The 54,984-nt window shown below is 61.0% G+C and carries 62 protein-coding genes, 2 tRNA genes and 1 other RNA gene (1 of these 65 only partly in view); 42 read left to right on the top strand and 23 right to left on the bottom strand.

Going from position 1 to position 54,984, the window contains the following annotated elements; genetic code table 11:
* From K3174_RS10700 to K3174_RS10680, 5 genes are all read left to right on the top strand, one after another.
* On the top strand, positions 1-306 hold the final stretch of the coding sequence (locus K3174_RS10700; RefSeq protein WP_221558266.1) for an aldehyde dehydrogenase family protein. 1,170 nt of this gene lie to the left of the window's left edge; 306 of the gene's 1,476 nt are visible here — the last part of the coding sequence; its start codon lies off the left edge, out of view; it ends in the stop codon at positions 304-306.
* 57 nt (positions 307-363) lie between these two features.
* Positions 364-1,500, top strand: coding sequence for an L-dopachrome tautomerase-related protein (locus K3174_RS10695; RefSeq protein ID WP_221558265.1), 1,137 nt, complete (start codon positions 364-366; stop codon positions 1,498-1,500).
* Between the two features lie 68 nt (positions 1,501-1,568).
* Complete coding sequence (locus K3174_RS10690) at positions 1,569-2,681, top strand: NAD(P)-dependent alcohol dehydrogenase (RefSeq protein ID WP_221558263.1); 1,113 nt, start codon at positions 1,569-1,571, stop codon at positions 2,679-2,681.
* Positions 2,682-2,708: 27 nt separating this feature from the next.
* Entirely contained in the window at positions 2,709-3,326 is a 618-nt protein-coding gene (locus tag K3174_RS10685) for an NAD(P)-dependent oxidoreductase (RefSeq protein WP_221558262.1), read from the top strand.
* 25 nt (positions 3,327-3,351) lie between these two features.
* Positions 3,352-3,726: a putative quinol monooxygenase gene (locus tag K3174_RS10680; protein ID WP_221558260.1), complete on the top strand. Its 375-nt coding sequence runs from the start codon at positions 3,352-3,354 to the stop codon at positions 3,724-3,726.
* A gap of 321 nt (positions 3,727-4,047) precedes the next feature.
* Here K3174_RS10680 and K3174_RS10675 read toward each other — a convergent pair.
* Positions 4,048-4,124, bottom strand: a tRNA-Pro gene (locus tag K3174_RS10675).
* A 201-nt stretch (positions 4,125-4,325) separates the two neighbouring features.
* On the opposite strand from K3174_RS10675, the gene yajC reads away from it, so the two are divergent.
* Genes yajC through secF form a run of 3 tightly spaced genes read left to right on the top strand, consistent with a single transcriptional unit; the run spans position 4,326 to position 7,261 of the window.
* Positions 4,326-4,652, top strand: coding sequence for a preprotein translocase subunit YajC (yajC, locus tag K3174_RS10670; RefSeq protein WP_221558259.1), 327 nt, complete (start codon positions 4,326-4,328; stop codon positions 4,650-4,652).
* Positions 4,653-4,671: 19 nt separating this feature from the next.
* Positions 4,672-6,270 (top strand): protein translocase subunit SecD, encoded by a 1,599-nt coding sequence (secD, locus tag K3174_RS10665; RefSeq protein WP_221558258.1) that lies wholly within the window; start codon positions 4,672-4,674, stop codon positions 6,268-6,270.
* Positions 6,271-6,283: 13 nt separating this feature from the next.
* The gene (gene secF / locus K3174_RS10660; RefSeq protein ID WP_221558257.1) at positions 6,284-7,261 is read left to right on the top strand and encodes a protein translocase subunit SecF; all 978 of its coding nucleotides are present in this window, start codon (positions 6,284-6,286) and stop codon (positions 7,259-7,261) included.
* On the opposite strand, the gene K3174_RS10655 is transcribed toward secF, so the two are convergent.
* Both K3174_RS10655 and K3174_RS10650 read right to left on the bottom strand, forming a co-directional pair.
* Positions 7,258-8,448 (bottom strand): glycosyltransferase, encoded by a 1,191-nt coding sequence (locus K3174_RS10655; RefSeq protein ID WP_221558255.1) that lies wholly within the window; start codon positions 8,446-8,448, stop codon positions 7,258-7,260. The two genes, secF and K3174_RS10655, sit on opposite strands and share 4 nt — an antisense overlap.
* On the bottom strand, positions 8,445-9,017 hold the full coding sequence (locus K3174_RS10650) for a helix-turn-helix domain-containing protein (protein ID WP_221558254.1): 573 nt from the start codon (positions 9,015-9,017) through the stop codon (positions 8,445-8,447). The genes K3174_RS10655 and K3174_RS10650 overlap by 4 nt, the downstream gene beginning before the upstream one ends.
* A gap of 94 nt (positions 9,018-9,111) precedes the next feature.
* On the opposite strand from K3174_RS10650, the gene K3174_RS10645 reads away from it, so the two are divergent.
* Positions 9,112-9,588: a DUF6456 domain-containing protein gene (locus K3174_RS10645; protein ID WP_221558253.1), complete on the top strand. Its 477-nt coding sequence runs from the start codon at positions 9,112-9,114 to the stop codon at positions 9,586-9,588.
* A 23-nt stretch (positions 9,589-9,611) separates the two neighbouring features.
* Here K3174_RS10645 and K3174_RS10640 read toward each other — a convergent pair whose 3' ends face one another.
* The 3 genes from K3174_RS10640 to K3174_RS10630 form a co-directional block, all read right to left on the bottom strand.
* Positions 9,612-10,199 carry a uracil-DNA glycosylase family protein gene (locus tag K3174_RS10640; protein WP_221558251.1) on the bottom strand — a complete coding sequence of 196 codons (588 nt, stop codon included), beginning with the start codon at positions 10,197-10,199 and terminating at the stop codon, positions 9,612-9,614.
* Positions 10,196-11,998, bottom strand: coding sequence for an ABC-F family ATP-binding cassette domain-containing protein (locus K3174_RS10635; RefSeq protein ID WP_221558250.1), 1,803 nt, complete (start codon positions 11,996-11,998; stop codon positions 10,196-10,198). The genes K3174_RS10640 and K3174_RS10635 overlap by 4 nt, the downstream gene beginning before the upstream one ends.
* Before the next feature lie 174 nt (positions 11,999-12,172).
* Positions 12,173-13,738, bottom strand: coding sequence for an amidohydrolase family protein (locus tag K3174_RS10630; RefSeq protein WP_221558249.1), 1,566 nt, complete (start codon positions 13,736-13,738; stop codon positions 12,173-12,175).
* A 126-nt stretch (positions 13,739-13,864) separates the two neighbouring features.
* Here K3174_RS10630 and K3174_RS10625 point away from each other — a divergent pair, with 126 nt between their 5' ends.
* The 4 genes from K3174_RS10625 (at position 13,865) to K3174_RS10610 (ending at position 17,161) form a co-directional block, all read left to right on the top strand.
* On the top strand, positions 13,865-14,584 hold the full coding sequence (locus tag K3174_RS10625) for an SIMPL domain-containing protein (RefSeq protein WP_221558248.1): 720 nt from the start codon (positions 13,865-13,867) through the stop codon (positions 14,582-14,584).
* A 68-nt stretch (positions 14,585-14,652) separates the two neighbouring features.
* Positions 14,653-14,958, top strand: a complete 306-nt coding sequence (locus tag K3174_RS10620) for a PepSY domain-containing protein (RefSeq protein ID WP_221558247.1) — start codon at positions 14,653-14,655, stop codon at positions 14,956-14,958.
* Between the two features lie 96 nt (positions 14,959-15,054).
* Positions 15,055-15,732: a response regulator transcription factor gene (locus K3174_RS10615; protein WP_221558246.1), complete on the top strand. Its 678-nt coding sequence runs from the start codon at positions 15,055-15,057 to the stop codon at positions 15,730-15,732.
* On the top strand, positions 15,683-17,161 hold the full coding sequence (locus tag K3174_RS10610) for a sensor histidine kinase (RefSeq protein ID WP_425594432.1): 1,479 nt from the start codon (positions 15,683-15,685) through the stop codon (positions 17,159-17,161). Before K3174_RS10615 ends, K3174_RS10610 begins: the two co-directional genes overlap by 50 nt.
* 6 nt (positions 17,162-17,167) lie before the next feature.
* Here K3174_RS10610 and K3174_RS10605 read toward each other — a convergent pair whose 3' ends face one another.
* Positions 17,168-17,464: a chorismate mutase gene (locus tag K3174_RS10605; protein WP_221558245.1), complete on the bottom strand. Its 297-nt coding sequence runs from the start codon at positions 17,462-17,464 to the stop codon at positions 17,168-17,170.
* Positions 17,465-17,529: 65 nt separating this feature from the next.
* Between K3174_RS10605 and K3174_RS10600 the strand changes: the two genes are divergently transcribed.
* From K3174_RS10600 to K3174_RS10560, 9 genes are all read left to right on the top strand, one after another.
* Positions 17,530-18,546: a polyprenyl synthetase family protein gene (locus K3174_RS10600; protein ID WP_221558244.1), complete on the top strand. Its 1,017-nt coding sequence runs from the start codon at positions 17,530-17,532 to the stop codon at positions 18,544-18,546.
* A 105-nt stretch (positions 18,547-18,651) separates the two neighbouring features.
* Positions 18,652-21,087, top strand: a complete 2,436-nt coding sequence (gene hrpB / locus K3174_RS10595) for an ATP-dependent helicase HrpB (protein ID WP_221558243.1) — start codon at positions 18,652-18,654, stop codon at positions 21,085-21,087.
* A 15-nt stretch (positions 21,088-21,102) separates the two neighbouring features.
* On the top strand, positions 21,103-21,381 hold the full coding sequence (locus tag K3174_RS10590; protein WP_221558242.1) for an ETC complex I subunit: 279 nt from the start codon (positions 21,103-21,105) through the stop codon (positions 21,379-21,381).
* Between the two features lie 34 nt (positions 21,382-21,415).
* Positions 21,416-21,510, top strand: an RNA gene (gene ffs / locus K3174_RS10585) — signal recognition particle sRNA small type.
* A 61-nt stretch (positions 21,511-21,571) separates the two neighbouring features.
* Positions 21,572-23,374: a DNA polymerase III subunit gamma/tau gene (locus K3174_RS10580; protein WP_221558241.1), complete on the top strand. Its 1,803-nt coding sequence runs from the start codon at positions 21,572-21,574 to the stop codon at positions 23,372-23,374.
* Positions 23,371-23,706 (top strand): YbaB/EbfC family nucleoid-associated protein, encoded by a 336-nt coding sequence (locus K3174_RS10575; RefSeq protein ID WP_221558240.1) that lies wholly within the window; start codon positions 23,371-23,373, stop codon positions 23,704-23,706. Before K3174_RS10580 ends, K3174_RS10575 begins: the two co-directional genes overlap by 4 nt.
* A gap of 147 nt (positions 23,707-23,853) precedes the next feature.
* Positions 23,854-24,336, top strand: coding sequence for a Csu type fimbrial protein (locus K3174_RS10570; RefSeq protein WP_221558239.1), 483 nt, complete (start codon positions 23,854-23,856; stop codon positions 24,334-24,336).
* Between the two features lie 238 nt (positions 24,337-24,574).
* Positions 24,575-26,962 (top strand): endopeptidase La, encoded by a 2,388-nt coding sequence (lon, locus tag K3174_RS10565; RefSeq protein ID WP_221558238.1) that lies wholly within the window; start codon positions 24,575-24,577, stop codon positions 26,960-26,962.
* 254 nt (positions 26,963-27,216) lie between these two features.
* Positions 27,217-27,489, top strand: coding sequence for an HU family DNA-binding protein (locus K3174_RS10560; RefSeq protein ID WP_221558237.1), 273 nt, complete (start codon positions 27,217-27,219; stop codon positions 27,487-27,489).
* A gap of 101 nt (positions 27,490-27,590) precedes the next feature.
* Here the strand turns inward: K3174_RS10560 and K3174_RS10555 are convergent, their stop codons facing one another.
* Both K3174_RS10555 and rlmB read right to left on the bottom strand, forming a co-directional pair.
* Positions 27,591-28,421, bottom strand: a complete 831-nt coding sequence (locus K3174_RS10555; protein ID WP_221558236.1) for a hypothetical protein — start codon at positions 28,419-28,421, stop codon at positions 27,591-27,593.
* A 24-nt stretch (positions 28,422-28,445) separates the two neighbouring features.
* Entirely contained in the window at positions 28,446-29,234 is a 789-nt protein-coding gene (gene rlmB / locus K3174_RS10550; protein ID WP_221558403.1) for a 23S rRNA (guanosine(2251)-2'-O)-methyltransferase RlmB, read from the bottom strand.
* Positions 29,235-29,375: 141 nt separating this feature from the next.
* Between rlmB and K3174_RS10545 the strand changes: the two genes are divergently transcribed.
* From K3174_RS10545 to K3174_RS10530, 4 genes are all read left to right on the top strand, one after another.
* Positions 29,376-29,461, top strand: a tRNA-Tyr gene (locus K3174_RS10545).
* 79 nt (positions 29,462-29,540) lie between these two features.
* The gene (locus tag K3174_RS10540) at positions 29,541-31,145 is read left to right on the top strand and encodes a site-specific integrase (protein ID WP_221558235.1); all 1,605 of its coding nucleotides are present in this window, start codon (positions 29,541-29,543) and stop codon (positions 31,143-31,145) included.
* A gap of 265 nt (positions 31,146-31,410) precedes the next feature.
* Complete coding sequence (locus K3174_RS10535) at positions 31,411-31,611, top strand: hypothetical protein (protein ID WP_221558234.1); 201 nt, start codon at positions 31,411-31,413, stop codon at positions 31,609-31,611.
* Between the two features lie 33 nt (positions 31,612-31,644).
* Complete coding sequence (locus tag K3174_RS10530; RefSeq protein ID WP_221558233.1) at positions 31,645-32,238, top strand: SOS response-associated peptidase family protein; 594 nt, start codon at positions 31,645-31,647, stop codon at positions 32,236-32,238.
* A gap of 50 nt (positions 32,239-32,288) precedes the next feature.
* Here the strand turns inward: K3174_RS10530 and K3174_RS10525 are convergent, their stop codons facing one another.
* The 11 genes from K3174_RS10525 to K3174_RS10480 all read right to left on the bottom strand — a co-directional run bounded on the left by K3174_RS10525 (position 32,289) and on the right by K3174_RS10480 (position 41,944).
* A complete protein-coding gene (locus tag K3174_RS10525; RefSeq protein WP_221558232.1) occupies positions 32,289-36,134 on the bottom strand; it encodes a transglycosylase SLT domain-containing protein in 3,846 nt (1,281 codons plus the stop codon).
* A gap of 89 nt (positions 36,135-36,223) precedes the next feature.
* Positions 36,224-36,739: a hypothetical protein gene (locus K3174_RS10520; protein ID WP_221558231.1), complete on the bottom strand. Its 516-nt coding sequence runs from the start codon at positions 36,737-36,739 to the stop codon at positions 36,224-36,226.
* A complete protein-coding gene (locus K3174_RS10515; protein WP_221558230.1) occupies positions 36,736-37,245 on the bottom strand; it encodes a hypothetical protein in 510 nt (169 codons plus the stop codon). The genes K3174_RS10520 and K3174_RS10515 overlap by 4 nt, the downstream gene beginning before the upstream one ends.
* 66 nt (positions 37,246-37,311) lie before the next feature.
* Positions 37,312-37,725 (bottom strand): hypothetical protein, encoded by a 414-nt coding sequence (locus tag K3174_RS10510; protein ID WP_221558229.1) that lies wholly within the window; start codon positions 37,723-37,725, stop codon positions 37,312-37,314.
* A gap of 10 nt (positions 37,726-37,735) precedes the next feature.
* On the bottom strand, positions 37,736-38,026 hold the full coding sequence (locus K3174_RS10505; RefSeq protein WP_221558228.1) for a hypothetical protein: 291 nt from the start codon (positions 38,024-38,026) through the stop codon (positions 37,736-37,738).
* Positions 38,027-38,038: 12 nt separating this feature from the next.
* Entirely contained in the window at positions 38,039-38,956 is a 918-nt protein-coding gene (locus K3174_RS10500) for a hypothetical protein (RefSeq protein WP_221558227.1), read from the bottom strand.
* 27 nt (positions 38,957-38,983) lie between these two features.
* Positions 38,984-39,259, bottom strand: a complete 276-nt coding sequence (locus K3174_RS10495) for a hypothetical protein (RefSeq protein WP_221558226.1) — start codon at positions 39,257-39,259, stop codon at positions 38,984-38,986.
* A gap of 509 nt (positions 39,260-39,768) precedes the next feature.
* Complete coding sequence (locus K3174_RS10490; RefSeq protein WP_345719624.1) at positions 39,769-40,563, bottom strand: tyrosine-type recombinase/integrase; 795 nt, start codon at positions 40,561-40,563, stop codon at positions 39,769-39,771.
* Positions 40,564-40,637: 74 nt separating this feature from the next.
* A complete protein-coding gene (locus K3174_RS16875) occupies positions 40,638-40,922 on the bottom strand; it encodes a helix-turn-helix domain-containing protein (protein WP_247712085.1) in 285 nt (94 codons plus the stop codon).
* A 2-nt stretch (positions 40,923-40,924) separates the two neighbouring features.
* Positions 40,925-41,206 carry a hypothetical protein gene (locus K3174_RS10485; RefSeq protein WP_221558224.1) on the bottom strand — a complete coding sequence of 94 codons (282 nt, stop codon included), beginning with the start codon at positions 41,204-41,206 and terminating at the stop codon, positions 40,925-40,927.
* 165 nt (positions 41,207-41,371) lie between these two features.
* A complete protein-coding gene (locus tag K3174_RS10480) occupies positions 41,372-41,944 on the bottom strand; it encodes a recombinase family protein (RefSeq protein WP_221558223.1) in 573 nt (190 codons plus the stop codon).
* Between the two features lie 323 nt (positions 41,945-42,267).
* On the opposite strand from K3174_RS10480, the gene K3174_RS10475 reads away from it, so the two are divergent.
* From K3174_RS10475 to K3174_RS10410, 13 genes are all read left to right on the top strand, one after another.
* Positions 42,268-42,609 carry a hypothetical protein gene (locus K3174_RS10475; RefSeq protein WP_221558222.1) on the top strand — a complete coding sequence of 114 codons (342 nt, stop codon included), beginning with the start codon at positions 42,268-42,270 and terminating at the stop codon, positions 42,607-42,609.
* Positions 42,610-43,035: 426 nt separating this feature from the next.
* The gene (locus K3174_RS10470) at positions 43,036-44,223 is read left to right on the top strand and encodes a tyrosine-type recombinase/integrase (protein ID WP_221558221.1); all 1,188 of its coding nucleotides are present in this window, start codon (positions 43,036-43,038) and stop codon (positions 44,221-44,223) included.
* Positions 44,224-44,415: 192 nt separating this feature from the next.
* Positions 44,416-44,622: a cold shock domain-containing protein gene (locus K3174_RS10465; RefSeq protein ID WP_221558220.1), complete on the top strand. Its 207-nt coding sequence runs from the start codon at positions 44,416-44,418 to the stop codon at positions 44,620-44,622.
* 198 nt (positions 44,623-44,820) lie between these two features.
* A complete protein-coding gene (locus K3174_RS16870; RefSeq protein ID WP_345719623.1) occupies positions 44,821-45,420 on the top strand; it encodes a DUF2061 domain-containing protein in 600 nt (199 codons plus the stop codon).
* Positions 45,417-45,647, top strand: coding sequence for a hypothetical protein (locus K3174_RS10450; RefSeq protein WP_221558219.1), 231 nt, complete (start codon positions 45,417-45,419; stop codon positions 45,645-45,647). Before K3174_RS16870 ends, K3174_RS10450 begins: the two co-directional genes overlap by 4 nt.
* Positions 45,644-45,892, top strand: coding sequence for a cold-shock protein (locus K3174_RS10445; RefSeq protein WP_221558218.1), 249 nt, complete (start codon positions 45,644-45,646; stop codon positions 45,890-45,892). Before K3174_RS10450 ends, K3174_RS10445 begins: the two co-directional genes overlap by 4 nt.
* A gap of 69 nt (positions 45,893-45,961) precedes the next feature.
* Positions 45,962-46,159, top strand: coding sequence for a hypothetical protein (locus tag K3174_RS10440; RefSeq protein ID WP_221558217.1), 198 nt, complete (start codon positions 45,962-45,964; stop codon positions 46,157-46,159).
* Between the two features lie 449 nt (positions 46,160-46,608).
* Positions 46,609-46,875: a translation initiation factor IF-1 gene (infA, locus tag K3174_RS10435; RefSeq protein WP_221558216.1), complete on the top strand. Its 267-nt coding sequence runs from the start codon at positions 46,609-46,611 to the stop codon at positions 46,873-46,875.
* 45 nt (positions 46,876-46,920) lie between these two features.
* Entirely contained in the window at positions 46,921-47,073 is a 153-nt protein-coding gene (locus K3174_RS10430) for a hypothetical protein (RefSeq protein ID WP_221558215.1), read from the top strand.
* Between the two features lie 57 nt (positions 47,074-47,130).
* Positions 47,131-47,355, top strand: a complete 225-nt coding sequence (locus tag K3174_RS10425; RefSeq protein ID WP_221558214.1) for a hypothetical protein — start codon at positions 47,131-47,133, stop codon at positions 47,353-47,355.
* Between the two features lie 192 nt (positions 47,356-47,547).
* Positions 47,548-47,757, top strand: a complete 210-nt coding sequence (locus tag K3174_RS10420; protein ID WP_221558213.1) for a cold-shock protein — start codon at positions 47,548-47,550, stop codon at positions 47,755-47,757.
* Positions 47,758-47,834: 77 nt separating this feature from the next.
* Positions 47,835-48,041 (top strand): hypothetical protein, encoded by a 207-nt coding sequence (locus K3174_RS10415; RefSeq protein ID WP_221558212.1) that lies wholly within the window; start codon positions 47,835-47,837, stop codon positions 48,039-48,041.
* 148 nt (positions 48,042-48,189) lie between these two features.
* Positions 48,190-49,257, top strand: a complete 1,068-nt coding sequence (locus tag K3174_RS10410) for a PAS domain-containing sensor histidine kinase (RefSeq protein ID WP_221558211.1) — start codon at positions 48,190-48,192, stop codon at positions 49,255-49,257.
* On the opposite strand, the gene K3174_RS10405 is transcribed toward K3174_RS10410, so the two are convergent.
* Positions 49,246-49,611 (bottom strand): response regulator, encoded by a 366-nt coding sequence (locus tag K3174_RS10405; RefSeq protein WP_221558210.1) that lies wholly within the window; start codon positions 49,609-49,611, stop codon positions 49,246-49,248. The genes K3174_RS10410 and K3174_RS10405 overlap by 12 nt on opposite strands.
* Before the next feature lie 293 nt (positions 49,612-49,904).
* On the opposite strand from K3174_RS10405, the gene K3174_RS16865 reads away from it, so the two are divergent.
* On the top strand, positions 49,905-50,141 hold the full coding sequence (locus tag K3174_RS16865) for an antitoxin Xre/MbcA/ParS toxin-binding domain-containing protein (RefSeq protein WP_221558209.1): 237 nt from the start codon (positions 49,905-49,907) through the stop codon (positions 50,139-50,141).
* 262 nt (positions 50,142-50,403) lie between these two features.
* Here K3174_RS16865 and K3174_RS10395 read toward each other — a convergent pair whose 3' ends face one another.
* Together K3174_RS10395 and traA are read right to left on the bottom strand one after the other, a co-directional pair.
* Positions 50,404-51,162 (bottom strand): DUF6118 family protein, encoded by a 759-nt coding sequence (locus tag K3174_RS10395; RefSeq protein WP_221558208.1) that lies wholly within the window; start codon positions 51,160-51,162, stop codon positions 50,404-50,406.
* Between the two features lie 10 nt (positions 51,163-51,172).
* Entirely contained in the window at positions 51,173-54,058 is a 2,886-nt protein-coding gene (gene traA / locus K3174_RS10390) for a Ti-type conjugative transfer relaxase TraA (protein ID WP_221558207.1), read from the bottom strand.
* Positions 54,059-54,231: 173 nt separating this feature from the next.
* Here traA and K3174_RS10385 point away from each other — a divergent pair, with 173 nt between their 5' ends.
* Together K3174_RS10385 and K3174_RS10380 are read left to right on the top strand one after the other, a co-directional pair.
* Positions 54,232-54,537 carry a conjugal transfer protein TraD gene (locus tag K3174_RS10385; protein WP_221558206.1) on the top strand — a complete coding sequence of 102 codons (306 nt, stop codon included), beginning with the start codon at positions 54,232-54,234 and terminating at the stop codon, positions 54,535-54,537.
* Between the two features lie 22 nt (positions 54,538-54,559).
* Complete coding sequence (locus tag K3174_RS10380; protein WP_034959144.1) at positions 54,560-54,787, top strand: conjugal transfer protein TraD; 228 nt, start codon at positions 54,560-54,562, stop codon at positions 54,785-54,787.
* The last annotated feature ends 197 nt before the right edge of the window (positions 54,788-54,984 follow it).

Below are 54,984 nucleotides of genomic sequence, written 5' to 3'. Positions count from 1 at the left end.
CCTGCCGTCTCCATCCTGAAAGCCCGCGATGAGGCACATGCGTTGGAACTCGCCAATGCCAGCCTTTTCGGGCTGTCGGGCGCGGTTCATTCTGGCGACAGTGCGCGCGGCGTGGCTTTCGCGCGCCGGATGATCACCGGCATGACCCATGTCAACGACCAGTCGGTCAATGACGAGGCCAATGCGCCGTTCGGCGGCGAACGCAATTCGGGGCTCGGCCGCTTTAACGGCGACTGGGCGATCGAGGAATTCACCACCGATCACTGGATCACCGTGCAGCACAGCCCGCGCGACTATCCCTTCTGATTAGACTTCAACCGGCAGCTAACCAAATATGGAGCTTGCACAGAAAAGAGAATCACTATGACCAAATTCTCTTCCTTTACTTCCGCTATCCCAGTCCTCCTTGCCATGGCCACCCCTCCGCTTCTGGCTCAGGAACGGGTGGAGGCAGAAGTATATGCCGAAACTTCGGAAGCGATTTCAGCCATCGCATATACTTCGGACAAACGATTCTTCTTTACCTATCACCCGTTCTTCAATCCGGCGGTAAAGGTCGCAGAACGCTTACCCGACGGTGAGATCAGGCCTTATCCCAATAAGGCTTGGCAAGTTGCGCGCGAAGCGGATGGCTCTCTCAAAAATCCGGGGACTTACTTCAACTGGGTGCTGGCTGCGCGCGAGGATGGAGCGGGGACGCTCTGGATACTCGATTCAGGCCAGGCAGAGCCGCGGATCACGCCCAAACTGGTGGCTTGGGACACAAAGAACAGTAAACTGAAGCAGGTCATTTACCTGCCCGATGGTGTGACCCTGCCCGAATCGCAGCACAACGATTTCGCGATCTCGATCAAACACGATCTCATAGTGATTTCGGACGAAGGGATTGCGACCGGCCCGAAAGGCGACAAGGCAGCGCTGGTGGTCGTGAATATCCGTACCGGCGAAAGTCGCCGCGTGTTGCAGGGTACCGATTTCGTCATGCCGGATCTCGACATGCCGATGGTGATGGACCAAGGCACACCGTACGAAAAGACCGTTCCGCTGTTCGTCGGGGTCGACGGCATCGCGCTCGACCGCGAGGAAGAATGGCTCTATTTCACACCGCTCAACAAGACCAGCGTCTTTCGCATCAATATTGCGCGACTGGCTGATTTCAGCCTCACCGACAAGGAAATCGCGGCAAATGTAGAGGTCTATGCGGATAAGCCTGCCAATGGCGGCTTGACCATCGATTCTGCCGGGAACCTTTATCTCGCAGAAGCGGGCACCAATACAATCAGCGTTATCCCCGCATCGACCCGCCAGGTTCGGTCATACACCTCTGACAAGAGCATGGTCTGGCCGGACGGAATCAATATCGGGCCGGACGGCTATCTCTACACCGCCGCCGCACAGGTTTCCCTGTCATCGACGTTCAACGGTGGTGAAACGCTCAATAAGCCACCCTACCGCATCTATCGCTTCAAGCCGTTGGCGGAGCCTCTCCAAGGACGATGACACCATTCGCTCTGTGACAAATGAAGCGCGAAGATCGGCCCGAATACAAGTTTGAAGGAAGACCCAGCATGACCGAACTTTTCACCGCAGCCGTCATCCGCGACAAGGGCGGCCCGTTCCGCATCGAGCAGGTGCGGCGCCGAGCCATCGCCGATGACGAAGTGCTGGTCCGCGTGGTCGCCACCGGCATGTGCCACACCGACATGGTCGCGCGCGACCAGATTTTCCCGGTTCCCCATCCCATCGTGCTGGGCCACGAAGGATCGGGCATTGTCGATGAGGTCGGCAAGAATGTGCACGAACTGGAAAAGGGCGACCATGTCGTCCTGTCCTTCCTCAACTGCAATGTCTGCGACCCGTGCCACGAGGGCCATCCCGCCTATTGCGCCAATTTCAATGCGTGGAATTTCTCGGGCCAGCGGATCGATGGTTCGCACGTCCTGGAAGCCGATGACGGAACTCTTCTCAACGACCGTTTCTTTGGTCAGTCCTCGTTTGCGCAATATGCTATTGCCAACGCGCGCAACGCGATCAAGGTGCGGAAGGACGCGCCGCTTGAATTGCTCGGGCCGCTTGGTTGCGGCATCCAGACCGGCGCGGGCACGGTGATGAATGCGCTGAAAGTCGCCCCCGGCTCCAGCTTTGCCGCATGGGGCGGCGGGGCGGTCGGCCTGTCGGGCGTGATGGCCGCCGCAGCTATCGGCGCGACCACGATCGTCGCCATCGATATCGTGCCATCGCGGCTCGAACTCGCCATGGAGCTCGGGGCAACCCACACGATCAACTCGAAGGAAGAAAACGCCGCTGAACGCGTCAAGGAAATCACCGGCGGCGGCGCGCATTCCGCGATGGATTCGACCGGCATCGCCGCGCTTGTCTCGGCCATGGTCTCCAGCTTGCGCCCCAGCGGCACGGCGGCTGTGGTCGGCGCGTCGAAGCCCGGCACGATGGCCGAAATCGACCTCGTCGACGTGATGCAAAGCTGCAAGCGGCTGATCGGCGTAGTGGAGGGCGACAGCGTGCCAACCACGCTGATCCCGGTGCTGGTCGATTTGCATATGTCGGGCAGGTTCCCGTTCGACAGGCTCGTCAAGTTCTACGACCTCGACCGCATCAATGAAGCGGCCGAGGACAGCGAAAAGGGCATCACGCTGAAACCCATCGTGCGCATGCCGCAGTAATCATTTTGAATTCAAGGAACTGAAAACATGAAGATACTCGTTATAGGTGCGACCGGCATGGTCGGTTCACGCATCACCTCCGAAGGTGCCGCACGCGGCCACGACATCATTGCCGCATCGCGCAAGGGCGATGCCAATGCGGGACCTCATGTCACGCCCATCGCGCTTGACATCAACGATGTGGATGCGCTGCGCGAGCAGGCCGCCAAGGTCGATCTGGTCGTCTCGGCTGTCAGCCCCCGCATCACCGGCGATGCGGTCGGCGATGCGCGCAAATTCACCAAGGCGCTGATCGAAGCGGTGGGCACTACGCGGCTGATTCAGGTCGGCGGCGCATCGTCATTGAACGCGCCCGACGGCAGCGCGCTGATCGACCACGCCCCGCCCGAATATCGCGCCGAGGCGCAGGCCATGCTGGCGGCGCATGACATGCTGGCCGCAAGCGACATCGACTGGACCGTGCAGGCCCCCGCGCTCACCATTGCGCCGGGCGAGCGCACCGGCAAGGCGCGGCTTGGCGACCGCACGGTGGTGATGGACGAAAACGGCGAAAGCACGATCAGCGCCGAGGATTTCGCGGTCGTCCTGCTAGACGAGGCAGAGAAGCCCGCGCACCGCCGCACGATCTATAACGCGGCCTATTGACCGCGCTACGCAAGGAGCGAGCCCGATGAGCAAGATCACCTTTGAAGAAACCATCGAATGGTTCAAATCGACCGACTATGCGGGACCCATCGGTCTGACGGTCAAATTTCCGGTCCCTGCCGAAAATGCCGATAAATTCCGCGATTTCCTCAACGACTACGCCCCTTATGTGGTGAAGGAAGAGGGCTGCATCGAATTCACATGGCACTGTGACTGGAAAGATCCCAATGCGTTCTGGCTGACCGAACGCTGGCAGTCGGCCAAAATCCTTCTGAAACATCTCGGTCCCGATTCACGGCCCGGAACGCCGTATGAGGGTGAGACGCCACTCAAGATCATGGCCGATCTTGGCGCGGCGCCCGATCCGGCAGCCATCTACCGCATGGGCCTGACAGACTGAAGCGGTGCGTCTGTGCGTAAAGCCATACCGGGAGCCACGCTAGATTCTGCTGACTGATAACTGAGCGCGTGGTCCGGGGCCGCGACGCATTCTCGGAAATCACCAGGTCGGCTGGTTTCGGGAAGGGCATAAACACGCAGGTACATTGAGCAAGTTTGGCCACGCTGCTCTGCTACCCAACCTCGGACCGCACGGGTCTAGAGTTTTCCGTCTTTCCCAAGACCGGTGGTCCGGTTTCACCGGCTGAGTTTGCCAGCAAGATCGGGGAATATTCCCGATCGCGCTGTGGGGTCGGTTTTCGGTTGGGAGTCTTGAAACCACTGGTCGGGATGACTGGATTCGAACCAGCGACCCCCACACCCCCAGTATGGTGCGCTACCAGGCTGCGCTACATCCCGAAACCAGTGGAGGCGGCCCTATAGGGCGCGTACCTGTGCAAGGCAAGCACAGTTAGAAGGCAATTCGTTGCCCCGGCACGGCAATGCTGCTAACCGCGCCGCACTTTCGCATGCGAGACGCGTCGGTCCGGTTGAACAGTCGGCAGGTGCCACCCAATTGCGGACCCGATAGAACTGAAATTTCCGACAGGTATTCCTTCGATGATCGATTTTCTTGCCGCCGCCGGAAGCGCTGCCGCAGAGCCGCCCGCATGGACTGGTTGGGTGCTGCCGCTGGGCATGCTGCTGATCTTGTGGTTTCTCATCCTGCGTCCGCAAATGCGCCAGCAGAAGCAACATCGTGAGCGTGTCGCCGGTCTCGCCAAGGGAGACGAAGTGGTGACCGCAGGCGGTCTCGTCGGCAAGATCACCAAGGTCGAAGACAATTTCGTCCATGTGGAGCTGGCCAAGGGCATCACGGTTAAGGCGGTCCGCAACACGATCGGCGAAGTGCTGTCCTCGCGCAGCAAGCCGGCTGCGAACGACTGAGGCGGGGACCCTTTTCTTCATGCTCGATTTTCCAACCTGGCGTAGGGTCTGGCTGTGGCTGGTCACGCTTATCTGCGTTGCCGCTGCACTGCCCTCGCTACTGTCGGCCACCAGCATCCGCTGGCCGGATGCCTTGCCCGATCCGATGGTCAATCTCGGCCTCGACCTTGCCGGCGGCAGCCATATCCTGCTCGAAGCCGATGCGTCGCAGGTCGCCGCGCAGCGGCTCGACAATATGGAAGAGAACGTGCGCAACACCATGCGCAGCGCGGAACCGCGGATCCGTATCGGGGACGTCTCGACCCGCGATGGCCGGCTGAGCTTCGTTCTCGACAACCCGTCCCAGATCGACCGTGCGCGCGAATTGCTGCTGCCGTCGATCAACGGCACCGGTCTCGTGCGTGAATGGGACATGGTCGTCGAAGACGGTAACCGCATGATCCTCACGCCCACGCAGGAAGGGATTGACCAGGCGGTCAGCGATGCGATGGAAAGCGCAATCGAGGTCGTGCGCAAGCGTATCGACGAACTCGGCACGCGCGAGCCGACCATTATCCGCCAGGGCGACACGCGCATTGTGGTGCAGGTTCCCGGCCTGCAGGATCCCGAGCAGCTCAAGGCTCTACTGGGCCAGACTGCCAAGCTGGAATTCAAGCTGGTCGATCAGAATGCGCTGCCGAGCGACGTCCAGCAGGGCCTCGCCCCGCCGGGATCGGAAATCTTCGCTTATGCCGAAACATCGGACTTCGCCGGTTCCTCGCTTGCCGTGCGCCGCCTGGGTGGTATCCGCGGCGACAACCTTACCGGCGCACAGCAAAGCTTCGATCCGCAGACCAACGAGCCCGTGGTCAATATCCAGTTCGACAGCGATGGCGGCCGCCGTTTCGCCAAGCTGACGACGGACAATGTCGGCAAGCCCTTTGCGATCATCCTCGACGAACAGGTGCTGTCGGCCCCGAATATCAACGAACCGATCCGTGGGGGCACGGCAATGATTTCGGGCGGCTTCTCGGTCGAGACGGCGAACCAACTGGCGATTTCGCTGCGGTCGGGCGCGCTGCCGGTCGATCTTGCGGTGATCGAAGAGCGCACGGTCGGCCCCGATCTCGGCGCGGACTCGATCAAGCGCGGCATGCTTGCCATGGCCCTGGGCTCGCTGCTGGTCATTGTGCTGATGATTGCCAGCTACGGCCGTTTCGGCGTCTATGCGACCGTCGCCCTGGTAATCAATGTGGCCATGCTGCTGGGCATCATGGCCGTGCTCAACACTACGCTGACACTGCCCGGTATCGCAGGTTTCGTGCTGACCATCGGTGCCGCAGTGGACGCAAATGTGCTGATCAACGAGCGCATTCGCGAAGAACGAAAACGCGGGCGAAGGGTAGTGGCCGCGGTCGAGAACGGCTACAAGGAGGCGAGCCGCGCCATCTACGATGCCAACGTCACCAACTTCATCGCCGGCGTGCTGCTGTTCCTGTTCGGCAGCGGCCCGGTGCGCGGATTTGCGGTGGTGCTGGTAATCGGCCTGTTCACCTCGGTCTTCACCGCCGTGACGCTGTCCCGGATGTGGGTGGCCGACTGGCTGCGCAAGGCCAAGCCCAAAGACATCGTGCTGTAAGGAGGGCGACGATATGAAACTGCTCAAGCTCGTCCCCGACGACACCAACATCAAGTTCCTGAAATGGCGCATTCCGTTCTTCGCAGTCAGCCTCCTGCTGATCGCAGCGAGCTGGGCGCTGGTCTTCACCAAGGGCCTCAATTACGGCGTCGATTTCGCCGGCGGCCTCGAGGTGCGGGCGACTTTCACCCAGAGCGCTGAAGCTCCCGTGGGCGAACTGCGCGAGCAGGTGGCCACGCTGGGATATGGCGATCCGGTGGTCCAGCGCTTCGGCGAGGACAACCAGGTTTCGATCCGCGTGCGGTTGCCCGACGAGGTGTCGGCCGACAAGGAAGCCGCGCAGGAAGCGGCAAACGAGATTGTCAGTACCCTGCAGGGCGAGTATTCCGATTTTCGCCTAGACGGTAACGACAACGTATCGGGCAAGGTATCCGGCGAATTCCGCGAAAAGGCGTTGCTGGCCCTGTTGGCGGCAATGCTGGCTATCGCGCTCTACATCTGGATCCGCTTCGAATGGCAGTTCGGCGTGGGTGCGTTGTTTGCGCTGTTCCACGACGTCAGCCTGACGATGGGCATGTTCGCGTTGTTCCAGATGGAATTCAGCCTGCAGATCATCGCCGCAATCCTGGCGATCATCGGCTATTCGCTGAACGACACGATCGTGGTTTACGACCGCATCCGCGAAAACTTGAAGAAGTTCCGCAAGATGCCGTTGCCGGAATTGCTCGACCTGTCGGTCAACGAGACGCTGGCGCGTACGGTCATGACCTCGCTCACGCTGCTTGTCGCGCTGATCCCGCTGCTGTTCTTTGGCCCGGCCAGCCTGTTCGGCATGGTCGCAGGCATCACGCTGGGTCTGTTCGTCGGTACCTACAGTTCGGTGTACATGGCGGCCCCGATCCTCGTCTGGCTGGGCGTGACCAGTGACAGCTTCGTGCCGACCGAAACCGTTCTCGACCAGCAGGAAAAGAAAGCTCGCGGCGTCGTCTAGACCAGCCGGTCGTAGTGATCGGCGAGCGCCCTGCCGTTCGCTTCCCAACTGAAACCGGCCACCGTCTCCGCTACCTTTTCGGGTGAGCGGGGACGGGCGGTGACGAGTTCGATCCCGTCCAGAACGGCGCGGCAATTTCGCCCCACGATCACCCCGGCGTCGGGTGAGGTAACCACTTCGCGGGCGCCGCCCGCATCGGTGATGACGAGGGGGGTGCCGCAAGCAAGCGCCTCGATCCAGGCATTGGCGAGGCCTTCGCTGAGCGAGGGTAGCACCATGGCGTCCGCCGCGGACAGGATCGGCGGCAGCATCGCGGGATCGAGGCTGCCAAGGAAGTGAACGCGATCCGCTACACCGACCTCTCTGGTCAGCGCTCGCAGGCTCGCCTCGTCTTCACCCTTGCCGATCAACAGCAAGCGCCCCTTGGGCAGGTGCGCGAGCGCCTTGATGACAAGGGCTTGCCCCTTGCGTTCGATCAGCGCGCCGACCGTAGCCAGCAGCCGCTCGTCCTTGGCGATGGGGATCGATAAAGTCTCGGCCAGTCGAGGGCGCAGTCCCACATGATCGAGCGGCCGGAACAGGTCACGATCAAGCCCGGTATAGTGGACTTGGATCTTCGCTCGCTCCATGCCGAGCGTTGCCATGTCGTCGGCCAACGCTTCGCTCACGGCCAGCACGCCGGAAGCGGCGCTTGCGGTACGCAACAAGGCCTTGCGCCCGTATCCGCGTGCGCCCCAATGATGGATATCGGCTCCACGTGCCTTGACGGCGAATGGCAGCCCAAGCTCGCGTGCGACAATCATCGCTGCCGGGCCGTCCGGATAGAAGAATTGCGCGTCGACGAGATCGAACGGCGCTTCCGCATGGAGACGCCGCGCTAGCGGCAATATCGCTTTGGCGATCAGCTTCGGGTTGAGCCGCCCGCCGAATTTCGGGATCAGGCGAAAGACCGGACGATGGATGACGATGCCGAAATCATGACCGTCTTCCGCTGCTTTGGCCAATTGCCGGTAGCGCCCGAAGCCGACCGGCGGCAGGCCGATCGGATTGACGACTGTAACGTCCCAATGCGTGTAACGCTGAAGTGCGCCGAGCGATCGGGCCACGAAGATTCCGAAGCGGGGGTGGGCGGAATTGGGAAACAGCGTCGAAAGCGACAGGACGCGACGGGTCTTGCCCGCGCTCACAGGGTGCGGACCAGCATTTCAGCGACGGCGATCCAGGGCGCATCCTTGATCACGTCCTGTTTCTGTCCCTGACCTGGGGGAAGAATGCCAAGCAGGTCGCCTTGCCGGTCGATCAATCGTCCGAAGACGAACCGGCCACCCTTCCGGGGAACGAGCACATCGCGATTGATCGCGCGGCCCGCCTGATCCGGGTCGAGCTGGCGCAGCCAGAGCTGATCGCCAGGACGATACTCGCCATGCGGATAGTCGATGTCGAGCACCATCAGCACACCATCGCCCGCCAGATCGGTGGACGGGATCGCGTCGCGCGTGGCAGCCAGTGCCTCCGCCCCATCCTTTACGAGTGTCGCCACGACCTGCGGATGGCCGGCCTTCTCGCTACGGACGAGCATTTCGGGGTCGACATCGAGCGCGGCGGCGATGCGTTCCATCCAGTTCAAGGACAGGTTGCGCATACCGGTTTCAAGCCGCCCGACCGTCTGCGGAGTGGTCGGCGGAACGCAGGCCTCGGCGAGGTCGGCGAGGGTCATACCCTTCTGCTTGCGGATGCCGCGTATGCGATTGATCACTCGGTCACTCCCCACTGATAACCGATTTGGTTTTTTCTCTTTCCTACATGAACCGCCGAGGCGCAAGGCAAAACTTTTCAGTCAGGAGATACAGATGCCCCGCAAACTCGCCGAACGAGAACTCACCGAAGAAGGACCGCGCCGCAGTGGCACTGCTGCGCGCAAACGCCGCAGTGTGACGGTAAACCTTGCCGAGTGCCCGCTCACCTGGCTGCATGCGCGTGGGCATCTTACCGATCGCCAGTTCGATGCGGGTGAACGACTGCGTGCCGACTACGAGCGCGCCCAACTGGCCCGTTCGATCACGATGCGCTGGGATCCGGTGCGGGTCGACAATGGTCATAGCGATCACGATCTCACCACATCGGAACGCCAGATTGCGGCAAAGGATCGCTTCGATGGAGCAATGGCGGAGGCGGGGCCGGGGCTGCGCGACATTCTGTGGCGTATCGCCTGTGCGGGCGAGGGGCTGCCGGCGGCGGAAAAGGCGCTCGAATGGCCTGCCCGCAGCGGCAAGCTGGTGCTCAAGCTGGCGCTGGACCGGGTCGCGCATTTCTACCGGATCGTTTGAGGTTCAGGACTGTGTCAACTGCGTCAACTTCGTTTCGATTCCGCGCCGACAAGCTGAACAACACGCTGTCTCAGCTGCGGAATCGTTTCCGCTTCGAACCAGGGATTTTTGCGCATCCAGATCGCCGCGCGCCAGGCGGGGTGCGGTAGCGGCAGGAAGCAGGGCAAAAACTTGCGGAAATTGCGCACGCGTTCGGTCATCGAGAGTTTGCGCGCCTCAGGCAGATAGCGTGCCTGCGCGTAGGTGCCGACAAGCAGGGTCAGCCGGTTTTCCGGCAACATGTCGAGAATGCGATCGTGCCATTGCGGCGCGCATTCGGGGCGGGGCGGTTTGTCGCCTCCGCTGGCCTTGCCGGGATAGCAGAAGCCCATTGGCACCAGTGCCACGCGGGCCGGATCGTACATCTGCTCCTTGGTCAGACCGGTCCAGTCGCGCAGCCGGTCGCCGCTGGCATCGTCCCACGGAATGCCGCTTTCGTGGACCTTCGAACCTGGCGCCTGCCCGATGATAAGCAGTCGCGCGGTGGGCGAGAAACTGACAACCGGCCGAACGCCATGCGGGAGATGATCGGCACAGATCCGGCAGGCCGCGATCTCGGCCGGCAGGCTCATCCCTCGACCAGTTCGGCAAGCGCCAGCCAGCGCTCCTCCGCCGCATCCTTCTCGCTGCGGGCATTTTCGATACCCTTGGAAATATTGGCGAATTTCTGCGGGTCGGCTGTATAGAGGCCGGGATCGGAGAGGATTTCCTCGCCCTTGGCGATCGCCGTTTCAAGTTCCTCGATCCGCGACGGGAGCAGCTCGTAATCGCGCTGGTCTTTGTAGGACAGCTTGGTCGATTTGGGCGGGGGAGGGGGCGGGGCGGGCTTGTCAGGTGCCTTCTCGGCCCTTGCCTTGCCTGCGACGGGCTGACGGCGCTTGGTCTCCCAGTCCTCGTAACCGCCCGCGACCACGTCCACCTTGCCCGTCCCGTCAAGGCCGAGCGTGATGGTGACGGTGCGGTCGAGGAAGTCGCGGTCGTGGCTGACGATCAGCACGGTGCCTTCGTAATCGGCGATGACCTCTTGCAGCAGGTCGAGCGTCTCGAGATCGAGATCGTTGGTCGGCTCGTCGAGCACGAGCAGGTTGGATGCCTTGGCAAATTCGCGCGCCAGCAGCAGACGCGACCGTTCGCCGCCCGACAATACCCCGACCTTCATATCGACGATCTTCGGATCGAAGAGGAAGTCCTTGAGATAGGCCTGCACATGCTTGCGGTTGCCGCGCACGTCGATCCAGTCGCCGCCCTCGGCCAGCACCTGCCGCACGGTCTTGTCCGCGGTAAGGAGCTGGCGCTGCTGGTCGATCATCACACCGGTCAGCGTCTTGGCGATCTCCACCGTGCCGCTGTCGGGTTCGAGTTCGCCGGTGAGCATCTTCAAGAGCGTGGTCTTTCCCGCGCCATTGGCACCCACGATTCCGATCCGGTCGCCGCGCTGAATGCGCAGGCTGAACGGCCTGATGATCGCGCGCTCGCCATAAGATTTGGCGATGTCTTGCGCGACGATGACCGACTTGGACTTGAAGTCTTCTTCGGTCGCCAGCTTGAGCTTGGCGGTGCCCGCAGCACTGATCATCGAGGCGCGCTGCGCGCGCATCTGCCACAACTTCTCGAGCCGTCCCTGATTGCGCTTGCGCCGCGCAGTCACCCCGCGTTCGAGCCAGTGCGCCTCCAGCTTGAGCTTGGCGTCGAGCTTTTCCGCGGCGCGCGCTTCCTCGGCATAGACCTGTTCTTCCCACGCCTCGTAACCGCCGAAACCTACCTCCTTGCGTCGCAGGTTCCCGCGGTCGAGCCACAGGGTCGAGCGCGTGAGCCGCTTGAGGAAAGTCCGGTCGTGACTGATGACCAGAAACGCACCGCGATAGCGGTCGAGCCAGCTTTCCAGCCAGTCGATCGCGCCAAGGTCCAGGTGATTGGTCGGCTCGTCCATCAGCAGCAGGTCCGGATCCTGCGCCAGCGCGCGGGCAATGGCGGCGCGGCGCTTCTCGCCGCCGCTCGCGCCTTTCGTTTCGCGGCTCATGTCGATGCCGAGCTGGCCGGCAATGGCCTCGACCTCATGCTCCTGCGGCGCGTGGTCGCCCGCCAGCGCCCAGTCCATCAGCGTCGCATGGCCGGTGAGGTCGGGGTCCTGTTCGAGCAGCACGATACGCATGCCCGGCTTGGTCTTGCGCATGCCGCTATCGGTTTCGACCCGGCCGTCGATCATGCGGAACAGCGTGGTCTTGCCCACGCCGTTCCGCCCGATCAGCGCGATCCGGTCGCGCGGACCGATATGCAGGTCGAGCGGGTCGTGGTCCGGCCCGCCGAACAGCCATTTGCCGCCCTGCTGCAGGGCCATGCCTTCTAGGCTTAGGATGGGGGGCTGTGCCATAGGCCGGGCGAGGTAATCGCGCCGAGGCGGTCCGGCAAGTCTTCACCTCCGCGGTCATTGCGGGGAGCCGGAGGCGACGCGGCAATTCATGGCTCTGAGCCCGATATGGCAATTCGGTTAGAGAAAGCGAATGATGGGTTGCCGCGCCCACCCCGCGGGCGGGCTCGCAATGACTTAGTTGGCGCGAATGGCGCGTTGTTCCTCCGCCATGCGGGCGACATCGGCGAGCAGCTGGTGTGCGTCGTAGACGATGCCGTCCTTGACGGTCCAGCGCACGCCGCCGACCTGCTCGACCGCCCCGGTTTCGTAGTTGAGGCGCGTGTGACCGGTGCCGTACAGCACCTTGAGATTGGCGAGCGGATTTTCCGGTACGATGACGAGGTCGGCCAACTGACCTACGGCGATACGACCCATGGGCGGTTCCTGCCCGCGCGGTTCGTAGATTTCGCGCGCACCGTCCACGGTCGCGGCGCGGATAACGGCGAGCGGAGACAGCCCTGCCTCGCGCAGCATCTCAAGCTCGCCGATATAGGCGAAGCCCCAAGTCTGATAGATATAGCCCGGATCGGAGCCTGCCGTGATTCTGCCGCCGCGCTCGTGGAAATCCTTCGTCAGCGCAAACCATTTGGCGTAGAAATTGCGCCAAGCCACCTCGTCCTCGGTGCTCCAGTCCTTGTAATAGCTGCCATGATTGGTGGCGCTGGGGGCGTAGAAATCCATCAGCGACGGGATGGTATATTCCGCGTGCCAGTCCCGATTCCGCGCCGCCATCACGTCGCGGCTCGCGGAGTAGATGTTGAAGGTTGGGCTCAGCGTGACGCCGCTATCGACCAGAAAATCGACATAGTCGTTCCACTTCTCGCTTCCCGGCTCGACCGCTTGCGGAGCAAGCCGCGCCACCCAGGCGAAACGGGACTGCTCGTCGAAATAATTATAGTCCTCGGGATAGTAGGGCAGCCCATCCTTAAGCAGGCTTTCGAAATGGCCGTAGAAGTGCGTGACCCCGCCAAGGCCGAGTTCGGCTGCTTTGCGGGCGTTGACTTCGGCGACGCCCGTTTGCGCGAGGTGGGCGACAGTGCCCATCTGCTGCTGCTTCGCCTCGTCCAGGGCAGCACCCAGCACTTCCGGCGTGGCAGAGTTGAAGAACTTGATTCCCCAATAACCCTGCGTCTTGGCCCAGCGCACCCATTCGCGCGCCAGGGCGGGGGTGTCAGGGCTTCCGCCATCCCATTTATCTCCAAAGACGGCATAGGGGATCAGCCGCGGGGCGACGATGGTGTTGGCGGCGCTACGGCTGGCATCGGACAAGTCGGGCGTGCCGGGACCGAAATAGAAGCTTACGCCGCGAACGGTCGTAACACCGTGCGCAAGCCAGAGCTTGTAACCGTAAGAGGGCTGGGCCGCCTTGTCGGGATCGCCATTGTGGCCATGGGTATCGACGAAGCCGGGCAGGACATACATGCCCTGCGCATCCACTACGCGCTGCGCCGCCTGTGCCTCCGCCGTCGGCGCTCCACCCGGGTAGAGCGCGGCGATGCGATTGCCTTCGACCAGGATATCGACCGGCCCGGCAGGCGGCGCGCCGCTACCCTCGATCACTGTAGCCCCGCGGATCAGCAGTTTGCCGAAGGGTCCTTCGCCCTCGTTGCCGGCGCGCGCGGGCACCGGTTCCATTTGTGCGGCAACCGGTGGCGCCCCGATTGCGACCAATGCAGCTAGCGCGAGTTTCCAGGCTTTCATGTCTTCCCCCTTGTGCAACAGTCAGGGCTAGCGCGTTGTGCCGACCAAGAAAAGTGGGCAGACGATCGTTCAGCAAGCCGCAAAGCCGCACTGCAGATAGTGCGCGCGACGTATGAGGAGTAACCCATGATCCGTTTCGCGATTCCCGCCCTGGCAGCCGCTACAATTGCCTCGAATTCGCATGCCGCAGAGGTTCAGATCCAGTCGCAGGGCCCGGTCGTCGAACTTTCCGTGAGCGAAACCGTCGATGCCAAGCCCGATACCGTCAACATCAACGCTGGTGTGACCAGTCAGGCTGGCACTGCGGTCGAAGCCATGCGCCTGAATGCGCAGGAAATGACTGCCGTGATCGATCGCATAACGGCGCTCGGTATCGATGGCGACGATATCCAGACGAGCGGGATTAATCTGGGCGCGCAGTACGATTACGATCAGGCCACGCGTCGTCAGGTCTTTCGCGGATACCAGGCTTCGAACCGGGTGAATGTGACGCTACGGCAAGTGCCGCGGGCGGGTGAGGTGCTAGACGCCCTCGTTGCGGCCGGAGCGACCGATATCGGCGGCCCCAGCTTCTCCCTCGACGATGACACCTCGGCTAGGGCGCAAGCCCGTAGGGCCGCTTTCGACAAAGCGCGGACCCAGGCCGAAGAGTATGCGCGCTGGTCCGGTTTTTCCGGAGTCCGTCTACTTGAAGTCAACGAGTCAATCATGCCCGGCCAACCAGCCCCCTTTCTGGAGTCGAAGGCTCGGCAGACCATGGACGCCGCCGCTGCCCCGACGCCGGTCGAACCCGGACTTGTCGGCACCATGGTGTCGTTGACGGTCAAATTCGAGATGACGCGATAGGGCTGAACCGGCGCACTGGGCGGTATTCACATCTTGTTCAATGCCTGGGGGCTAGGCAAGTCAGCATCATGAAGCATGCTGTTGCATTCTTGCTGGCCTTCGGGCTCGTTGTCGGTCCGGTACTGTCCGAGCCCGCCTTCGCGCAGCGCCGGTCCGAACAGGGCGAAGCGCGGCGCGAGATGAATGCCGGCAACATTCTTCGTCTGCGCGATATCGAAGCGCGGATATTGCCGACGATGAAGGGCGCCGAATATCTCGGCCCGGCCTACGACCCGACAGCCATGGCTTATCGTCTCAAGTTCATCGAAGATGGCCGCGTGATGTATGTCGATGTCGATGCGCGCACCGGCAAGGTATTGCGGCGCAGCCGCTGATCGTCGGGCATAGCGTGGTGAGGGAAACTCCGTTCAGGTTGACGCGTTCATCTACATGAACGAAACGCTTAGCGAACTATCCGAGGACGGACATCTATGAGGATACTGATCGTCGAGGACGAGCCTACGCTCGGCCTGCAACTCAAATCGACGCTCGAGCAGAACGGTTATGCTGTTGACCTTTCCACCGATGGCGAGGACGGCCACTTTCTCGGCAGTACCGAGGATTACGATGCGGTCATCCTCGATCTCGGCCTGCCCGAGATCGACGGCCTGACCGTGCTCGGGATGTGGCGCAAGGAGGGACGCAAGTTCCCGGTGCTGGTGCTGACCGCGCGCGACAGTTGGAGCGACAAGGTGGCAGGTCTCGATGCAGGCGCCGACGATTACCTCGCCAAGCCATTCCAGACCGAAGAGCTGATCGCGCGCCTGCGCGCGCTCATTCGTCGCGCTTCGGGCAACACGTCCAGCGAACTGACCGCCGGGGACGTACGCCTCGACACTCGGTCGGGCCGCGTCACGCTGAACGGCGAACCCGTCAAGCTGACCGCGCAGGAATACAAGTTGCTGAGCTACCTGATGCACCACAAGGGCAAGGTGGTCAGCCGCACCGAACTGATCGAGCATATCTACGATCAGGATTTCGACCGCGATTCGAATACGATCGAGGTTTTTGTCACGCGCATTCGCAAGAAACTGGGCGCTGACGTGATTACGACGATCCGTGGACTCGGTTACAGCCTCGACGACCCCGCCGACCAGCCGCGCGCCTGACGATGATGGCAGCGACGCCGCGGCGGCCGGGGGCATCCGGTCGATCGCTGTGTCTGCCGACGGTCCGGTAACGGTGGCGAAGCCGCCGGAGAGACGCAGTCTTGCGCGGCGGATGATGGTGATCGCCGCCTTGTGGATAGGCATACTGCTGCTCGGCGGCGGTTTCGCGCTCGACCGAACGCTGGTGCGGCTGGTCGAGGACAATTTCGACGAACAACTCGAATACGTGCAGACGGCACTGATCTCTTCTGCCGAGATAGACAGTTTCGGCGATGTGCAATTGTATCGTTCGCTAGGCGACCAGCGTTTTCTCGAACCCAATAGCGGCGTCTACTGGCAGGTTTCCGGAGAGGGGCATCAGCCTTTCCCAAGTCGCAGCCTGTGGGACCGCAGTCTCGCGCTGCAGGGCGATCATGTCGATACGGATCCGCATTTCTACGATTCCGATCAGTTCGCAAACGAGCCCCTGCGCATTGTCGAGCGGACCGTCATTCTGCCCGACAGCGACACCAGATGGACGTTCGCCGTGGCCTCGGCGCGTGGAGAACTTGACTATCAGATCAGCCGCATCCGCTCGATTCTTATCTGGAGTTTCGCTGCGCTGGGGCTGGGGTTAATGACCCTTGCAGTGCTGCAAAGCTGGTATGGCCTTTCGCCTCTGCGCCGCGTGCGAAACGCCATACAGGTCATGCGGAACGAAGGGGCCAACCGGATCAAGGAACCTTTGCCGCTCGAGGTCGAACCACTGGTCGAGGAAATAAATGCGCTGCTGGCGCATACCGAACAACAGGCGGAGGAGGCGCGGATGCATGCCGGCAACCTCGCGCATGCGCTGAAGACGCCGCTCACGGTTCTGACCAACGCCGCGACTGCGCATGACCCCAAGCTGTCCGATCTGGTCTGCCGGGAAACAAAAACGATGCAGCGCCACGTCGAACATCATCTTGCGCGGGCCCGCGCGGTAGGTCGCCGGGCCAGTGGCCATTCCAGGGCCGAGGTCTGGCCCAGCGCAGAAAGCGTGTTGCGGGCGGTCACGCGCATCTACGACGAAACGCGTTTCGATCTCGATGGCAACCGCAGCGCCGCTGTTTCGATCGAACGTCAGGATCTCGACGAAATTCTCGGCAATCTGATCGAGAACGCTGCCAAATATGGCGGCGGAAGCGTGTTCGTGACCATTGATGCAGAACGGACTTCGGACAAATGCGTTATCTGGATCGAGGATGACGGCATGGGCATTCCAGAGGCCGAACGCACGCGCATATTCGACCGCGGGGCACGTCTCGATACCGGCAAGCCTGGGACCGGACTGGGCCTCGCTATCGTCCGCGATGTGGCGGAAATCTATGGCGGTACGGTCGAATTGGGCGAAAGCGAGGATCTGGGGGGGCTTCTCGTCGAGCTTACGCTGCCCCGAAGTTCGATCTGACGCCGATCAGCGCGAGGCCGCCTGTTCGTGGTGGCGGATCACCTCGTCGATGATGAAGCGCAGGAATTTCTCGCTGAACTCCGGATCGAGTTCGCTTTCTTCCGCCAGCCTGCGCAGCCGCGCGATCTGTTCCTGCTCGCGCGCGGGGTCGGCCGGGGGCAGTGTGACCTTGGCTTTGTATTCCCCCACCGCCTGAGTGATCCGGAAACGCTCGGCCAGCATGTGGATCAGAGCGGCATCGATATTGTCGATGCTCTTGCGAAAACCCGCAAGGACGCGGTCGGGCTTGGTCGAGCTGGTCATGCGATCAGGCTAACGATAATTCCCGTCTTGCCAAGAAAGCTTGGGCAGACCATGGCCAAGCCGAAATGTCTGCCGACGTAATCCCCCTGAAGCGCAAGGAGCCGGAAGGCTCGATCGAACCCATGCTGGCGCTGACCGCCAATGGCATGAATCAGGTCAACCAGGTCATCCTCGAACGGATGCAGAGCGAAGTGCCGCTGATCCCGGCCTTGGCGGGTCACCTGATTTCGGGCGGCGGCAAGCGGCTGCGCCCGATGCTCACGCTCGCGGGTGCGGAACTGGTCGGTTACAGCGGGACGCGCCACTATAAGCTCGCCGCTGCGGTGGAGTTCATTCACACTGCCACCTTGCTGCATGACGATGTCGTCGATGGCAGCGATCTGCGGCGCGGGAAGGCGGCCGCCAATATCATCTATGGCAATCCGGCGACCGTGCTCGTCGGCGATTTCCTGTTCAGCCGGTCGTTCGAATTGATGACCGAGGATGGCAGCCTCAAGGTCCTCAAGATCCTTTCCGGCGCCAGCGCGATCATTGCCGAAGGCGAGGTCGACCAGCTGACCGCGCAGCGCAAGATCGACACCAGCGAACAGCGCTATCTCCAGATCATCCGCGCCAAGACCGCGGCGCTGTTTGCTGCCGCAAGCCGGATCGCCGCCGTGGTCGCCGAATGTGACGATGAGCAGGAACAGGCGCTCGACGAATATGGACGCAACCTCGGGGTTGCCTTCCAGCTCGTCGACGACGCGCTCGACTACGATTCCAACGCGGCCGCTATGGGGAAGGATCGGGGCGACGATTTCCGCGAAGGCAAGATGACCTTGCCCGTCATTCTGGCCTTTGCCCGTGGGAGCGAGGAAGAGCGCGAATTCTGGAAGGCGGCGATTGGCGGTTTCCGCACGAGCGACGACGATCTGGAACACGCAATCGCGCTGATCGACCGCCACAATGCGGTTGCCGACACCAAGGCCCGCGCGCGGCATTTCGCCCAGAGGGCGATTGATGCGCTGTCGATATTTCCAGATGGCAGGGCACGTCGGGCAATGACTCAGGCTGCGCTTTTCGCGGTAGCGCGGGGGTATTGAATAGATCACATCATCCGCGCGAGAGCTGGGATCGCCAGCGGCTTGACGGTTCATTTGACACCGATCCGAGCTTTCACAGGGATGACGACGTGATAGGGCGCCCTCGTGAGTTACGATCTACCGATCTATTCCGTTCTGCCCGATCTGCTCGCGGCTTTGCGCAAGCAGACCGGTGCAGTGCTCGTCGCGCCTCCGGGAGCAGGTAAGACAACGGCAGTTGCCCCGGCGCTGATCGGCGAAGAATGGTGCACCGGCACGATCATCCTGACCTCGCCGCGAAGGGTTGCCGCGCGCGCAGCGGCCGAAAGGATGGCAGAAATGCTGGGCGAAAAACCCGGCGAAACTATCGGCTATCTCACCCGCCTCGACAGCAAGCGGTCGTCTCGAACACAGGTGCTGGTGGTGACCGAGGCGATCTTCGTCAATACGATCCTCGCCGATCCGGAGCTTACAGGCATTTCCGCAGTGCTGTTCGACGAGGCGCATGAACGGCATCTCGACAGTGACCTCGGCCTGGCTCTTGCGCTGGAAAGCCGCGGAGTGCTGCGCGAGGATCTGCGTGTGCTGGTCATGTCGGCGACCATCGACGGGGCGCGTTTCGCCCAGCTGCTGGGCCAAGACACGGCCATCGTCGAAAGCGAGGGCGGGGCGTATCCCCTGCGGATCGAATGGCTCGGCTCGTCGCCGCAATTGCCGGTGGAAGATGCCGTGGCGCAGGCCGTCGCCACCGCTTGGCGAGAGGAAGATGGCGACATTCTTGCCTTCTTGCCCGGTGTGCGCGAGATCGAACGCGTGCGAGAGCGGTTGGAAACGCGCCTGCCTTCCGCCCTCACGCTTCCGCTACATGGACAGGTCGATCCGGCGGGCCAGCGGGCTGCGATCCGGCGCGATCCCGCGGGCCACCGGCGGATCGTACTGGCGACTGCCATTGCCGAAACATCGCTGACCCTCGACGGTGTAACGGTGGTGGTCGATGCCGGACTCTCGCGGCGTGCCGAATTCGACCGCGCGGCGGGCACCACGCATCTCGTGACCCATCGCGCCAGCCAGGCCGCCGCGGCGCAGCGTGCCGGGCGTGCCGCGCGTCAGGGCCCGGGTGTTGCCTATCGCCTGTGGGAAGAGGGCGGGCACGGCGGGCGGCAGCCTTACGATCCGCCCGAAATGGTCACCGCCGACCTCGCGCCCCTGGTGCTGGGCCTTGCGCAATGGGGTACGGTCGATCCCGCTAGCCTCCAATGGCTCGATCCGCCGCCTGTCGCATCGGTTTCCGCCGCACGCTCCACGCTGGAGGCGCTGGGCGCGCTCGATAGCGAGGGGCGCATCACTGCGCGCGGTGAGCAATTGGCCGGGCTCCCGCTCGACCCGCGGGGCGCGGCAACCATCCTGTTCGGGGCCGGGCACGGGGCAGAGGCGCAGGCGGCACAGATTGCGCTGCTGCTCCAGGAGCGCGGGCTTGGTGGGCGTGGGGAAGATCTCGAAGCGCGCCTGTCGCGCTGGAAAGCCGACCGCAGCGCGCGGGCCGAGGCGAGCCGCAAACTGGCTGGCAGATGGGCGAGATCGGCGCGGGGGCTTATCGGGGCCCAGGCCGCGCAAAACGGGGACGAACCACCTCTTGGTATTCTCCTCGCCGCAGGACGTCCCGAGTTTATCGCCAAACGCCGCGATGCCAGTGGGGAAAACTGGATCGCCGCCGGAGGCAGGGGGTTCGTACTCGATACCGCATCGCCACTGGCCCGCGCGCAATTTCTCGTCGTCGGCGATGCGCAGGGACAGGCAAAAGGGGCGCGAATTACTGCTGCCATTGCTCTCGAGGAAGCCGATCTCGAGCGCTGGCTGCCGGATCGAATAGAACGCCGACAGGTGTTGCGGTGGACGGGCGATCGGGTGGAGGCGCTGCTCGAACGCAGGCTGGGTGCCATCACTCTGGCGCGGGGACCGGATCCGACGCCCGATGCCCAGGCGATTGTGGACATGCTTGTGGATAAAGCACTGGAAAACCCGGCAGAACTCCTTCCGGCAGAATTGCTTGCGCGCGCAAGCTATGCCGGTGTCGAAGGGCTGGCGAGCGTCGGGCTGGCCCAAACGGCCGATCTCTGGCTCGCGCCTCTACTGCAGGGGCGGCGCGATCTGAACCTACCCAAGGGCAAGCTTGTCGATGCCTTGCTGGGCCAGCTCGACTGGGACAGCCGCCAGCGGCTCGACCGGCTGGCGCCGCGCGAATTCACCTCGCCCGCCGGAACTACGCACCGAATAGACTACACCGGCGACGATACGCCGAGCGTCGAGGTGCGCGTGCAGGCGCTGTTCGGGCTCGAGCGCCATCCCGTGGTGGGCGACACACCGCTCTTGCTCAAGCTCACCAGCCCTGCCGGACGGCCGATCCAGTCGACCCGCGACCTACCCGGCTTTTGGCGCGGTAGCTGGACCGATGTGCGCAAGGACATGAAGGGTCGCTATCCCAAACACCGCTGGCCTGAGGAACCTTGGGCGGAAAAGCCGAGTTTGAAGACGAAGAACGCCTTTTCACGCTCGGAAGGTTGAATTACAGGGCTGTTCATGACCGCGAGAATCTACCAGCGACCGAAAAACGCGATGCAGTCGGGCAAGGCCCGCACCGATGAATGGGTGCTCGAATTCGAGCAGTCCGAAGCACGCCGCGCCGATCCGCTGATGGGCTGGACCGGCAGCAGCGACACTCAGGCGCAGGTTCAGTTGAATTTTCCCACGAAGGATGAGGCCAGAGCCTATGCCGAGAAATACGGCATTGCCGCGCGCGTCTACGCAACGCCGCCTAAAGGTCTCAAGCTGCAGGCTTACGCCGACAATTTTCGGTAATTGATTTTTTGACTACCCGGCGCCATATGGCGCGCCGGGAGTCGGTCGGACGTTTGCGTTCGCTCACCGGGTCAGGTCCGGAAGGAAGCAGCCCAGGTGGATTGCGGCGGGTCGGTCGGCTCCTCTTTCACCCACAATTCGTGCTCATGGCAGCATGACATTCGCGCCTTCAGCGCCTACCTAAACCTGTATGGGTGATTCACCGGACAATCCAGACGGCCTCCCGTGGGAGAGCGCGGCCGACGAGGCTGACGCACCGAGCGCGGCGGAACTCGAGGATGCCGGACAGGAATCGATGTTCGGTGCCGACCAGCCCCGTTCGGCGGCCGATCATACGCTCGATCCGCACGTTTCTGCACCTTCGGACCCGGCTCAGCCCTATCGCGTGCTGGCGCGGAAATATCGCCCGCAGACCTTTGCCGAACTCATCGGACAAGAAGCGATGGTGCGCACTTTGGCCAACGCCATTGCCCGCGACCGGCTGGCTCACGCCTTTCTGATGACGGGGGTGCGCGGGGTCGGGAAGACCTCCACCGCGCGGCTTATCGCCAAGGCCCTGAACTGCATTGGGCCAGACGGAAATGGCGGCCCGACGATAAGCCCCTGCGGCGTGTGCGAGCCTTGCCGCGCCATCGCGGAAGGCCGCCATATCGACGTGATCGAAATGGACGCGGCATCGCATACCGGTGTCGACGACGTGCGCGAGATCATCGAAGCGGTGCGCTACGTCGCCGTATCGGCGCGCTACAAGATCTACATCATCGACGAAGTCCACATGCTCTCCCGCAATGCTTTCAATGCCTTGCTGAAGACACTTGAGGAACCGCCGGCGCATGTGAAATTCCTCTTCGCGACCACCGAGGTAGAGAAGCTCCCGGTCACCGTGCTCAGCCGCACCCAGCGGTTCGATCTCCGGCGCATCCCGGTCGAAATGCTCGAAAGCCACTTTGCCGAGATCTGCCGCAAGGAAGGCGTCGAGGCCGATCCCGAGGCGCTTCACATCGTCGCCAACGCTGCCGAAGGGTCGGTTCGCGATGGTCTCTCGATTCTCGATCAGGCAATCGCGCATGCCGATCTCGATACCGAGGGCAAGGTCACTGCCGCGCGCGTTCGCGACATGCTCGGTCTCGCCGACAAGGGCGCGCAGCGCAGGCTGTTCGGCCACATCCTGGAGGGCGAGGGTAAGGCACTGCTCGAGGCGATCGACGAACAATATGCTCTTGGAGTCGAGCCTCTGGCATTGATGCGGGCGCAGATGGACCTCGCGCACCGCATCACGGTCGCGCAAGTGTCCAGCGGCGAGCCCGAGGGGGCGAGCGCAGACGAACGCGAGCAATTGGCCGAGTGGTCGGGGCGGCTTCCAGCAGGCCAGCTTCACCGTCTCTGGCAGCTATTCCTGAAGGCCCACGAAGAGGTCCGCCTCGCACCCGATCCACTGGTCGCGCTCCGCATGGCATTGCTGCGCACGCTCCATGCCGGGCAGTTGCCGGATCCGGGCAAGCTGGCGAAGAGGATCGAGGCACTGGCCGAAGCTGGCCCCGCACTCGCACCGAGATCCGCAGAAGGAGTTGCCGAACCTGCCGCTGCGCCGCAAGCTTCTCTGGACTGGCAGGAAATGGTCGATGCGATCGATAATTCGGGCCTGATGCAGGAAGCGAGTATCATGCGCCTTCAGGTCCGGGTGGTCGAACTGTCCGATGGCATGCTTCGCTATGGTCGCGATGCCAAGTTTTCGGACGACATAGCGCCCGTTCTGAGAGAAGCGCTGCACCGGCATACGGGCAAACGTTGGTCGGTGGAGGAAATCGGCGGAGGCGCCGGTTCTCCGTCGTTGGTGGAAGTACAGGAGGCCGAGCGCGAAGCGGCAGCCGCCGCGACCCGTGCGCATCCGCTTGTGAAGGCCGCTTTGGATGCTTTCCCGAATGCCGAATTGATCGATGATGGCGGCGCACCCCCCCAACGCCGCGAAGTACCTTGGAGTAGAAAAGCATGAATATGGAAGAGATGCTCGCGCAGGCTCAGAAGGCTGCCGAAACAATCCAGAAGCAGATGGGCGATGCTCAGGCCAAGCTAGACGAGATCGAGGTCGAGGGTACGGCTGGCGGAGGACTCGTCAAGGTTCGCGCAACCGCGCGTGGCCGCATCCTTGGTGTCGCGATCGACGAAAGCATGATGAAGCCTGAAGAAAAGCAGATGGTCGAGGATCTTGTCACTGCCGCGTTCAACGACGCCCGCGACCGCGCAGATCGCGTATCGGCCGAGGAGATGGCGAAAATCCAGCAGGGCGTGGGCCTGCCGCCGGGCTTCAAACTTCCCGGGATGTAGCGTCGGGCATCGCATATGACGACCGCGCGTTGCAACGGCCGTTCAAGTGGGCATCCGAGGAAGTTGGCCGGGATCGTGAAAGCGCTGTTAACAACACATTAGGTGATTGGGCGTAGACGGTTAAGTCCAACTATCGTCGAGCCCAAAGTGAAGCGCGAATTACTTCTCACCTCCGTTGCAGCGTTTGCGTTCACGGGTTCTTCGTCTGCCAGCGCGCAGGCGACACTAACCCCGACGGTGGAGGTCATCGACGGTTGTACGGTACTTACAGCCGAAATGTTTTTCGATGTCAGCGCCGGAGCAGGGGCAGGACCGATCGATAGCAGCGCCCGAATAGACATCGAATGCACGCGTCTCGCGATCTATCGGGTCGATATGAATTTGGGGAGCAACGCTGCTGGCACACAGCGGAGAATGCGAAACCCTTCAGGTGACGTCATTCCCTATGGAATTTATCGCAACGCTGCCAGAACACAGACTTGGGGCAGTGGTTGGGGCAGCGCGCCTTGGGGCCTCGCGCTTGGGTTGGGGCGAGCAAGCCTGACCGCATATGGCAGGATCAACTCGGTCCCGGCCAATCTGTCTCCCGGTGTCTACGAGGATATCGTAACAGTCAGCATTACGTTCTGACGTTCAGGAATATGCACGTCCTCTGCGTTGTAAAGCAGTCGCAGTTACCCTAGCGGGGATGGGGGCTTCCCAGACGTGCTGTTCGGCATCGCCGCAGCACGCGCCCGCGATATAGCTGAAGTCTGCGCTTGGCGATCAGCCTCATCCACATGACTTTTGTCCGTGGCGTTGCGGAGTTGGGTGGGCCTCACCATATTCCTCGGGAACGGTCTTTCCAGACCCCGAACGGAATTGATTGATGACCCAGACTTATCCCCTTCTTCCACTGCGCGATATCGTGGTGTTCCCCGGCATGGTGGTTCCACTGTTTGTCGGTCGGGACAAATCGGTCGCAGCGCTGGAAGCAGCCATGGAAGGCAGCAAGGATATCTTCCTGCTGGCCCAGCTCGATCCCGGATGCGACGATCCAGAGCGTGACGATCTGTTCGACGTGGGGGTGATCGCCCAGGTGCTTCAGCTACTCAAGCTGCCCGATGGCACTGTTCGGGTTCTCGTGCAGGGTACGTCGCGCGCAGCGCTCGAAGAGCTTGCATCGCGGTGTGAGCATGTGGAAGCGACTGTTCTGGCGCAGGACGAAATCACGGCGTCCGGTAGCGAAGTGACAGCCATGATGCGGCAGGTCGTGGAGCGGTTCGGCGAATATGCGAAACTCAACAAGAAGCTGGGCGAAGAGGCTGCCGACCAATTGGGCGATATCGACGATGCGGGCGAGCTGGCCGATACCATCGCTGCCGCGATAAACGCCAAGGTTTCCGATAAGCAGGCTTTGCTGGTTGAAAGGGACCCCCTCAAGCGGCTTGAAATGGTCATGTCCTACATGGAGGGTGAGCTTTCGGTGCTTCAGGTAGAACGCCGTATCCGAGGCCGCGTCAAGCGGCAGATGGAACGGACCCAGCGCGAATATTACCTCAATGAACAATTGAAGGCGATTCAGAACGAGCTGGGCGGCGATGAGGATGGCAGCAACGAGATTGCCGAGCTCACTGAAAAGATCGCCAAGACCAAGCTTTCCAAGGAAGCCCGCGAAAAGGCCGAAGCGGAGCTGAAGAAGCTCAAGGCGATGCAGCCGATGAGCGCCGAGGCAACCGTAATTCGAAACTATCTCGACGTGCTGCTAGGGCTGCCGTGGGGCAAGAAAAGCAAAGTCAAAAAGGACATTGGCAAGGCGCAGGAAGTGCTCGATGCCGATCATTACGGACTTGAGAAGGTCAAGGACCGAATCATCGAATACCTCGCTGTGCAAGCGCGAACACGCAAGCTGAAGGGGCCAATCCTGTGCCTCGTTGGTCCGCCCGGCGTCGGCAAGACCTCGCTTGGCAAAAGCATCGCCAAGGCCACCGGCCGCCAGTTCGTGCGCCAGTCGCTCGGAGGAGTGCGCGACGAGGCCGAAATCCGGGGGCACCGCCGTACCTATATCGGCTCGCTTCCCGGCAAGATCGTGACCAACCTGAAGAAGGCAGGCAAGATCAACCCGCTATTCCTGCTCGACGAGATCGACAAGCTGGGACAGGATTTCCGCGGCGATCCGGCGTCGGCGCTGCTTGAAGTCCTCGATCCGGAGCAGAATGCCAAGTTCCAGGATCACTACCTCGAACTCGATCTGGATCTGTCGGACATCATGTTCGTAACGACCGCAAACAGCCTAAACCTGCCGCAACCTCTGTTAGACCGCATGGAGATCATCCGGCTTGAGGGCTATACCGAGGACGAAAAGGTCGAGATAGCCAAGCGACATCTGCTGCCCAAACAGATCGGGGAGCATGGCCTCAAGAAGAGCGAGTTCGAGCTTACTGAAGATGGACTGCGCGACCTCATCCGTTTCTACACACGCGAGGCCGGCGTTCGGACTCTTGAGCGCGAACTGGCGCGGCTGGCACGCAAGAGCCTGCGGAAGATACTCGAAAAGGAGGTCCAGAGCGTAACGATCACGCCCGAAAACCTTAGCGACTTTGCCGGGGTGCGCAAATTCAAGCACGGCATGAGCGAGGACGAGCCGCAGGTTGGCGCCGTGACCGGTCTTGCCTGGACGGAGGTCGGCGGCGAACTGCTGACTATCGAGAGCGTGACCACTCCAGGCAAGGGCGAAGTCAAGACGACCGGCAAGCTTGGTGAGGTCATGAACGAGAGCGTTGCGGCGGCTTTCAGCTTCGTCAAAGCGCGCGCGCCGCACTACGGGATTAAGCCGAGCCTTTTCCAGCGCCGCAATATCCACATTCACCTGCCGGAAGGTGCAGTGCCCAAGGACGGGCCGAGCGCTGGCGTCGGCATGGTGACTTCGATCGTTTCAACGCTGTCAGGCGTACCCGTACGAGCAGACGTGGCAATGACAGGCGAAGTCACGCTGCGCGGCCGCGTTCTCGCGATCGGCGGTCTGAAAGAAAAACTGCTGGCCGCGCTTCGTGGCGGGATCAAGAAGGTTCTTATTCCGGAAGAAAACGTCAAGGATCTTGCCGAGATTCCGGCCAATGTGAAGGACGGCTTGGAAATTATTCCCGTCGGTCATGTCGATGAGGTGCTGGCACATGCCTTGTGCAGCGTGCCGGAACCTATCGAGTGGACAGAGGCTGACGATTTGGCGAGCCAGCCCGATCATTCCCATCGGGCGCCGGCCACGACGGCGCATTAACAAAAGGCAGACTACCGAGTCGCGAATCGAAGGGCTCTTGCAATCCTGCAAGAGCCATCCGTGTTGGGGTGCAGTGCAGCATTGCGTGAAGAATTGACGCTTCACCCTAATTTTTCCGGCTTTGGCCCCGGAAACCCGCGTTTCTGGCAGAATTTGCCTTTGACACTGCTTCCAAAAATCTCTCAATTCGTGCGCCTTCGCCCAAGCGATTCAGCCAATTCGATTTGATGATTAAGAACAAGGGGGTTTCTCTAATGAACAAGAACGACCTGATCAGCGCAGTTGCCGATTCCAGCGGTCTTTCGAAAAGCGATGCGTCGGGCGCCGTCGAAGGTGTGTTTGATGCCATCACCAAGGCCCTGTCGAGTGGTGACGAAGTGCGCCTGGTCGGCTTCGGCACGTTCTCGGTTGCCAAGCGCAAGGCCTCGACGGGTCGTAACCCGCGCACTGGCGAACCGATGACCATCAAGGCGTCTAACCAACCGAAGTTCAAGGCTGGCAAGGGTCTCAAGGACTCCGTCAACTAACCCGAGCTCCCTGACCGGCGCTGCAACACCTCGCGGCGCAAAACCGGGAACTGACATCCGCCGCGCCCTCCATATCGGAGTGCGCGGCGTTTTCTTTTGGCTCAGTCGAATGCGATCAGCGCCGTCGGAGCTTGTGCGGTGGTGGGGCCGACTTTCCATGACAGCGCCTGGCCGGCGGAATGCCGTACAGGGCCTTCATCGGTATTGTTGGCGAGTATCTTGCCGTCAGTGATGATCGTGAAGATACCGTCCGGTATGACGATCTTCGGCATTTCACCGTCCTTGTCCGCTTCCGACATGGCCGCCAGGGTGGCAAGCGGTGCTCCGCCCAACATCGGATTGGGATCCTTCTGGCCGTTGAAGGCCGGAGCATCGATACGCACCTGGCGTCCCTTGCGCAGGTTGACGCTGACGAATGCGTTCGCACTCGGTATGCCTTCGAAGGTCGGGAACACGAAGTCATGACCGAGAGTGCCGGAAATGCGGAATGCCACTTGGAACAGTCCGTCTCCCTTGTATTCGACCTTGTCCCAGCCGCGTTGCCGCTCGAGCCGCTTGGCAAACTCCCGCGCGGCCTCAGGATTGGATGGATCGATGCCGCCCAGAAATGCGCGCATCTGTTCTGTTTCGCGCGCCTTGCTAGCCCGCCGATGTTCGGCGTGTGCGTCCCATTCCGCTCTCTGTTCGGAAATCTCTTCTTCCGTGCACTCGCGCAGGTCGAAGTTATCGTCGAAGCATTCGGCTTCGAACGCCTCGTCACCACCCTCGGCCATCGCTGCCAGCTTGCTCAACGCGAGCATCTGGATTTCGCCATCATAGGTGAAAACGAACTCGTCGTTGGCGAGAAGCCGCAACTCGCTCGCAAATTTTCCGGGCAACAACATGCAGCCGCCAAGCACCAGCGGTGCCAATAGTGCGATCAGTATCCGCATCCAGTTTCCCCCCTATGTCCCACGTCATCTAGTAGCGATCGCATATAGCGCGATGGCGCCGGCATTGGACACGTTGAGGCTTTCGATCTGGTCACCGATGGGGAGCCGCGCCAACGCATCGCAATGCGTTTCGATGTTGTGGCGCATTCCTTCTCCTTCCGCACCCAGGACGAGAGCGACGGGGCCGGCCGGGAGCGCCTCCGCAAGCGTCGCCTGCGCTGCGCCGGTAAGACCGATCCGCCAATATCCCGCTTCGGCCATCTGTTCGAGCGCCCGAGCAAGATTGACCACCCGTACCCATGGCAGCACTTCCAGCGCACCGGATGCGGACTTGCCGATCACCCCTCCTTCCGGAGGAGCGTTGCGGTCTTGCGTGACGAGTGCGGCCGCTCCGAACGCCGCTGCCGACCGCATGATCGCCCCGACATTGTGCGGATCGGTGACCTGATCGAGTACGACGACGGGGCGGTCGGCGTCGCCGCTCAACACTTCGTCAAGATGGATATCTTCAAGGGGTGCGCATTCCAGCACCAGCCCTTGATGCGGTGCGTCCTTGGCGACCAGACGCGCGAGGTCCTGCACGTCCGCGTATTCAAGTGGAAAATCGGCTGGCAGTTCGCCGTCCAGAGACTCGATAGCCTCGCGCGTGGCCCACAGCTTGCGATGGACACGATCGGGGTTCTTCAGCGCCGCCTCGACTGCATGGCGACCCCAGAGACGAACCTGTCCGCTGCTCGCCCGGCCGCTGCCACGCCCGCCTTTCATCCGGCCTGCACGTCCTCTGAGCGCTCGCTTGCGTTCACCCTTCGCCATCACTTCTGTCCTGTCCTCAGCATTGGTGGCGGCCTGTGCCAGCGAGGGCATTGACAGGCAAGCGCTGCTTCGCCAAAGGGGCGCCTCTCGGCACGGGATCGGCATACGATCCCTCGATTTCCTCAGTGAAATGGCCCGTGTGGACAGGTGGCCGAGTGGTTAAAGGCAGCAGACTGTAAATCTGCCCGCGCAAGCGTACGCTGGTTCGAATCCAGCCCTGTCCACCACCGCCCTTTAAGGTGTTGTAAGGCCAAGAAAACCGCAGAAATCAGTGGGTTTTGTCCAATTGGGTGCTACAATCGTAGCATGAAGGACGACCCGATGCATCTAAGTCAGAATAGCCATGGTGTGTGGTATTATCGCAGGCCGGTAACCCTTGAGGATCAGCGGTTTTGGTTCGGGAAGAGCGGTCAGCCGAAAAAGGAATGGAGCCGCTCACTTCGTACCAAGGACAAATCGACCGCAAAATCTCTGATGCACGAGGCTGCGCGGCTCTATGAGGAAGAGCGAGCCAAGCAATTCGAGCGGAATGCGGCACTGGCGGGTCTAGCAACAGAACAGGAGACCCGGAGGGCGCGGGAGGAGCGTGAAGCTCATGAGGCGTTCTTGGCCGCTCAAGAGAAGCGGCAAGATGAGCCGGAGCGCCGCGAGGTGCGGTTGCTTTACCGGCAGTTTCGCAAGCTCTCTACCCAACAGCTTCCCCCAGATAGGGCGGCTGCGATTGACGTTATGAAGGAATTGGACGCCGACCTCTCCCAAGCCAATGAGACCATTGCGTATCTGGAGGCTCGTATCAGAGACATGGGAGGCGTTCCGATTACAAGCGCCAGCCCCGACATTGCTCATCAAAGCGGCGGGCCTTCGCTGGAAAGCATCCTCTTAGCCTATGAGGCCGACAAGTCCCCTGCATGGTCGGCGTCCACCCGTAAGGCCCTCGTGCCCGTATTCCGCCTCCTGCGCGACGTGTACCCCGGCAGAGCAGCGGGCAGCATAACGCGACAGGAAGCCCGTGAGCTGGTGGCCATGCTTCAAAAGGTGCCTACCCAGATTGGCAAGCGGAAGGAACTGCGGGGCCTTGCGGTGCCCGAGGCGGTCGAAAAGAACGCCGCCCTAGGGTTCCCCACTCTTCGGCCCAAGACGATCAATGACGGGTATCTGCTGCACATCGCGTCGATATGGAACTGGGCCGCTCGGGAGCTGCTCGTCACGGGCAACCCCTTTACCGGCCTGACGGTCCCCGATCCTGTGGCCGATAGGGACCGGCGTGATCCTTTCTCCCCGGCACAACTCTCTGCGTTGTTCTCCTCCACCCCGTGGAACCTGCCATGGGCAAAGGATCGGGATCGCCCTGGCGCGTACTGGGTGCCGCTAATCTGCCTGTTCAACGGGCTGCGGAATGGCGAGGCTTGCGGGCTACGCGTCGAGGACGTTTATGAGGTGGAGGGTCAGTCGGTGCTGCATGTCCGCGAGTACGAGGGGCGGACGATTAAAACACCGGAGGCAAGGGCAGAGCTGCCAATCCACCCGGAACTGCTGCGGCTAGGCTTCATGGATTTCGTCGCCGATCAACGGAAGGCTGGCGCGGTTGGCCTGTTCCCTGATGGCAAACCTAGCAACCGGGGTCAGCACGGGGCCAAGCTGGGCGAGCGTTTCAGCGCCCATGTCCGCGCGCTGGGCCTTGAAGGCACGAAGCTGGGCATGCACTCATTCCGGCATAACTTTGAAGACGCCCTACGCGCGGCAGAAATTGCCCCTCGCACTGCACTCGCTTTGGCTAGGCGAAAGGAGCCGGGGTCTGGCGATGGCTACGGCGACGGTCTTTCGATGCGGCAAAAATCCAAGGCGCTGGCGAAGATTCAATATGCCAGCCTAGACCTTTCGCACCTCTCTATTCGGAACGCTGACCGATGAAAGGTGACTGGTCGGACTATGAGAACCGAGGAGACGCAAAGGGCATCAGACTGGAGTTCATAGCATTAGCAATCGTGTCGGCCTTTGGCGTCGGATTATCGCTCCTACTGTGGCTGATTTAGTCTTGCCATCGTTCCTGTAATGTTCCAATCAATTCGATGTGGCCCGACGATCTACCCCGCAGCGCAAGACGGATGAAAAGGCGTTCCCCATCCGGGTGAAATTTACAATCCCTCCATTCGGGACCGCTCGGGTAGCGCCGCACATGGACGAATGGTTACAGCAGAAGGTAGGCCAAGGCCGCTTCGCCGTTCATGGCACCGAAGCCATCGCAATGAATGCTTTTGCAGTTCATTTTGTCGCGTTGAAGGACGCGTTGGCCTTCGCCCAGGCGCATCCCAATCTGGAGCTTGCCGACTGCACCCGGAACATCTCCTACACTTCGCCTTACAAGCGCGCAGATTGACAGCTCGCCGAAGCGCGCGCAGCAGTCGGACCTATGTGCAATCACTACAAAAACCACCCCGAAGCGATTTCCACTTGGGCGGAATACATCGGTGCTGCCCATAGGGATGACGAGTTCAGCGAAATCAAAATTGACGTGTGGTCCCGGAAGCAAGGGATCGTTGCAAGGGATCATAGCGGAGAGCGCATTCTAGACACGATGCAATGGGGTGTGCCCCTCAAGATGAAAGGGAAGCGCCCCGGCAGTACTGTCACCAAGCGCATTACCAATGTCCGCAACCTCAAAAGCCCGTTCTGGCGGTCGATGCTCGCGGAGCCATCAAACCGGTGTCTGGTCCCGTTCAACGAGTTCGCCGAACCAAAGCCAAATGCGGGACGCGAGGAATGCTGGTTCAAGGTCAGCGATGCGGAGGTTTCTGCCTTTGCGGGCATTTGGCGGGAGACGGAGGAAGGCCCTGCCTATGCCTTTCTGACCTGCGAGCCAAACCCGCTTGTTGCACCGATCCATCCCAAAGCGATGCCGGTTATCCTGCATCCCGAGGATTACAACCGTTGGCTAGCGGGCGACGATGCAGGAGGTTTTGCCGAACCGTTCCCATCGCAATTAATGGACCTGACAAAAGAATAGCCCTCCAAGCGATCCCGTGAGGGGCCGCCCAGAGGGCTATGGTCGGTAGTCTACTCGTCCCCAAGGTCGGCAAGAGCCGCAACGAACGGGGCTACATAGGGGAGGTTGCTTCCGGGCAGGACGCGGAGCAGCTTATCGGGATCGCCCCCGAATGTGCCGCTGTAGATGTCCTGCGCCAGTCCTGCGCCGGGAGCCGCCACGCCCCCAAATAATCGCGTGTCGCCACCCGCACGGTGCCCGTAGGTATTGCCGAGCGCGTCGTCGAGCGGCTCAATCCAGCCGGTAGCTGTGCCTACCCCCAAGTCCATAATGTCTCCCGCCAAACCTGCCGATGAAGCGTAGTTCATCGTGGCGCGGGTGAGCGCCAATGGGCTGCCGTTCTTCTCCCAGTAATCCCCTCGCTTGCTGTCCGACATGCCCATCATTTTGAGCTGCATACGGCCAAGGTGGATCGGGAGGGCGAACGACATGGCGGCCATCAGATAGGCGAAGGACTTGACTGCGCCGTGGTTGCGCATGTTGCGGCCCCACTGCTTCTCCACTGACGTGACCGAGAAGGTACGGAACTGGAGCAGCAGCTTGAGGAAGCCGTCATGTGCCCAGTGCCCGGTTTCCCCGGTGAATGTCCTTTGGATGATCTGGGCAGCTCCGCGTTCCACGGCCTGCACCAGCTCGTTGACATACTCCGGCTTCAAGGCGTTGCCCTTGAACAGGTCGAGACCCGTAAGGTTGCCCTTGTCGTCGAAGGTAGCGATGCGATCCATGTCCTTCTGGAGCTTGCCCCGCAGAGCGGCACTGATCCCCATATCGTCCAAGACGGTATCTGCCTCGCCGGACTTGGCGAAGCGGACCGCCTTGCGTAGGACTTCCTCGGACATGAGGCGGGTCTGTGCAGCGAGGATGTTGCGGTGTCCCGACATCACCATGTTGGCGTGGGCACCGGCCCGCACTGCGCGGGTCATAAGCCCGAGGTCCGAGCCGTTGTACAGCTCAACCTCGTTGTCCCTCACGTCGAACATCCGGGTCATCCAGTAGTCGTCCATGCCGACGCCGCCGCCCATCTGATCGAGGCTCTTGAGAACCTCGTTGGGGGTACCGTGTCCGGCTGCGATTTCCCGGACTTCCTTCATCATACGAGGTAGGTTGCCGACGCTGCGAAGCGCGGCGGATACCCCAAGGGAAGGGATGGCGTTACCGAACTCGGCAAGCTGGGTGAAGGCCATGCCGCCCAGGCGGGAAGCACTGGTGGCGAGGCGGAGATTGTCCATGTTGCGCCAGTTGGCCTCACCGAACGGGGTGTTGAGGAACTCGGCGGCGATCTGGTCGAACGCCTTGACCTCTTGCGTAGTAGCGCCGCTGGCGAGCATTGCCTTCTTGAGGATGTCGAGACCCTTCTTGCCCATGACGCCGTACTGCGCCAGCGAGACTTCCCCGGCGACCCGACGTGCATAGCTGCGGTACAGCGAGGGGATGTCTGTGACGAACAGGTCCATGAGCTGCTTGCCGTCGCCGATGTCCTCCATGAGGTCCAGCTTCAAGCGGCTTTTGGTGTGACCCGCACCGCCACGGGAGAATTGGCCCATGATCTTCTGGATTTCGCCGGGGTCCATATCCATCGCCTGCAACGCATCCCGGACAATCTGACCGGCCTCGGGAGAGTGGAGGTTGAAAGGCACCTGATACATGCCGTTGGCTGCGTCGATCCCCCGCTCCAGATACCTTACGGCGAGCTGGTCGGAGAATGTTGCGTTGAAGCCCTCGATCCGCTGGAACTGTGCAGAGAGCACGTTGCGGACACTCTGCATCTGCTTCGCGTTGAGCGATGCAACCTTACGGGGGTCAAGTCTGTGGGGGACATAGCCTACGCTGTTGTCGCCCAGACGGGCATTACCGATGGTCCCGGCCTTCTGCTGTTCGAGGCGCATCTTTTCCATACCGGCCTCGAAGGCGTCGGCCGCTTCCACCACGTAGGGGTTCTCATCGAACCGGGTGCCCTTGGGGCTACCCCCACGGCGCTCGATTTCCTGAAAGACGCGGCGGTTGAACTCATTGCGGCTGCGGCCATCCCAGAAGTCCTTGACGGCTCCGATACCGTTGCGGCGGCGGAACTGGGTATGCAGATTGTCGAACCCGGAGAACTGCTCGTTGTACACCCGCTCACGCATGAAGGCGGTGAGAGCTGCGGAGCGATGGCGACCGGCTGCGCCTTGCGGGTTCTCCAGCAGGGAGATTGCCACGGCACGAGCAACGGGGCTTTCGGATAACAGCAGGCGTGTGCTGGTTGCTTCCTGCCCGACCTTGGCGAGGATCGTCTTGAGACTCTCGCGGTCAACCGGGTTTGCATCTGCAATGCGCTGCGATCTGGCCACAGTCTCCTCGACCATGAGACGCTCGACCGCATTGGAGACACCTTCGGTATCGCCTGCGGCTTTTACCTGCTCCGCGATGTCGGGACGCTCCATAAGCAGCTCGTCAGCCAGCATGATCCTCTGATGCTCGGGAACGTCTGCCAGGGCGTAGTCGAGGACTTCCATGTAGTCCGTCCTGATCTTTGCCGTGACGGCTTCCTGCACGGTCTCCGGGGACGCGGTATCACCGAGCTGCTCCCTGACTGACGCCTCGGCGGCGTCCCGGTATTGCTTGCGGGCCTTGATAGCCTGATCGACTTGCTGCTGGGCGATGTCGTTGCGGGCGAGCCGGTTGGTTGCCCCTGTAAGGCCGAAGCCGATGAACAAGCCAGAGAGGCCTGAGAGCGCGTAGTCCTCCCCGGTCATGTGGCTGCCAGCGGCGTCCATGCCTGCGGTCACGGCGACGTTACCCACGGCACCCTCAAGGGCACCGGAGGCCATCGACGCTACAGGTCGGCCGCTTGCCACAAGGGCACGGGAGCCGACGCCTGCGAGCTGCGCGGCCTTACCGACGCCGAGGCCTGCGGCCCAGCCACCGGGATCAAGTATACCCGTCCCGATAGCCAACAGAGTCGGCGAGGAGGCCGCGGAGATGATCTGCTCACGCTCGCGGGTCTGCTCGATTTCCCTCTGTATCTGGGCGAGATGGTCGGCGCTCTTGGCTTCTCTGATCTGCGACACTTCGCTGGCGCTCTGGGCGAAGCCTTCGATCTGCTGCCAGTTCTTGAGATAGAACTGGTTGAACTCGGGGTCGTCGTCAAAGGTCTCGCGGTCGAGGCTGTCAATTACTTCGCCAAGGATCGTGTTCTCCATGAACCCGGCCTTGAAGCGATCCCAGTGACCGTAGCTGTCTAGCTTCGCCTGCTCGGCTTCAAGCCGTTCGCCGGTCTGCTGATCGGTGGTGTTCGGGGTGAGGTCCACGGTAGTGCCCTGCATACCCTCGGCGAGCTGCGCCGTTACGAGGTCACTGACAGAAGGGAGCTTCGGACGGGGTGCTCGCTTGGCTTCCCGAAGGCTATCCTCCGTATCGGCGAATAGGTCCTCGGGAGTGCTGCCAAGCATCTCGGCAACCGTAGGGACACGCGGCGCGATTGCGGCTGTAGGGGCAGCTCCGCCTTCGGATGACATGGCGTTGCCACCAAGTACCCGGTTGCGGTATGCGCTGTTGACCCTACCCCACTTACGGCGATCTGGGCCACCGTGGTATTCACCCACGGCTGCGGCCCAGTCACCGCCGTTTCGGTCCATGCTCTCCTTGAGGTGCAGTGCGGCCACACGGGCAGCGTCCTCGGGAGACTTGTAGGCGTCCACGCCGTACTTGTTTAGGAATAGGCGGCGGGTGTTCGGCATGATCTGATAGACCGTGCGGGCACCAACGGGCGATACCTGATCCGCATTGGATCGTTCGCCATGGGTACGGATAGCTGCGATACCGCCTGATGGCAGGCCCAGCTCCTTTTCCAGCTTGGCTTCCACGGCGTCGTACATGGGGTCTCGGAAAGAGTGTCCCCGGTTATTCTTGCTCATAGGGTCCTTGTCTTATGAGGAGGGCCGGGAGTTACCCCGGCCCCATATTGCTATTCGGCTTGATTGGATTGTGCGGGGGCCTCCGCAGCCGGTCGTGTGTTCGCTCCCGGTTGGAACCCTATCTCACCCCATCCGGGGCGGCTTGGCCGATCAATCTGGGTTCGGCCTTTGCTCTCGGTAGGGGCAGGCATGTCCGGCAGCCCATCGGCGAAGCCAGCGTCTCCAGTCTTGACTGCCATTGTCTGCAAATGCTGGACAGCCATCTCGGCAACAGGCTTGAGCGCGGCAGTGTCCCCGGTCGCAATATACTTGTCTAAGGCCACATTTGATCTGGCGACCATTGAGAGGTCGGCGGCTTCGAAGAATTGGCCAATCCGCTGCATGGTGGCATGAAGCGAAGGCTGGCGCTCGACCAGCTTATTGAACGCCGTCTCGTAAGCCTTTCGGGCGGGGGTGCCATTACGGATCATCGCCCCAGCGATATTTGTCACCTGCGAGGGATCATGGCCAAGCTGTCGCAGTTCAGCCAGGGCAGCCTTCACTTTGGCGCGGTCGCGGCAGTTCATGCTGCCACCGGCCCACGGCAGTAACCGCGCTTCCGGCTGATGAAATATTCGTTGAAAGCAGCAGAGGGGTTGCCCGGTGCCAACGCCATGATGTCGGCAGGGATCAGATGGGGTGCTTCATACCGCAGATAATCGAAGACATAGGGGTGCTGTTCATAAAGCGTGATGAATGCATCGCACCTCATGTTGCGGGGTTCGGGTTCGCCTTGACTGTCGTATCCGGGGGTTGTCCAAGTGATGTCGTAGCCGCGACCCAAAAGGCCGGGATCGCCCATTGAGTTACCGCTGCGGACGCTCACTGCGAGGTTGCAAATCTTGGCATATTCCGCCTCTACTTCTGCCACACGGCGCTCGTTTTCTTCCCTTTCTGTAGCTTCGGCCAACTGGTCATATTCAACTGCGAGCCTAGCCGCGAGTGCGGGGGCGGCCTGTAAGCGTTCGAATAGGGTTGCATCGGTTTGTGCAGCTTGGAGCTGCTTCAAGAGGTTGTTCATTTCATTAGTCATTGTTGTGGTCCTTGTCGGGGTTGTGCGCGGGTCGGCGCATAGATTTCAGGTCGTAGAGTGCAGAGGTCACGCCCTGCGGATACCGGGCTTGCTGTACCCCTCTCCCATGCTTGTCGCTTGCGGCGTACTGGGGTCCCATGGGGCGGGCCGGTACGGCGGTCTGGCAGGCGGGTGGCAGCGGTCGCACGAGCAAACCTCTTTGATCGGCGGGTTCCCCGGCTGTGCGAAGAATGAGAGCCGCACGGCATCATGGCCAAGCCTCACCATCATCTGCTGATAGCTCATGAGGAGCTTGGCCAGCTTTACATGCTGGTCATACATCGGCGGTGGCGGTGCAGCCGGGGCAGCCCTGTTGCGCTTTCTGGCAGGGGCCTTGCGGACACGCTTGGGCGCACGGGCCTTTTTCTCCAGTTCGGCCATGGCCATCGCGAGCTGTGGCGTGATCGATCGCTCTATGGTTTCCATGGGGCCAGCGGGCATTGGCGGAACCTCAAGCACGGTCGGCCTCGTATGCTTCCACGAATGCCCGGTTCAACTCGGCGGCTTCGTCTGTCATTCGTGCCCAAGGGGGAACGCGGCAGCAGCAGGCCAGGAGGATTTGCCGGAAAACCCGTTGCCGGTAGTCGTCGCTTACGATGTAGTGGCGCGCGAGGTCATCAACCCTGCCGACCGGGCCTAGCCGGGATCGGATATTGTCGAACACCGAGCGTCTGCGCGGGTCTGCCAGATAGGCAGCGAGTTTCGGCCCGCCGATTTCCGGCGAGCTTGGTAGGTATGTCATGTTGTCCTTGTCTTAAATTAGGGCGAGCGGGTCTTGGCCATCAGGGATGGCAGGCCCGCGCGGGTTTGCCCTCGGTAGGCGACGGATGCGATCCGATAGGGAGAGCGGCGGCTCGTCTTGGGCCAAGTCCTCGGGGGACTGTCTTGGGGGCTTTTCAGTTTTGGGCCGAGTTCCCGGGGGAATTGTATCGGCCAATCCGTTTTGGGCCGAGTCCCCAACTATACTTCGTATAGGAGTATCAGGGACCCCAGCACCGCTTTGAAAGCCAGCCAAAGAAATCACTTCGGCCAATGCGTCCAAGCGCACCCGAACTCGCTTGCCAGCTACAGCCACACGTATGCAGTAATGGCCGCCATGGTGCTCAACCGGGAATGAGGCTTGCCCGATTGTTACGGTTGCCCCCTGCCGACTAATCGCCTGCGGGGTCGCGGTAGCTTGGCCGCCTGATTTGGCTTGCATGGCGGCCCGACGAACCTTGCCCATGGTTGAGCAGGCGGCTCGATCAAACTGCACACCATTGGCCACGAAAACTGCCTCAATACGATTGAGTACCGATTTCGACAGCGGCTTGCTAAAGTGCCTGTCTGGGTCGAAGCGATCAGTGCCAAGGCGGGTGTTCAGCCGCGCCACGTCGTCGCGGTTGGTGGACCGAAGGGCAGTATCGCTGGCAAACCATCCTGCGACCAGCGATGCCAGTGCATCGGGGTAGCCCGGTGGCTTGGGATCATAAATGGTTGGCGAGGACTGAATGCGGAGAGACGCCGCTTCCGGGTTTTCGGCCTTGTAGGCTTTCACCCCATCAATCCCTTGATGCAGCGCGATGGTGCGTAGTTGCCGGATATGGTGTTTTATCCTGTCAGCTTTCGGCATGGCCGACAGGTCTGGTGAGTGGCTGATGCCTTGCGGCACCAGTGCGGGGCTTAAGGTCATGGTCCCCTTGGGATTAAAGGCCGGGGGCTAGCGTTCTTTCGGGGGAACATAGCCACGCGGCAGGTTCAAATCTGGGTTGTCCTGGCGGAAGCGTGTCATGGCTGCTTTGGTAACAGCGGCACGGCCACCAGCGTTGCGCTGTGCCCATGAGGGCAGCGGCACACCGAGAAGATCAAGCAGGGCGCGGGTGGCTGCCTTGCGGTGGGCATTATGGGCAAAGAAATCGGCTACCCTAGGATCGCTTAGGCGGTCGGTAATGACGGCCAAAGCGTGCCTGTCGGCAGCGTAATCCGGTTGGGACACTGTGGTCTCCTTTGTGTTTCAATTTACAAATAACAAGGTAGTCGTCCCGCTTGCTCGCGGGGCACGGCGGTTGTCCAAAGGGCAGCCCCTCCCGGCGACGACATTAGGCGCACAGGAGGGGCGGCAAGTATCCCACGCCGCACTACCACATGCGGACGCTCGACAAGGACAACCTGAAAGGAAAGCCGAGGCGGGACGGCAACCGGAAACCTAAGAAACCGGCTGCTTAGTTATGACGGTATCAATTCAATTTCCATCTCGCCCACGCCGGAAGCGGAGCAAGATGATAGACGGTTCACAATGGGAAAGAGCGGGGGAGATGTGGGCGAGCAGTCCTGCCGCTCTGCCTCGGGGTGCCCTGTGGGCTACCCGTCTGCGGCGCTACGGGGCCGCTCCGCTGGCGATGGTGCCAGAAACCGCTCTGCCTTTAACGCAAAGCGAGGGCCAGCTAGCAGCCAGCCCCCCGTGTGGTCAATCATGGTCGATGATCTAGTGTTGCAGGCTATTTCCTACCAGCAAAGGCTCTCGGCAGCGCCCCGGAGATAATCCGGGTTGAACCGGGCATACACCCGCGCGGTGACGCTTATGTCCCTGTGGCCAAGGAAGCTGGCAATCTCTGCCATTGGCACCCGGTCCTCCGCCATCCACACTGCGGCGCTGTGCCGGAGCATGTGCGGATGAGCCTTCAAGTTCGCCCGCTTGGCAGCGGCGGCGAACCCTTTCTTGATGTCGAGCAGCGGCTTCCCGTTATGCTCTATCACATAGTCAGTCAGGGCCGCTTGCTTGGCCTCGCGTAAAGCATTCAAAATCAGGTCGTTCAGTGGCACGGTGGCCCGGTGCTTGCTGTTCTGCTTGCGGCCCTCCGGGTTAAGGTTGAATAGCCCCCGTTGGAAATCGACCTGATCCCACTTGGCTTGCAGCAAGGCAGACTTGCGGCCCCCGGTGGTCACGCCGAGCATGGCGAACAGCTTCACATGGGGACGCTCGCAGCCGTCCAGCAGACGCCGGAACTCATCCTTGGACAGATGGCCCACGCTTGTCTCTTGCATGGGCGGCAGGGTGATCTTGGGCACATCGTCCAGGCGCTTCCCCGCCGCCGCCCAGTTAAGGGCAGTGCGGACAAGGGATAGCTCCTGTCGTATCGTGTTGGCCGCTCGCTTGCGCCACGCTGGGTAGGCGAGGGATACCGCCTCGTCGATGGTAGCGGGCTTGAGCCTGCCCCAGTAGGGCTTCGCTGCTGCCCACGCCTCGCGCTTGCGGCGCTCCTGTCGCTCGCCATTCAGGCTGTCGAGGTAGGCTTCCACAATGTCGCCTACGGTATCTAGCGGACGTTCTGCGGAGAGGCTGGCCCAAACCTGTCGGGCCAATGCGTCGGCAGTTACTTTATCAGTCGTGCCAAGCGAGCAGCGGCGGCGGCGTCCATCGCTGTCCCGCCAGACGATACAGAAGGACCAGTAGGTGGAGCCGTCGCGGCGTCGTCGGGTAAGCCGTCCAAGGGTGTAGTCGGGTTGCATTCGTAAGCCTCCACGGCATCTGCCTTGATGCGCCACAGCTTGCCCAGCTTGAAGCCGGGAAGCTGCTTGCTGTTCAGCAGGTCATAAATGAGGGTGGTCGAGCAGCCCCAGCGGTCGGCTAGGGAGGCGGGAGTGTAGGGCTTCGCCATGGTCAGGCCGCTAGTGGCATGGGCAGGCGCGCCGGTCGAATAACCTGATCGGCAAACGCTACCTCCGATAGAGCCTCCCGCTGGTAGAACGCGAGGATATGCTCACAGGCGGCTACAAGGACGCTGGAAGGAAATTCCTGTCCGCGCGCTAGGTGAGGAACCAAACGGGCGTCCTTGGCGATCCTAAGGCCGAACCAGCGAGCGGAGCGGCCACTGTCCTCAAGATAGGTCGCAATGAGGTTCACGAGGTCGGCGTGGCGAGTGTTATTGAATGCTTGCGGCATTGTCGTTTCTCCGTGCTAGTGATAGCACCCCGTTTAATTGAACCGGGCGTCCTAGCAAGAATAAATCAAAGTTAGGTGCTACAATTTGTTGCAGGGTATTTCCACACTATTAGGGTGGCATGTAAACTTGCACCATGTATCAAGTGCGGGAGTAATACAGGGTTATCACGCTTCTAGTGCCGTGCCCTCGTTTTCTTCGGCTGCGAGCCGGTACACCGTTGAACGGGCGCACCCTAGTTGCTTTGCCACGTCTACCGGGCGGGTGCCCTCTGCAAGCAGGCGCTTGACCTCGGCAGGGTCCACGCTGGGTTTCCTCCCCCTATAGACGCCCTTGGCCTTCGCTGCTGCTATGCCGTCCCGTTGTCGCTCTGCCCGAATGTCGGCCTCAAACTCCGCCACGGCTGCGAGAATGCCTAGAGTGAGCTTGCCGGTGGAACTGGTGGTGTCGATCCCCGATTGCTGGAGGACACGGAAGCCGACGCCCTTTGCCGTCAGTGTCTCCACCAGCTTATGTAGGTCGATTACCGAGCGCGCCAAGCGGTCCAACCGGGTGACTACCAGCGTGTCGCCCTCCCGGACGTAGTCCAGGGCGGCATTGAGTTCCTCTCGATCTGCTGCCCGCCTCCCGCTTTTCTTCTCTTTGAATATCTTGCTGCACCCGGCTTGCGTGAGGGCATCCTCTTGCAGGTCCAGCGATTGCCCGACGCTCGACACGCGGGCGTAACCAACATCAACCATGAGACAGGCTCCTTGTCCTATTAGGGTCTAGATGTTGGGATAAATACGTCCGATAATTCAGAAGTCAACCCTAATCGGACAGAATATGCAGCCACATAGGACGTCCTGCTAGGGTATACTCATAAAGAACAGGGTTGGAGAGGGCGAGTTGCTGTATTTTCCCATGCGGGCTGGGCAGGGGGTACGGGGGGAAGCGCCCTTATATATGGTCGGAGGTCTGCCCTCTCGTCAGCACACCAATTTCAGGTCGGGGAAACATTGCAGCCCGGTGATTGCCCAACATTCGCCCCGCGTTATGGTGATGAGAAAGGGGGACTTAAGCCATGGAAATCATTTTCGGATTAGCGATGCTCACATCGGCTCTCGTGGGGCGCGTCACGCTCTTAGCGATGCGCGGTCATGTTCATCGCCCGCTTAATCAAGTGAATGCCGTCCGCGACGTGATCGGATTTCTAGCGGGGCTGTGCTTCTGGGTCCTGATCCTCTGGGGATTTTCTTCGCTCGACTGGTATTATGCCCTGCCGATTATTCTAGGAGCGGGGTTCCTAGGGGGTATGTTGGCCAATCCACCCAGGTTCGCGTTCTTCTTTGCGGTGGAGCCGGTGCTTGATGTGCTGACTTTGGGCATGACCCTTTGGCTATGGTTCGCTCACTGGCCTTACTGACAGGCTTGCCTATTTCAGACTGTCGGCAGATCGCGGAAAATAGGCACTACGAACTTATCGCGCCGAATGCCGTACTCCTAGGTCGAACCTTAGTTCTAATCCCGGTTTGTGTTTCTAACCTTGCTCTTAGTGCTACAACGGGGTATCACGACGGGCATAGCATCCTTTCGGCAAGCTACTGATTTAACGTGTTTTCTTGCATGTGGCTGATAATCCAGCCCTGTCCACCACCGCCCTTTCTCGCATCATCCCCAAAAAGCTCTAGAAATCGCAGAAAACCAAGGGTATTCTGCTCTACATTGTCCGCACTCGACCGCTTCTGTTTGCTTGCAGCCGGAGCGTAGTGTGGGAGAGGTGTGGGGGTAAAGTGGCTTCCTCCCACACTTGGGTTCTCCCGCAATGGCGGCAAAGATGTGGGAGTAACCGATGGGCAAACTCACGGCGGTTGCGGTCAAGGCCGCTTTGGCGAATCCGGGTACCTATCAGGATGGCGACGGATTGGTCCTCAGAGTCGACAAAAGAGGAGGAGCTTATTGGCTCCTGCGAATCCAGCGCGACGGGAAGCGTCAGGATATCGGACTGGGTAGTCCGAAGCTGGTCACGCTGGCTGAAGCGCGCGCCAAGGCGGCGGAACTGCGGAAGGCCGTAAAGGTCGAGAAGCGCGATGTGCTGACAGAGCGCAAGGACGAGGAGGCCGCCAAGGTCACCTTCCGCGAAGCCGCCATCCAATATCACTCCGAAAACGAGGCAGGCTGGAAGAGCGATGTCTACGGTCGCCAGTGGCTTGCCAGTCTTGAGAATTACGCGTTCCCGACGCTGGGCGATATGACGACCGGCGGGATCACCGCTGCCGACATCATCTCGGTCCTCACGCCGATCTGGCAGGAAATCCCCGAAACGGCCCGTCAGGTTCGCAACCGCATTTGCGCCGTGCTCGACTACTCCCACGCAAAGGGGTGGCGCTCTACCGAAGCTCCATCGGGCAATAGCAGCCTGAAAGCGGGGCGAGGGCTGCCTCGACAGGTCAAGAAACCGGCAAACCGCAAAGCGATGCCATACGTCGCCGTTCCTTCATTCCTGACCGCGCTGCGCCGCAAGCCATCCTACTCCCGTCTCGCTCTCGACCTCCTCATTCTGACTGGCGTTCGCTCGCAGGAGGTTCGGCTCGCGAAGTGGGACGAATTCGATCTGGATCAGCGCCTGTGGACAATCCCAGCCGAACACATGAAGCGGAGCAGGGCGCACATCGTGCCGCTTTCAGAACCGGCTTTGAGGGTCCTTACGAAGGCGGATGCAATGCGGCTTGAGGGAGCAGAAGTGGTCTTTCCCGGCATGACCGGTAAGGCCATGTCCAACATGACGCTGCTGAAGGTTATGCGCGACATGCAGGAGCCTTTCCACGTCCACGGTTTCCGCTCTAGCTTTACCGACTGGGCCGCTAACGAAGGCTTCCCGAATGCGGTGGTTGAAGCGGCGCTGGCGCATAAGACGCCCGATGCGGTGCAGGCCGCATATCGTCGCACGACCTATCTCGGTACGCCGGACAATCCGGGCGCACGAGTCAAGCTGATGGAAGCGTGGGGAGACTATTGTTCTGGTGTTGCAGCAGCGTAGGATGCCTTCGCGGTCCGTCAATAAGATACCAGGCATTGTATTGCCGCACGACAAGCACCATTTTGGACTAGCTACCAGTCGCAACCGACGGTCCTAGGCATTCACATCAAGGATGCTGATCCCCTTCTTTCCGCCTCTTAGCCACGTCAGCGATCGTCCGGATGCGCTGCGCAGAATGGGAAGGACGCAGTCATGGCGAATTTCGGCCACATCAAGCATTACAACGAGAATACGGGCACCGGCTTCATTCGGCCGGAAGATGGTGACGATCCGATCCCCTTCCGCAAGAGCGAGATGCGGGTGGCAGGTGAGACCCCGAAGGAGGAAACCCGCGTCCGCTACGAAATCGAAAACGATCGGCTCGGCGAACCTCAGGCCGTCAGGCTGCAGAAAGCTTGATGCGCCTTCTCCGACAAGTTGTCTTGGGGCGTTGCGCGCTGCGCCAGTCGTCCGAGATTGCACAAGCAGCTAGGTCCGACGGCAGGCCGAGTTTACGATTTTTCTCCCGATGAGTTCGAAGCGTTCTGACGGGCCGAATTACTTCTTGGTGCTTTTCCCGCTCGGATGTCTGGCTGCGCTCTTCTGGTGGTTCCTTCCGTGAAGCAGAAACTGTCAGCAGAGCTTGCCAGAAGACTTGGCGAGGCCGTTCCGGATCACCCTGAACCGCCTGCCTTTGGACCGGAAAACCCAAAGGCGGCGCCGCGCCGCTCGCAGAAGGTCTCGGTTTGGCGGTCGGCTACCAAAGCGGTCTCCTGGCGAGCGGTTGGGACGCTGGACACCCTTATCCTATCCTATCTTCTGATTACCTTTCTAGGTCCGCTTGTTGGGTTTCGTTTGGAAGCAGACGAGGCCTTGGAGACTGCAAGCTATATCGCGATCACCGAGGTTGTGACCAAGATGGTCTTGTATTTCGTTCACGAACGGGTCTGGGGAGGCATGCAGTGGGGGCTTGCGACGCGCGGCGATCGCAAGCGTGAAACCAACCGCCGCAGTGGCGTAAAGACCGCAACCTGGCGAATAATCGCCTCACTCGACACTTTTGCACTGGCGTGGTTCTACACGGGAAATGTTGCAACTGCAGTGTCGATCGGTGGTCTCGAAATAGTCACCAAGCTCGTTTTGTATTTTATCCACGAGCGAGCCTGGTCGCGCGTTTCATGGGGCATCGCAAAAACGCCAGGCAATCAAAGCATATGACCGGACCCGAAATGGTTCGGGCGAATTTTCCGATTGCGGCAAGTTTGTTTTTCCGGGGCTCTTGTTTCAGGCAGCGTCCTCCCCATCTCTCTAACAGCTACCAGTCGCGATCGACGGTCCTGAAGGCCGGCAGTTTTGGCCTTCCCTTCTTTCTTTTTCGCCTCTTAGCGCGCGCACAAGCGATCGCTGATGATGGCCTGCGCGAAGTTGAAGGAAGTTTCTCATGACACATTTCGGCAAGATCAAGAGCTACGACAGTGGCAAGGGTGCTGGCACGATCAGTCCTGAAAAGGGCGGCAATGTTCTCCCATTCGGAAAGTCGGATCTGCAACAGGAATCCCAGGTGCCGAAGATCGGCGATCGCTATGGCTACGAGACCAATCAGGTCGATGGCCAGGACATGCGCGCGGTGAATCTCCAGCAGCAGCAGGGTGACACGCAGCAGGAGCAGGCTCGCGCCCAACAGGGTTAGCACCTTGGAAGGTCGGCGTCGATTTGCGCCGGCCTTCTAGCCCTTAAGCGCCAGAGGAGCCGTTTCGTCATGACCCTCGACCAATTGATCCGCAATCACGAGCTGGCGAAGGCAAATGTCGCGCGGCCAAGCTCGGCGGAAGAGCGCGAAACCTATTTCGATCTCGTCGCCTATTACGCGAAACGGATCAGAGCGGCACAGAGCAGAGCGGGTAGGCATATGACCGATTGGTATGACGATGAACATCCTAGAGGGAGCGACCGCTAACATGAACGATAACGATGCAGAACCCGCCCCGGGTACACCCGCAACGCGTCAATGTGAAAGCGAAGGCGGTTCCTTGAGTTCGCGTGAGGGATCACTGCCCGAAGGCATCTTGGCCGTTAGCGTAACTCACTACCGGGTAGGGAAATACAGCTACACAAACCTTGACGATGCGATGGCCGAGCATCGAAGACAGTCAGGCGCCGACTCTGCAACCTAGGAAGCTACGATCCCAAAACCCAAGGCAAAATAAACTATTTCGTATGAGCCGAGTGCCTTGTAATTTTTTTTACAGGGCGCTATATTGAAATTGCCTTACGTCGTTTGCGACAGAATTTGATTGCTGCATTTAGCGTTTCGGCGCGAGATCGGCGCCACTTCCATTTCATCTAACCTGGCTCCGCAGCGGAATCCGTCCGCGCGGGTGATTTTTCGTACGCGGGGATGATTGATTGGCGAAGGAAGAGCTTATTACGATGGAGGGTGAGATCAACGAGATCCTGCCAGATGGCCGCTTCGGCGTCACCCTCGATAATGAGCATCGCCTGATCTGCTACACAGCGGGCAAAATGCGCCGCTACCGTATCCGATCGGTCGTCGGAGACCGCGTACATGTCGAACTGACGCCGTACGATCTGACCAAGGGTCGGATCGTCTTCCGCGAACGAACACTTGGGCAGGGACCTGCCGGTGCTCGCAAGCGCGGATACAGGCGCTGACACTTTTACAAAGGCGGCAGGATGGACCTGCCGGATACAAGACAAATGAACAACAGCACTGCACGCGCGACGCCGCGTGACATACTATCGCCGCGCTATGGCGCATCACACTCGCTGGCGAGAAACGGAAATCTGCCGATTGCCGCCATGATCCCGACCCTCGAATTGCGACGCTTGGTCGCGACCATGGTCGACTGACACGTAATTCACCCAGCGGCCATGCCCCGGCATTCCCGCCTACGCCGGAGAACTGACATGGACTTGAACCTCGAATATGCCGCGCACCAACGCGCGCTTATGAGTGCCGATGTTGCCGCAAACGATGACGACCGGCTCGCAACACTGGCAAATGCCTCCCGAATAGCCGGGCGGATAAGCGACTTTCAGCACGGCTTGGGTGCGGCGGCGGCCTGTGCATGGAGCAAGGCGCAATTCACAGCTGCCACCGTTTCACGGACAAGGCCCGAACCGACTATCTAGTTGCACGGAGACGTGCAATATGGACTCTGCTCTCGTTGAATTTCGACGGGTATCGACGATTGGCACGGAAATCGGATCATTCCGCTTTTCGTGCCTTCAAGACGACGACCTCCTTTCAATTGACGACTTGACGCACGAACCCGGCCCGCAATTTCGCGGGCCGGCCCAATCCGTTTCTTGAAAGGAAGCGAAATGACTATCGGTACGGTAAAATTTTTCAATGGCGATAAGGGCTATGGCTTCATCCAGCCAGATGATGGCTCCGCCGACAGCTTCGTGCATATTTCTGCCGTCCAGGCAGCGGGTATGACGACGCTCGAAAAGGAACAGCGCCTCAATTACGACGTGGAAACCGGGCGTAACGGTAAGGCGAGCGCAGTCAATCTCAGCGCCGCCGACTAATCCAACGACGCAGTCGCGCGCCGTGGTTACAGATCCCACCGCGGCGCGCGGCATAGACAAATCCCTCGGAGGATTGAATGAGCCAAGGCTACAAATTCTACGCTGCTCGCGCGGTTGAAGCCAAAGCTGAGGCCGCTGAAGCTACGTTGGAAAACGTTCGTCTGCGGGCCTTGCGCTCGGAGGCTATATGGTTGCAATTGGCCGATCACGCCCGGAAGGTCGAGGCCGATCGGGAGAAAGCAAGGCGAGAGAAAGAAGCGAAGCCTCACGGCTGGCCATTATAGATGACATTTTTCGATGCCCTCCGCACAGCGCTAGAACTACCTTGATGTGCCCAGCCTGATCCTGACTCCTATCCAGAAAGATCAAGCGATCGAACCGCGGGGTTTTGAGGGAAGCCTGACCTTGTGTGTCTATTGAGCGAGACGGTTGATGGGCAATGATACGCAGGAACGGTATGGACTGACCTGGAAGGTAACGCCGGATATGCTCGGCGTACTTGGCGCCAACGCTTTGTTCGAAGCAACCAATCCGGCGTGGTTCGCGACGCTTGGGTGGACGGCGCAGGAAATCGAAAGCCGGCCCTTTTTCGATTTTATTCATCCCGAAGATATCGCCCGAACGCAAGAAGCCTTTGCCGACATTCAGCGAGGCAAGCCAATCCTCCAATTCGTCAACCGCTACCGTCACAAGGACGGGGGCTTTCGCTGGCTTTCCTGGAATTGCGTTCCGGAGGGCGGGAAGTTCTATTGTAGTGCGCGCGACATCACGCAGAATGTAGAAAACAAAACCGCATTGGCGGACAGCAAGGAAGAGGCCCGACTTCGCGAGCAGTTTATCGCGGTCCTGGGCCACGATCTGCGCAACCCGCTAGCGTCGCTTCTAGCTGGCTTCCGGTTACTTTCCAAGGAACCAGCGCTGACCGAGCGCGGCCAAGATGTGATCGATGCAAGCCAACGCACCATAGACCGCATGTCCGGCCTGATCGAAGACCTCATGGACTTTGCCCGCACGCGGTTGGGCAGTGGATTGTCGCTGGAAATTTCGGACGGTTCGGATCTTGCACCGGCGCTGGAAGCGACTGTGGAGGAAATTCGGGCCGTTCATCCGCGCCTTAATATTGCCGCGCGGGTCGATCTGAGTCAGGACATCGCCTGCGACGTGGGCCGCATTTGCCAGCTTTGCTCGAACCTCGTCGCCAACGCAGTCGTTCATGGAGAAGAAGGCGGGATGGTGGAGCTGGATGCGCAAAGCGATCGTGAAGCACTTACGATTTCCGTACGAAATCGCGGCGAGACGATGACCGATGCAGTGATCGAGAATCTATTCGAACCCTTCGTTCGCGAGCAGGCGTCGCCCTCGCAGGAAGGTCTCGGTCTCGGATTGTTTATCTGTGACCAGATCGCTCGAGCTCACGGTGGTCGGCTCGATGTCCAATCCGTCGATGGCGAAACCACTTTTCGTTTCAAGCTTCCCGCGAACGCTACGCTAAGCGAGTAGCTCTTTAATGGTCGCGAAAATAGCTTTCATCTTATAGGGTTTCGCAAAGAAACAGGCTCCGCAAGGCAGAGCGTCTAAACTGATAACGGCCTGTCCCGAAGTCACGATAATGCCGACCGATGGCCATTTCTCCTGCACCTCATGGGCAAGAACGATACCGTTGACATTGCCGGGCATGTCTACATCCGTGAAGACGATATCGACCTGCCCGTCGCCCTCCATTGCATGAAGCGCTTCCTGACCTGTCCCGGCTTCGAGCGTCTGAAAACCCTCTGTCTGTAATTGATCGACGACGTCCATTCGAATGAGAAATTCGTCTTCGACGACAAGGACCGTCGCGGGGGAAACCGGCATTGGGACGTAATCCTCTCGGGACAGTCCCTCCGCACTCTGGAACGACAATTTATCTAACGCATACTCGGGCCTATCGATCCATAAGCAATTGGCGGCGGCACCTGGAATGACACAAGGAATTTATTTGCAAGACATGATCGCGCCAAGCTGCTAGGTGTAGCCGCATCGCAATCAGTACCACTTGGCGTCCTGCGACTGAGAGACACGTTGGGCTCCCGCTTTGGACGAGGAGACTGACGTGAATTCCAATACGCCCCATCCGGACACATAGCGAAAGCCGTCTTTTGAGGTCGGTGCGCAAATCGGCGGTGCGCCTCACGCCTGCCGCCGCGCGCCGTCAGGGCGACGCCACGCGATTGGCAATGCTTGTTCTTGGGCGAGAGGCTGCGATTTCCTTCATGAACGCGCCACATGACGAATTGGGGGGACGGCCGATCGACCTCGTCATCGAAAGCGAAGCGGGGCGCGCCCTTGTCGAAGGCGCGCTCGCTGAAATCCAGTATCCAAAAGCTGTTCCTATCAAGGAGTAGTCACGCAGCAGAATGCAGCAAGACCTGCAACCAGGCGACCCGAAGGGACGCATCGCGCTTTTGCGGTGCCAACCTCGACTTCAGGACCTCCGCTCCTCAACGGGAGCGGGGGTCTTTTTTGTCCAAGCTATCAGGTTCTGCCTTCTGGCGTTTCCGCCTATCTGCTTCGAACGTGTGACAGTGCACGAAGCCTACCGAGTTGCACTATGATGGAGCGCTGACTTGACTCGGTGCCCAACTGAAATGGACTGCTTTCCCTTTTTCAAGGTGACACTTGTATTGTACAACTGGCACGTCTTTGCAGTTTCCGCACCCGTTCTTTGCAATGGTCGATGGTTTCGCGGTTTGCGCTGAGGATGCGCTGCGCCGCAGCCAATTCCTCCCACGCCGCAGGATTTTGCGATCGGATCAATCGTATTCCGGTCTCCACGATAGTCGGCTCGCCCATGGCCTTGACCGCCATCCATTCTGGCCAGTGCCAGCTTTCGGGCAAGGCGCGGGCGATGGTGCCGGGAAGGATCGACCATAGCAGGATACCAGCAACGAGCCCCACGCTCGCAAAGCGCCAGGTCTGGCGCTCTTGCTCGGCCTCGGCGCGGACACGTCCCACCATCGCATTGAGCTGCGCGGTGGCGCTGTCGAAGTCCCAGCGGCCTTGCCGGAACAGGTCGCTGGCGTCGCGTAGAATGTCGAGCGAGGCGCGCTTGATCTGAACCGCGATGTCTTCCGGCGTCAGCTCAATGGCAGGCTTGCTGCCGATTGTGCTCAACGTCTTCGAGACTTGCGCCAACTGATCGGCCATCTGGCCGAGCGTAGTCGTGTAATCCGGGATCACGATGTCGGCTCGCTCCCTGGCCATGTTCTGGACCGTATGGCGTACCATCGCCATTTCGCCTTCGAGGCGAGCGAAGGCTTCTGTTGCCGGATCGGTTTCTGTCACGCCTTCCGGTTCTGGCTCCGGGGCGGGCGGTTCCTCGACATCGAGGTCCAGTTGCACTTCTTCGATGTGGTCGTCTTCCATGTCGGTTCTCCTAAATGCCCATGTCGAAAGCGCGGGTGCGCTCGCGGGTCAGGGTTGCGGTGAGTTCATTGGCGATACTGCGTTCGGGATTCGGATCGATGCCGAGTTCGCGCGTCTTGCCGCGTAGCAGGCCTTCGACCTGCGGATCGCGTTCAAGCCCTTTTGCCAGCTCGGTCAGCTTGGCTGACACGCGGGCGGCGCCCGCACGGTCGCCCTGCTGTTCAAGCTGCTTGCGCGCCGTGCTGAGGCCCTGCCAGTCACTGACAAAGCGCTCGGAGCGCAGCGCCGGATCGGTGCGCACGGCGGCCTCTTGGCTCATGGCACGCATGGCTTCTTGGCTGCGCCCGCCAGCGGCCTCTGCAATCAGCTCAGGACGCCGCTCCATCGCCTTGGCAAGGTCGGTGGCGGCATGGGGGCGGATCGCGTCGAGCGCCTTTTCGGCCTTCTCCAGCGCGGCATTCTGGTGCGGTAGGACGGGCAGGCCCTGGGCCTGCATGGTGCCGATATCGCCAAGCGCGCGGGCGTAGCGTTCGATCGCACGACGCTGCTCGTTCTGAGTGTTCGCCTGCACTGGCATCGGCTCAAGCTGGCGGGCCTGCGGACGGAAGTTCCCGAAGATGGATTTGGCGCGTTCCGGCACCTGCCGAACCATCTCGATGATCCGCTCGCGGAAGCTGATGCCGCGAAGTTCGGCGAAAGCCTGTTCGGGCTGGTAGTCGCCCGCCATATCCTTCCTGCGCTCGCGGCTCAGCGTGCGAACCAGCTTCGACTGGTCGGCAAAGTCGTCGCGCCCATAATGAAGCGCCAGCCGCTCGCGGTGGCGCGACATGGCAACATAGGCGGAATGGCTGTCCATGCCCGGCGTGGCGAGCACATGCGTTCGATCCACCGTCATGCCTTGCGCCTTGTGGATCGTGGCGGCGTAGCCATGATCGATGTGGGCATAATCCTTGGTCTCGAACGCGACTTCGCGGCCATCGTCGGTGCGCACCGCCATGCTTTGCGCGCTGGCCATCGCGACCGTGCCGAGTGTCCCGTTCTTCACCCCTAGCCCGCGCTCGTTGCGCAGGAAAATGATGCGGTCGCCCGATGCAAATTGCCGCTCGCCGCGTGCCGCCTTGATAGTGGCTTCGCCACCTAGCGCGCCAGCGTCGCGCATCTTCTCGCGCGCCATCTGGTTCAGCTCGCGGACTTCGTCATTGGTGTGAGTGAGGATGATCTGACTGTCGCCAAAGCTTCCTTGCCGCTCCTGCTCCCACCGCTCGATCAGGGCGGCGCGCGCAGCCTCGCGTGTGTCGGCGGCATGGACCATGCCGCGTTCTTCGTAAGTGCGGATCGCATCGTCGGTTCGGCCTGTGGCGAGCTGCCTGGTCGCGTCCTGTTGCCATGCGGAAAGCTGGCGGCGAACCTCGGTGATTTCGACACCGCCGTGGCGCTCTTGGATCGCCCGGAACGCCGCGCCCGCCTCGATGGCCTGGAGCTGCTGCTGGTCGCCAACCAGGACAAGCTTCGCACCGGCCTTGGCGGCATGGGACATCACGCGCTCCATCTGGCGCGTGCCAACCATGCCCGCCTCGTCGATGACCAGCACATCCCTGGCAGTGAGATGCTCGCGTCCCTTGCCCCATTGGTGTTCAAGGCTGGCAATGGTGCGTGACGCGATGCCGGAGCCGTTCTCCAGCCCCTCGGCAGCAATCCCGGACAGGGCTGCGCCGCGCACAGTGTAGCCCGCGCTTTCCCATGCCTCGCGTGCAACGCCGAGCATCGCGCTTTTGCCGGTCCCGGCATAGCCGACGACTACAGTAAGTCCCCTGCTCTTGGTCACATGCTCGAAGGCGGATTTCTGTTCGCCGGACAGGACCAGGCCGCGTTTCGCCGCGCTGGCGAATGCGGCGTTTCGCTGGACATCATTGACGCTGTGTTTGGTGCGCGCGGCAATTGCATCGGCGGCGCGATTCAGCCGCTGTTCGGTCTCGATCATTGCCCGCGAAGTGAAGCGGTCCTGCCCGCGTCCATCTTTGCCCAAGGAGATTAAATCGGGTGATGCGCGCACCGCGTTGAAGGCAGCGTCAAACTGCTCCTTCCCGTCGCTGTGTCGGTGAACGAAGGCAGCAAGATCGCGCTTGGTGAAGGTCGCCTGCTGGTGCGTAATCGCCTCGAGCGCCAGCTCCGGATTGGCGATGATCCGCTCGCCATTGCGCTGGGCAATGGCGCGGTGCTCCTCGATCCGCTCGGCTTCCAGTCCGCGCCCGCCGATGCGCGATGCAGCAGGACCGATCTTGTCCTGTGGTTCCAGCGCAATCCCCTGCGCTTCCAGGCTGCGATGATCGATCCGCGCATCGATGTCGCGTTCCGCCAGCGCGCGGTTGACATGATCGGCCCAGCGTTCGCGCCATTGCTCGATCAGCGCGGTCCTGTTCCAGTCGCGCACCTTCGCGCCAAAGCCGTCTTTCGTAACCTCGCGCATGGTCAGCATGACATGCGCATGGGGCTTGGCCTTGCCGTCCTCGCCAATATCCCAATGGACATTGAGATCGGCGATCATGCCTTTCTCGACGAACTCGGCCTTCACAAACTCGCGCGCCAGCCTGATGTTGTTTTTCTTCGACATCTCGCGCGGCAGAGCGAACTCGACCTCGCGGGCGAGCTGGGCATCCTTGCGCTTCTCGGCGGCTTCGACCGCGTTCCACAGCGTGGCGCGATCGGCGAAGGCTTCAGGTGCGCCTTTGGGCAGCATCACTTCGGAATGAAGGACGCCCGCCTTGTTGGTGAAATCATGGGTTCTGTCAATCCGTTCGTCGTGCAGCTGCTCGCCCGCACGATAGGCCGCTGCCGCAACGGCACTGCGTCCGCTCGACCTTCCGATGACCTTTGCGCTGAAGTGAAAGATTGCCATTTCGGCAATCCAGTTACACCGCAAACGCCACGTCGGCACGACGTATAAGCGCGCCCTCTCATGATAAAATCCTGATCGGGACTAGGCGGTATCACACTGTCCCGGCGACCCTACTGCATTGGATTACAAGCACGATTATCATGGCTCCATCACACCAAATATGGAGATGTCCCATGCGCAAACCCCGCGATTTTGATTCGGAACTGAAGGCCCTGGCCGACAAGGCCAAGCAATTGAAGGAACGCCGGGTGCGCGACCTCGGCGCGCTGGTCCTGGCAACCGGAGCCGACGCGCTCGATGCCGAAGTCCTGGCTGGCGTGCTGCTCGACGCGGCTGCCAACACTGACAAGGCGACCGGGGAGGGCTGGCGCAAGCGCGGCGCAGCTTTCTTTCAGAGTAAGTCACGCGACACTGGGAGCGGATCTCGCCAGCAGCCGGAAGGCACTCTTCCGACAGGTGGCGGCGCGCCATCGGCTTGAGGCGGCAAAGGCACGAACCGACATGCGCGAATGGCAGGTCAAACGACGCGAACGGACCCGGCAGCTGATCGAGCTGGGCGGCCTGGTCGCCAAGGCCGATCTGGTCGAACTGACCGACGATGATCGCGCCGCGCTCTACGGCGCGTTTCTCACCGTCGCGGCTAAGCTGCGCGGGCCGGATGGTGCGCAGGCGCTGGTGCTGTTTCGGCGCAAGGGCAAGCGGGCATTTGAGGCGGAGCAATCAGGCTGATCGGCAATGGAGAGCGGCTCCAGTCTCTGCAAATTGGTGTCGATTGCTCGCGTCAGCTTTGCGCCTTGTTAGCCGAATGTCGGCTTTCGTCGTCATGGCACCCAAAAAAGCAGACTGACTGCTTTCGTTTAGAGTTTCGGACGCCGCGAGGCGTCGGAAAGTCGACGGTGCCCGAACCCGCGGGCCTCACGCGGTGA

This window comes from Qipengyuania qiaonensis, from assembly GCF_019711515.1.
In the GTDB taxonomy this organism is placed as follows: domain Bacteria; phylum Pseudomonadota; class Alphaproteobacteria; order Sphingomonadales; family Sphingomonadaceae; genus Qipengyuania; species Qipengyuania qiaonensis.
The sequence above is the reverse complement of the archived record's forward strand: the minus strand, read 5'-3'. Positions and strand labels throughout refer to the sequence as shown.

Excerpts from the sequence above, each read along its gene's own strand:
- K3174_RS10385 (WP_221558206.1), top strand. The coding sequence starts at position 54,232 with ATGCGCAAACCCCGCGATTTTGATTCGGAACTGAAGGCCCTGGCCGAC.
- K3174_RS10645 (WP_221558253.1), top strand. The coding sequence starts at position 9,112 with ATGCCCCGCAAACTCGCCGAACGAGAACTCACCGAAGAAGGACCGCGC.
- traA (WP_221558207.1), bottom strand. The coding sequence starts at position 54,058 with ATGGCAATCTTTCACTTCAGCGCAAAGGTCATCGGAAGGTCGAGCGGA.
- K3174_RS10615 (WP_221558246.1), top strand. The coding sequence starts at position 15,055 with ATGAGGATACTGATCGTCGAGGACGAGCCTACGCTCGGCCTGCAACTC.
- K3174_RS10500 (WP_221558227.1), bottom strand. The coding sequence starts at position 38,956 with ATGACCTTAAGCCCCGCACTGGTGCCGCAAGGCATCAGCCACTCACCA.
- K3174_RS10605 (WP_221558245.1), bottom strand. The coding sequence starts at position 17,464 with ATGACCAGCTCGACCAAGCCCGACCGCGTCCTTGCGGGTTTTCGCAAG.
- K3174_RS16875 (WP_247712085.1), bottom strand. The coding sequence starts at position 40,922 with ATGGCGAAGCCCTACACTCCCGCCTCCCTAGCCGACCGCTGGGGCTGC.
- K3174_RS10535 (WP_221558234.1), top strand. The coding sequence starts at position 31,411 with ATGGACGAATGGTTACAGCAGAAGGTAGGCCAAGGCCGCTTCGCCGTT.
- K3174_RS10625 (WP_221558248.1), top strand. The coding sequence starts at position 13,865 with ATGATCCGTTTCGCGATTCCCGCCCTGGCAGCCGCTACAATTGCCTCG.
- K3174_RS10520 (WP_221558231.1), bottom strand. The coding sequence starts at position 36,739 with ATGAACTGCCGCGACCGCGCCAAAGTGAAGGCTGCCCTGGCTGAACTG.
- K3174_RS10530 (WP_221558233.1), top strand. The coding sequence starts at position 31,645 with ATGTGCAATCACTACAAAAACCACCCCGAAGCGATTTCCACTTGGGCG.
- K3174_RS10640 (WP_221558251.1), bottom strand. The coding sequence starts at position 10,199 with ATGAGCCTGCCGGCCGAGATCGCGGCCTGCCGGATCTGTGCCGATCAT.
- rlmB (WP_221558403.1), bottom strand. The coding sequence starts at position 29,234 with ATGGCGAAGGGTGAACGCAAGCGAGCGCTCAGAGGACGTGCAGGCCGG.
- K3174_RS10680 (WP_221558260.1), top strand. The coding sequence starts at position 3,352 with ATGAGCAAGATCACCTTTGAAGAAACCATCGAATGGTTCAAATCGACC.
- K3174_RS10445 (WP_221558218.1), top strand. The coding sequence starts at position 45,644 with ATGACACATTTCGGCAAGATCAAGAGCTACGACAGTGGCAAGGGTGCT.
- K3174_RS10630 (WP_221558249.1), bottom strand. The coding sequence starts at position 13,738 with ATGAAAGCCTGGAAACTCGCGCTAGCTGCATTGGTCGCAATCGGGGCG.
- K3174_RS10515 (WP_221558230.1), bottom strand. The coding sequence starts at position 37,245 with ATGACTAATGAAATGAACAACCTCTTGAAGCAGCTCCAAGCTGCACAA.
- K3174_RS10430 (WP_221558215.1), top strand. The coding sequence starts at position 46,921 with ATGAACAACAGCACTGCACGCGCGACGCCGCGTGACATACTATCGCCG.
- K3174_RS10525 (WP_221558232.1), bottom strand. The coding sequence starts at position 36,134 with ATGTACGACGCCGTGGAAGCCAAGCTGGAAAAGGAGCTGGGCCTGCCA.
- K3174_RS10425 (WP_221558214.1), top strand. The coding sequence starts at position 47,131 with ATGGACTTGAACCTCGAATATGCCGCGCACCAACGCGCGCTTATGAGT.
- K3174_RS10555 (WP_221558236.1), bottom strand. The coding sequence starts at position 28,421 with ATGCGGATACTGATCGCACTATTGGCACCGCTGGTGCTTGGCGGCTGC.
- K3174_RS10465 (WP_221558220.1), top strand. The coding sequence starts at position 44,416 with ATGGCGAATTTCGGCCACATCAAGCATTACAACGAGAATACGGGCACC.
- K3174_RS10405 (WP_221558210.1), bottom strand. The coding sequence starts at position 49,611 with ATGCCGGTTTCCCCCGCGACGGTCCTTGTCGTCGAAGACGAATTTCTC.
- K3174_RS10420 (WP_221558213.1), top strand. The coding sequence starts at position 47,548 with ATGACTATCGGTACGGTAAAATTTTTCAATGGCGATAAGGGCTATGGC.
- K3174_RS10440 (WP_221558217.1), top strand. The coding sequence starts at position 45,962 with ATGACCCTCGACCAATTGATCCGCAATCACGAGCTGGCGAAGGCAAAT.
- K3174_RS10580 (WP_221558241.1), top strand. The coding sequence starts at position 21,572 with ATGGGTGATTCACCGGACAATCCAGACGGCCTCCCGTGGGAGAGCGCG.
- K3174_RS10480 (WP_221558223.1), bottom strand. The coding sequence starts at position 41,944 with ATGGTTGATGTTGGTTACGCCCGCGTGTCGAGCGTCGGGCAATCGCTG.
- K3174_RS10575 (WP_221558240.1), top strand. The coding sequence starts at position 23,371 with ATGAATATGGAAGAGATGCTCGCGCAGGCTCAGAAGGCTGCCGAAACA.
- lon (WP_221558238.1), top strand. The coding sequence starts at position 24,575 with ATGACCCAGACTTATCCCCTTCTTCCACTGCGCGATATCGTGGTGTTC.
- K3174_RS10410 (WP_221558211.1), top strand. The coding sequence starts at position 48,190 with ATGGGCAATGATACGCAGGAACGGTATGGACTGACCTGGAAGGTAACG.
- K3174_RS10505 (WP_221558228.1), bottom strand. The coding sequence starts at position 38,026 with ATGACATACCTACCAAGCTCGCCGGAAATCGGCGGGCCGAAACTCGCT.
- K3174_RS10395 (WP_221558208.1), bottom strand. The coding sequence starts at position 51,162 with ATGGAAGACGACCACATCGAAGAAGTGCAACTGGACCTCGATGTCGAG.
- K3174_RS10380 (WP_034959144.1), top strand. The coding sequence starts at position 54,560 with ATGCGCGAATGGCAGGTCAAACGACGCGAACGGACCCGGCAGCTGATC.
- K3174_RS10450 (WP_221558219.1), top strand. The coding sequence starts at position 45,417 with ATGACCGGACCCGAAATGGTTCGGGCGAATTTTCCGATTGCGGCAAGT.
- secF (WP_221558257.1), top strand. The coding sequence starts at position 6,284 with ATGAAACTGCTCAAGCTCGTCCCCGACGACACCAACATCAAGTTCCTG.
- K3174_RS10475 (WP_221558222.1), top strand. The coding sequence starts at position 42,268 with ATGGAAATCATTTTCGGATTAGCGATGCTCACATCGGCTCTCGTGGGG.
- K3174_RS10485 (WP_221558224.1), bottom strand. The coding sequence starts at position 41,206 with ATGCCGCAAGCATTCAATAACACTCGCCACGCCGACCTCGTGAACCTC.
- K3174_RS10690 (WP_221558263.1), top strand. The coding sequence starts at position 1,569 with ATGACCGAACTTTTCACCGCAGCCGTCATCCGCGACAAGGGCGGCCCG.
- K3174_RS10470 (WP_221558221.1), top strand. The coding sequence starts at position 43,036 with ATGGGCAAACTCACGGCGGTTGCGGTCAAGGCCGCTTTGGCGAATCCG.
- secD (WP_221558258.1), top strand. The coding sequence starts at position 4,672 with ATGCTCGATTTTCCAACCTGGCGTAGGGTCTGGCTGTGGCTGGTCACG.
- K3174_RS10560 (WP_221558237.1), top strand. The coding sequence starts at position 27,217 with ATGAACAAGAACGACCTGATCAGCGCAGTTGCCGATTCCAGCGGTCTT.
- K3174_RS10695 (WP_221558265.1), top strand. The coding sequence starts at position 364 with ATGACCAAATTCTCTTCCTTTACTTCCGCTATCCCAGTCCTCCTTGCC.
- yajC (WP_221558259.1), top strand. The coding sequence starts at position 4,326 with ATGATCGATTTTCTTGCCGCCGCCGGAAGCGCTGCCGCAGAGCCGCCC.
- K3174_RS10685 (WP_221558262.1), top strand. The coding sequence starts at position 2,709 with ATGAAGATACTCGTTATAGGTGCGACCGGCATGGTCGGTTCACGCATC.
- K3174_RS10590 (WP_221558242.1), top strand. The coding sequence starts at position 21,103 with ATGACCGCGAGAATCTACCAGCGACCGAAAAACGCGATGCAGTCGGGC.
- K3174_RS10540 (WP_221558235.1), top strand. The coding sequence starts at position 29,541 with ATGAAGGACGACCCGATGCATCTAAGTCAGAATAGCCATGGTGTGTGG.
- K3174_RS10510 (WP_221558229.1), bottom strand. The coding sequence starts at position 37,725 with ATGCCCGCTGGCCCCATGGAAACCATAGAGCGATCGATCACGCCACAG.
- K3174_RS10635 (WP_221558250.1), bottom strand. The coding sequence starts at position 11,998 with ATGGCACAGCCCCCCATCCTAAGCCTAGAAGGCATGGCCCTGCAGCAG.
- K3174_RS10415 (WP_221558212.1), top strand. The coding sequence starts at position 47,835 with ATGAGCCAAGGCTACAAATTCTACGCTGCTCGCGCGGTTGAAGCCAAA.
- K3174_RS10620 (WP_221558247.1), top strand. The coding sequence starts at position 14,653 with ATGAAGCATGCTGTTGCATTCTTGCTGGCCTTCGGGCTCGTTGTCGGT.
- K3174_RS10600 (WP_221558244.1), top strand. The coding sequence starts at position 17,530 with ATGTCTGCCGACGTAATCCCCCTGAAGCGCAAGGAGCCGGAAGGCTCG.